Annotated in this window: 47 protein-coding genes and 10 pseudogenes (1 of these 57 cut by a window edge); 25 read left to right on the top strand and 32 right to left on the bottom strand. The window is 69.7% G+C overall.

Features of this window, described 5'->3' with window-relative positions; genetic code table 11:
• Window positions 1-21: 21 nt before the first annotated feature.
• From vph to ACQUSR_RS32890, 3 genes and pseudogenes are all read right to left on the bottom strand, one after another.
• A complete protein-coding gene (vph, locus tag ACQUSR_RS32900; protein WP_431046928.1) occupies window positions 22-885 on the bottom strand; it encodes a viomycin phosphotransferase in 864 nt (287 codons plus the stop codon).
• A gap of 78 nt (window positions 886-963) precedes the next feature.
• Window positions 964-1,104, bottom strand: a pseudogene (locus ACQUSR_RS32895) (IS630 family transposase); the annotation flags it as partial.
• Window positions 1,105-1,250: 146 nt separating this feature from the next.
• Window positions 1,251-1,658, bottom strand: a complete 408-nt coding sequence (locus ACQUSR_RS32890) for a MerR family transcriptional regulator (RefSeq protein WP_431046926.1) — start codon at window positions 1,656-1,658, stop codon at window positions 1,251-1,253.
• A 49-nt stretch (window positions 1,659-1,707) separates the two neighbouring features.
• Between ACQUSR_RS32890 and ACQUSR_RS32885 the strand changes: the two genes are divergently transcribed.
• The 4 genes and pseudogenes from ACQUSR_RS32885 to ACQUSR_RS32870 form a co-directional block, all read left to right on the top strand.
• Window positions 1,708-2,592, top strand: coding sequence for an NAD(P)-dependent oxidoreductase (locus ACQUSR_RS32885; protein WP_431046924.1), 885 nt, complete (start codon window positions 1,708-1,710; stop codon window positions 2,590-2,592).
• 153 nt (window positions 2,593-2,745) lie between these two features.
• Window positions 2,746-3,816, top strand: a pseudogene (locus tag ACQUSR_RS32880) (transposase); the annotation flags it as partial.
• Window positions 3,817-4,109: 293 nt separating this feature from the next.
• The gene (locus tag ACQUSR_RS32875) at window positions 4,110-4,853 is read left to right on the top strand and encodes a class I SAM-dependent methyltransferase (protein ID WP_431046922.1); all 744 of its coding nucleotides are present in this window, start codon (window positions 4,110-4,112) and stop codon (window positions 4,851-4,853) included.
• 794 nt (window positions 4,854-5,647) lie between these two features.
• A pseudogene (locus ACQUSR_RS32870) lies at window positions 5,648-6,368 on the top strand (IS5 family transposase); the annotation flags it as partial.
• A gap of 62 nt (window positions 6,369-6,430) precedes the next feature.
• On the opposite strand, the gene ACQUSR_RS32865 reads toward ACQUSR_RS32870, so the two are convergent.
• The 5 genes and pseudogenes from ACQUSR_RS32865 to ACQUSR_RS32845 form a co-directional block, all read right to left on the bottom strand.
• A complete protein-coding gene (locus tag ACQUSR_RS32865; RefSeq protein WP_431046920.1) occupies window positions 6,431-6,886 on the bottom strand; it encodes a VOC family protein in 456 nt (151 codons plus the stop codon).
• Window positions 6,887-7,196: 310 nt separating this feature from the next.
• Window positions 7,197-7,541, bottom strand: a pseudogene (locus tag ACQUSR_RS32860) (transposase); the annotation flags it as partial.
• Between the two features lie 267 nt (window positions 7,542-7,808).
• Window positions 7,809-7,973, bottom strand: a complete 165-nt coding sequence (locus tag ACQUSR_RS32855) for a hypothetical protein (protein ID WP_431046918.1) — start codon at window positions 7,971-7,973, stop codon at window positions 7,809-7,811.
• Window positions 7,974-7,982: 9 nt separating this feature from the next.
• Entirely contained in the window at window positions 7,983-8,477 is a 495-nt protein-coding gene (locus ACQUSR_RS32850; protein ID WP_431046916.1) for a GNAT family N-acetyltransferase, read from the bottom strand.
• A 181-nt stretch (window positions 8,478-8,658) separates the two neighbouring features.
• Window positions 8,659-9,113, bottom strand: a pseudogene (locus tag ACQUSR_RS32845) (MerR family transcriptional regulator); the annotation flags it as partial.
• A gap of 383 nt (window positions 9,114-9,496) precedes the next feature.
• On the opposite strand from ACQUSR_RS32845, the gene ACQUSR_RS32840 reads away from it, so the two are divergent.
• On the top strand, window positions 9,497-10,156 hold the full coding sequence (locus tag ACQUSR_RS32840) for a PhzF family phenazine biosynthesis protein (RefSeq protein WP_431046914.1): 660 nt from the start codon (window positions 9,497-9,499) through the stop codon (window positions 10,154-10,156).
• Between the two features lie 424 nt (window positions 10,157-10,580).
• On the top strand, window positions 10,581-10,910 hold the full coding sequence (locus ACQUSR_RS32835; protein ID WP_431046912.1) for a hypothetical protein: 330 nt from the start codon (window positions 10,581-10,583) through the stop codon (window positions 10,908-10,910).
• A gap of 73 nt (window positions 10,911-10,983) precedes the next feature.
• Here ACQUSR_RS32835 and ACQUSR_RS32830 read toward each other — a convergent pair.
• A pseudogene (locus tag ACQUSR_RS32830) lies at window positions 10,984-11,070 on the bottom strand (IclR family transcriptional regulator); the annotation flags it as partial.
• A 129-nt stretch (window positions 11,071-11,199) separates the two neighbouring features.
• Window positions 11,200-11,990: pseudogene (locus tag ACQUSR_RS32825) on the bottom strand (transposase); the annotation flags it as partial.
• Between the two features lie 203 nt (window positions 11,991-12,193).
• Here ACQUSR_RS32825 and ACQUSR_RS32820 point away from each other — a divergent pair.
• Window positions 12,194-12,313 (top strand): annotated as a pseudogene (locus ACQUSR_RS32820) (DUF6207 family protein); the annotation flags it as partial.
• Window positions 12,314-12,416: 103 nt separating this feature from the next.
• Here ACQUSR_RS32820 and ACQUSR_RS32815 read toward each other — a convergent pair.
• From ACQUSR_RS32815 to ACQUSR_RS32790, 6 genes are all read right to left on the bottom strand, one after another.
• Entirely contained in the window at window positions 12,417-12,923 is a 507-nt protein-coding gene (locus ACQUSR_RS32815) for a hypothetical protein (protein ID WP_431046910.1), read from the bottom strand.
• 188 nt (window positions 12,924-13,111) lie between these two features.
• Window positions 13,112-14,293 carry a serine hydrolase domain-containing protein gene (locus ACQUSR_RS32810; RefSeq protein ID WP_431046908.1) on the bottom strand — a complete coding sequence of 394 codons (1,182 nt, stop codon included), beginning with the start codon at window positions 14,291-14,293 and terminating at the stop codon, window positions 13,112-13,114.
• Window positions 14,294-14,647: 354 nt separating this feature from the next.
• Entirely contained in the window at window positions 14,648-15,091 is a 444-nt protein-coding gene (locus ACQUSR_RS32805; RefSeq protein WP_431046906.1) for a cupin domain-containing protein, read from the bottom strand.
• Between the two features lie 190 nt (window positions 15,092-15,281).
• Entirely contained in the window at window positions 15,282-15,860 is a 579-nt protein-coding gene (locus tag ACQUSR_RS32800) for an HAD family acid phosphatase (RefSeq protein WP_431046904.1), read from the bottom strand.
• A 70-nt stretch (window positions 15,861-15,930) separates the two neighbouring features.
• On the bottom strand, window positions 15,931-16,512 hold the full coding sequence (locus ACQUSR_RS32795; RefSeq protein ID WP_431046902.1) for a hypothetical protein: 582 nt from the start codon (window positions 16,510-16,512) through the stop codon (window positions 15,931-15,933).
• 79 nt (window positions 16,513-16,591) lie between these two features.
• Window positions 16,592-17,395: an NAD(P)-dependent oxidoreductase gene (locus tag ACQUSR_RS32790; RefSeq protein WP_431046901.1), complete on the bottom strand. Its 804-nt coding sequence runs from the start codon at window positions 17,393-17,395 to the stop codon at window positions 16,592-16,594.
• A gap of 58 nt (window positions 17,396-17,453) precedes the next feature.
• Between ACQUSR_RS32790 and ACQUSR_RS32785 the strand changes: the two genes are divergently transcribed.
• Window positions 17,454-18,374, top strand: a complete 921-nt coding sequence (locus tag ACQUSR_RS32785; protein ID WP_431046899.1) for a LysR family transcriptional regulator — start codon at window positions 17,454-17,456, stop codon at window positions 18,372-18,374.
• A gap of 35 nt (window positions 18,375-18,409) precedes the next feature.
• Entirely contained in the window at window positions 18,410-19,441 is a 1,032-nt protein-coding gene (locus ACQUSR_RS32780) for an esterase-like activity of phytase family protein (protein WP_431046897.1), read from the top strand.
• A 34-nt stretch (window positions 19,442-19,475) separates the two neighbouring features.
• Here ACQUSR_RS32780 and ACQUSR_RS32775 read toward each other — a convergent pair whose 3' ends face one another.
• A complete protein-coding gene (locus ACQUSR_RS32775) occupies window positions 19,476-20,891 on the bottom strand; it encodes a lipase/acyltransferase domain-containing protein (RefSeq protein WP_431046896.1) in 1,416 nt (471 codons plus the stop codon).
• Window positions 20,892-20,952: 61 nt separating this feature from the next.
• The gene (locus ACQUSR_RS32770) at window positions 20,953-25,446 is read right to left on the bottom strand and encodes a peptidase C14 caspase catalytic subunit p20 (protein ID WP_431046894.1); all 4,494 of its coding nucleotides are present in this window, start codon (window positions 25,444-25,446) and stop codon (window positions 20,953-20,955) included.
• 97 nt (window positions 25,447-25,543) lie between these two features.
• On the opposite strand from ACQUSR_RS32770, the gene ACQUSR_RS32765 reads away from it, so the two are divergent.
• Entirely contained in the window at window positions 25,544-26,539 is a 996-nt protein-coding gene (locus ACQUSR_RS32765) for a translation initiation factor 2 (protein WP_431046892.1), read from the top strand.
• A gap of 254 nt (window positions 26,540-26,793) precedes the next feature.
• Entirely contained in the window at window positions 26,794-28,590 is a 1,797-nt protein-coding gene (locus ACQUSR_RS32760) for an NAD(P)/FAD-dependent oxidoreductase (RefSeq protein WP_431046890.1), read from the top strand.
• A gap of 186 nt (window positions 28,591-28,776) precedes the next feature.
• Here the strand turns inward: ACQUSR_RS32760 and ACQUSR_RS32755 are convergent, their stop codons facing one another.
• Together ACQUSR_RS32755 and ACQUSR_RS32750 are read right to left on the bottom strand one after the other, a co-directional pair.
• Complete coding sequence (locus tag ACQUSR_RS32755; protein ID WP_431046888.1) at window positions 28,777-29,769, bottom strand: DMT family transporter; 993 nt, start codon at window positions 29,767-29,769, stop codon at window positions 28,777-28,779.
• Window positions 29,770-29,929: 160 nt separating this feature from the next.
• Window positions 29,930-30,601: pseudogene (locus ACQUSR_RS32750) on the bottom strand (aminotransferase class I/II-fold pyridoxal phosphate-dependent enzyme).
• 107 nt (window positions 30,602-30,708) lie between these two features.
• Between ACQUSR_RS32750 and ACQUSR_RS32745 the strand changes: the two are divergent.
• Window positions 30,709-31,029 (top strand): winged helix-turn-helix transcriptional regulator, encoded by a 321-nt coding sequence (locus ACQUSR_RS32745; RefSeq protein ID WP_431046887.1) that lies wholly within the window; start codon window positions 30,709-30,711, stop codon window positions 31,027-31,029.
• Between the two features lie 182 nt (window positions 31,030-31,211).
• On the opposite strand, the gene ACQUSR_RS32740 is transcribed toward ACQUSR_RS32745, so the two are convergent.
• Both ACQUSR_RS32740 and ACQUSR_RS32735 read right to left on the bottom strand, forming a co-directional pair.
• Window positions 31,212-31,952: a VOC family protein gene (locus ACQUSR_RS32740; protein WP_431046885.1), complete on the bottom strand. Its 741-nt coding sequence runs from the start codon at window positions 31,950-31,952 to the stop codon at window positions 31,212-31,214.
• 425 nt (window positions 31,953-32,377) lie between these two features.
• The gene (locus tag ACQUSR_RS32735) at window positions 32,378-33,109 is read right to left on the bottom strand and encodes an SDR family oxidoreductase (RefSeq protein WP_431046883.1); all 732 of its coding nucleotides are present in this window, start codon (window positions 33,107-33,109) and stop codon (window positions 32,378-32,380) included.
• Window positions 33,110-33,204: 95 nt separating this feature from the next.
• On the opposite strand from ACQUSR_RS32735, the gene ACQUSR_RS32730 reads away from it, so the two are divergent.
• Complete coding sequence (locus ACQUSR_RS32730; protein WP_431046881.1) at window positions 33,205-34,056, top strand: LysR family transcriptional regulator; 852 nt, start codon at window positions 33,205-33,207, stop codon at window positions 34,054-34,056.
• A 152-nt stretch (window positions 34,057-34,208) separates the two neighbouring features.
• Here ACQUSR_RS32730 and tpg read toward each other — a convergent pair whose 3' ends face one another.
• From tpg to ACQUSR_RS32710, 4 genes and pseudogenes are all read right to left on the bottom strand, one after another.
• Window positions 34,209-34,766, bottom strand: coding sequence for a telomere-protecting terminal protein Tpg (gene tpg / locus ACQUSR_RS32725; protein ID WP_431046879.1), 558 nt, complete (start codon window positions 34,764-34,766; stop codon window positions 34,209-34,211).
• A gap of 10 nt (window positions 34,767-34,776) precedes the next feature.
• Window positions 34,777-37,095: a telomere-associated protein Tap gene (gene tap / locus ACQUSR_RS32720; protein ID WP_431046877.1), complete on the bottom strand. Its 2,319-nt coding sequence runs from the start codon at window positions 37,093-37,095 to the stop codon at window positions 34,777-34,779.
• A 111-nt stretch (window positions 37,096-37,206) separates the two neighbouring features.
• Window positions 37,207-37,543, bottom strand: a pseudogene (locus ACQUSR_RS32715) (phosphotransferase family protein); the annotation flags it as partial.
• A 54-nt stretch (window positions 37,544-37,597) separates the two neighbouring features.
• Window positions 37,598-38,074: a hypothetical protein gene (locus ACQUSR_RS32710; protein WP_431046875.1), complete on the bottom strand. Its 477-nt coding sequence runs from the start codon at window positions 38,072-38,074 to the stop codon at window positions 37,598-37,600.
• Between the two features lie 103 nt (window positions 38,075-38,177).
• On the opposite strand from ACQUSR_RS32710, the gene ACQUSR_RS32705 reads away from it, so the two are divergent.
• The 6 genes from ACQUSR_RS32705 (at window position 38,178) to ACQUSR_RS32680 (ending at window position 44,473) form a co-directional block, all read left to right on the top strand.
• Window positions 38,178-38,768, top strand: coding sequence for a MepB family protein (locus ACQUSR_RS32705; RefSeq protein WP_431047988.1), 591 nt, complete (start codon window positions 38,178-38,180; stop codon window positions 38,766-38,768).
• Window positions 38,769-38,930: 162 nt separating this feature from the next.
• Window positions 38,931-40,142 (top strand): cytochrome P450 family protein, encoded by a 1,212-nt coding sequence (locus tag ACQUSR_RS32700; RefSeq protein ID WP_431046873.1) that lies wholly within the window; start codon window positions 38,931-38,933, stop codon window positions 40,140-40,142.
• A gap of 53 nt (window positions 40,143-40,195) precedes the next feature.
• The gene (locus tag ACQUSR_RS32695; RefSeq protein ID WP_431046871.1) at window positions 40,196-41,344 is read left to right on the top strand and encodes an NAD(P)-binding domain-containing protein; all 1,149 of its coding nucleotides are present in this window, start codon (window positions 40,196-40,198) and stop codon (window positions 41,342-41,344) included.
• Between the two features lie 176 nt (window positions 41,345-41,520).
• Window positions 41,521-42,273, top strand: a complete 753-nt coding sequence (locus tag ACQUSR_RS32690) for a (Fe-S)-binding protein (RefSeq protein WP_431046870.1) — start codon at window positions 41,521-41,523, stop codon at window positions 42,271-42,273.
• Window positions 42,270-43,817, top strand: a complete 1,548-nt coding sequence (locus ACQUSR_RS32685; protein ID WP_431046868.1) for a lactate utilization protein B — start codon at window positions 42,270-42,272, stop codon at window positions 43,815-43,817. The genes ACQUSR_RS32690 and ACQUSR_RS32685 overlap by 4 nt, the downstream gene beginning before the upstream one ends.
• The gene (locus tag ACQUSR_RS32680) at window positions 43,814-44,473 is read left to right on the top strand and encodes a LutC/YkgG family protein (RefSeq protein ID WP_431046866.1); all 660 of its coding nucleotides are present in this window, start codon (window positions 43,814-43,816) and stop codon (window positions 44,471-44,473) included. The genes ACQUSR_RS32685 and ACQUSR_RS32680 overlap by 4 nt, the downstream gene beginning before the upstream one ends.
• Window positions 44,474-44,563: 90 nt before the next feature.
• Here the strand turns inward: ACQUSR_RS32680 and ACQUSR_RS32675 are convergent, their stop codons facing one another.
• The 6 genes from ACQUSR_RS32675 to ACQUSR_RS32650 all read right to left on the bottom strand — a co-directional run bounded on the left by ACQUSR_RS32675 (window position 44,564) and on the right by ACQUSR_RS32650 (window position 50,185).
• A complete protein-coding gene (locus ACQUSR_RS32675; protein ID WP_431046864.1) occupies window positions 44,564-44,977 on the bottom strand; it encodes a PaaI family thioesterase in 414 nt (137 codons plus the stop codon).
• Between the two features lie 100 nt (window positions 44,978-45,077).
• Complete coding sequence (locus ACQUSR_RS32670; RefSeq protein WP_431046862.1) at window positions 45,078-45,626, bottom strand: hypothetical protein; 549 nt, start codon at window positions 45,624-45,626, stop codon at window positions 45,078-45,080.
• Window positions 45,627-45,795: 169 nt separating this feature from the next.
• Window positions 45,796-47,442 carry a PLP-dependent aminotransferase family protein gene (locus ACQUSR_RS32665; protein ID WP_431047986.1) on the bottom strand — a complete coding sequence of 549 codons (1,647 nt, stop codon included), beginning with the start codon at window positions 47,440-47,442 and terminating at the stop codon, window positions 45,796-45,798.
• Window positions 47,430-48,185 (bottom strand): B3/B4 domain-containing protein, encoded by a 756-nt coding sequence (locus ACQUSR_RS32660; protein ID WP_431047984.1) that lies wholly within the window; start codon window positions 48,183-48,185, stop codon window positions 47,430-47,432. Before ACQUSR_RS32660 ends, ACQUSR_RS32665 begins: the two co-directional genes overlap by 13 nt.
• Window positions 48,186-48,187: 2 nt before the next feature.
• Window positions 48,188-48,793, bottom strand: a complete 606-nt coding sequence (locus ACQUSR_RS32655; RefSeq protein WP_431046860.1) for a LysE family translocator — start codon at window positions 48,791-48,793, stop codon at window positions 48,188-48,190.
• Between the two features lie 105 nt (window positions 48,794-48,898).
• On the bottom strand, window positions 48,899-50,185 hold the full coding sequence (locus ACQUSR_RS32650) for a DUF418 domain-containing protein (protein ID WP_431046858.1): 1,287 nt from the start codon (window positions 50,183-50,185) through the stop codon (window positions 48,899-48,901).
• Window positions 50,186-50,528: 343 nt separating this feature from the next.
• Here ACQUSR_RS32650 and ACQUSR_RS32645 point away from each other — a divergent pair, with 343 nt between their 5' ends.
• The 6 genes from ACQUSR_RS32645 to ACQUSR_RS32620 all read left to right on the top strand — a co-directional run.
• Window positions 50,529-51,878 carry an ROK family transcriptional regulator gene (locus tag ACQUSR_RS32645; protein ID WP_431046856.1) on the top strand — a complete coding sequence of 450 codons (1,350 nt, stop codon included), beginning with the start codon at window positions 50,529-50,531 and terminating at the stop codon, window positions 51,876-51,878.
• Window positions 51,879-51,895: 17 nt separating this feature from the next.
• Window positions 51,896-53,419 (top strand): glycoside hydrolase, encoded by a 1,524-nt coding sequence (locus ACQUSR_RS32640; protein ID WP_431046854.1) that lies wholly within the window; start codon window positions 51,896-51,898, stop codon window positions 53,417-53,419.
• Window positions 53,420-53,672: 253 nt separating this feature from the next.
• On the top strand, window positions 53,673-54,929 hold the full coding sequence (locus tag ACQUSR_RS32635) for an ABC transporter substrate-binding protein (RefSeq protein ID WP_431046852.1): 1,257 nt from the start codon (window positions 53,673-53,675) through the stop codon (window positions 54,927-54,929).
• Between the two features lie 17 nt (window positions 54,930-54,946).
• Window positions 54,947-55,927: a carbohydrate ABC transporter permease gene (locus tag ACQUSR_RS32630; RefSeq protein ID WP_431046850.1), complete on the top strand. Its 981-nt coding sequence runs from the start codon at window positions 54,947-54,949 to the stop codon at window positions 55,925-55,927.
• A 50-nt stretch (window positions 55,928-55,977) separates the two neighbouring features.
• On the top strand, window positions 55,978-56,793 hold the full coding sequence (locus ACQUSR_RS32625) for a carbohydrate ABC transporter permease (RefSeq protein ID WP_431047982.1): 816 nt from the start codon (window positions 55,978-55,980) through the stop codon (window positions 56,791-56,793).
• A 13-nt stretch (window positions 56,794-56,806) separates the two neighbouring features.
• Window positions 56,807-57,068, top strand: the start of a protein-coding gene (locus ACQUSR_RS32620; protein WP_431046848.1) for a glycoside hydrolase family 2 TIM barrel-domain containing protein. 2,699 nt of this gene lie beyond the right edge of the window; 262 of the gene's 2,961 nt are visible here — the first part of the coding sequence; it begins with the start codon at window positions 56,807-56,809; the stop codon falls past the right edge of the window.

Below are 57,068 nucleotides of genomic sequence, written 5' to 3'. Positions count from 1 at the left end.
CCGCTGCCACACCCGCTGCCATCACCGGTAGTCGGCCAGGCCCTCCGCCAGTTCTTCGTCGTCACCATCGTGGTACGCGGAGAGGGCCTGCTGCAGGGCAAAAGTGCCGCGGATCGCGGCAATGCGGGTGGCGAGTCCTTTCTTCGACCAGCCACCCAGGGCGAGAACCCGCCCCAAGAGGTCCTGGCCGTAGCCGGCGCCGACCGCCGCGAGGTCCTCGGCCGGATCGCCGAGCGTGACCTCGTCCCAGTCGACGACGCCACTGAGCCGCGGCAGTCCGTCGGTTTGCTCCCACAGGACGTTCTCGGCACCAAGGTCACCGTGGACCACCGCTTCGGTGAGACAAGGAAGGCCGTCGACCGCCGCGAGTTGCCGCTCGGCCCGCCTGCGCCCGCTGTCGGACATGAGCACGAACAGCTCTGCGCGCACGTCTGCCGCGAACTGCCACCACCGGCCTTCCGGTGCCGGCGGCAGAACCGCTCGCACCTTCTGGTCAGCGCCGGCCCGGGCCAGTCCGGCCAGCAGCGTGGCGTACTGCGCCGCCACGGCGTCGGCCACGCGGGGATCGTCGAGTACGTCGGCCTCCAATGGTGCCCCGGGAATGCGGCTGAGCACGAGGAACGGCACCTCGTCTCTCCCGTGGGCTCCGGCCTCGGACAACGGCTCAGGTGTGCGGACGCCGAGGTCGACCCCGGCAAGTGCACGCAGCGCGGCTGCCCGCTCGGACAGCCGGGCGGCCGCCGCTTCGGTGCGCGGCAGGCACACGACACGCTCGGAGCCGATGACCACGTTCTGGAACTGCCCTTGGCGGACGGCCAGAGCGTCCGGATGGTCGTCAGGCAGCAGCCGGGTCAGCAGAGCTCGATGCGTTTCAAGGATTCTCACGGGATGGCCTCTTTCACCTTTCGCCGGCGTGGGTTGCGATGCGCCTGAGGATGCTGTCGGGCCGCGTGGCTGACCAGGACGCACGCCCCAGCGCAGACCTTTCTCGCCGCGGATGCGGGCGCGTTCACGGCGTTGCGCGGCCAGGGCATCGGGATGACGGGCGCTGGCGTTGCGCCAGCGCAGGTAGGCGTGCGGGGACCGGGGCTGGACTGGGTGGCAGGAATGGCTCGGGTGGGCGGATCCGCCCGTTCAAGTGGGCGGAGAGGTCCACGTGTTCGTATCCAGGCCGAGGCGTCGGCGGTGGTCTCGCAGGTCGGCGTTGCTGCTGGTCGAGACGGTTCCGCAAGACGGGGCACACCGGCTGCTCAGGCGGGGACGGGCTCCAGGTCGGCATCGTCAAAGGGCGGATAGCTCTCGTTGCCCATTCGCTCGGCCGCATCGATGTAGTCGGCAAGAGCGTCGCGGGATTGAGCGATCCTGACCATCTGTTCGTCCAGTCGCCGCAGCCGCGACCGCATCGCGGCCAGCAACTCGGGACACCCGGGCAGCTCCGGGGCCTCTCCAGCCGCGCAGGGCAGCAGGTACGCGATGTCCTCGGAGGACAAACCGGCGCCCAGCAGGTGCCGGATCTGCTTCACCCGCAGCACGGCGTTCTCGTCGTACTCGCGGTAGCCGTTCGCGCCGCGGTCTGCCTCCAGCAGGCCCTGGGCCTCGTAGTAGCGCAACTGATGGGCTTTGATGCCCGTCCGACGACTCAGTTCCCCGATCCGCATCGAAACCTCGCTTGACCTTCACACCGGTATCAACGTTGACGATGCTGCCATGAACAACGAAACCGATACACCCGTGACAGTCATCGGACTCGGACTGATGGGCCAGGCACTCGCCGGCGCGTTCCTCAAAGCCGGACATCCCACAACCGTGTGGAACCGTACGGCCTCCAAGGCCGACCAGTTGGTGGCCGAGGGCGCACGGCTGGCGCCAACGGTTGGCGACGCGCTCAAGGCAGGTTCTCTGACAATCATCTGCGTCACCGACTACCAGGCCATGCACGAGCTGCTCGGCGCGAGCGATGTCGAGCTGGGCGGCACGATGTTGATCAATCTGACCTCGGGCGACTCGGCTCAGGCCCGGGAAGCCGCCCAATGGGCCGAACAGCGCGGCGCGCGATACTTGGACGGCGCCATTATGGCCATACCGTCGGGGATCGGGACCGCCGAGGCGGTGATCCTGCACAGCGGGCCGCAGTCGGACTTCGAGGCACACAAGTCAACGCTCGACGCGCTCGGTACCGTCACCTACCTCGGCGCGGACCATGGGCTGGCGTCCCTGTACGACGTGGCCGGCCTGGCCATGATGTGGAGCATCCTGAACGCCTGGCTCCAGGGCACTGCCCTGCTCAGGACGGCCGGTGTTGACGCCGCAACGTATGCGCCATTTGCGCAGCAGATCGCTGCCGGTGTGGCCGCATGGCTGCCGGGGTATGCCGAGCAGATCGACAGCGGCTCCTTCCCGGCCGAGGTGTCGGCCCTGGAGACCGACGCGCGGGCAATGGCGCACTTGATCGAGGAGAGCGAGGCGTTGGGTGTCAACGCCGAACTGCCGAAGCTGATCAAGGCGATGGCCGACCGCTCGATCGCCGCCGGACACGGTGGAGAGCAGTATCCGGTGCTGATCGAAGAGTTCAGCAAACCCCGCAACGACTGACCGACCTCGACACCGGGCTCCAGTCTCGGGCTTTCGCGCGGCGGGCTGCCCGGATCGTGACCACGAACACGGAAAGTGCCTCTGACCAGCAAGAATGAGGATTGTCGAGGTCCTTGTTCCTGCCACCGCCGGAGGCACTTCCCACCTTCCCACGTGAAGAGGCGTATCGGTTCTTACCCGCGTGTCCGCGTCGAGGGCAGTGCGGGGGGGACGGTGGTCTGGCAGGCGGTGTCCTGCTGGTGGAGACGGTCCGCAAGGCCGCGCTGGATCAGGCGATATCGGCGACCCTGGCGCCGTGGCGCAGGCCACGGGCGGTGCACGATCCGGGCAAGATCCTGCTGGATGCTGCCGCTGACGGCCTTCGTCGACCACGGCCGAGTCGGCAGTGGGGAGCCGGTCGCCGCTGTGCTGTGGCCCGGCAACGCGGACAGCAACACCACCGCCGACCACATCACCACGGCCCAACTGGCCCTGGCCCAAGGGCCAAAGCGGTACCGGCGCGGTCGCCAGGTGCTGATCCGGACCGACCCCGGCGGCGGCACTCACGAGTTCGTGACCTGGCTCGCGAAGCACGGAAGATGGCTGTCCCACTCGGTCGGAATGACCATCACCAAGGTCATTCATCAAACCGTCCTGAACGTCCCCGCCTCTGCCTGGACAGCGGCCGTCGAGCCCGGCGGGGAGATCCGTGACGGTGCCTGGGGGACCGATCTCGACGGCGACGCCCTCAAGGGCTGGCCGAAGGGAATACGACTGACAGTCGGCAAGGAACGTCCGCACCCCGGCGCCCGGTTACGCTTCACCGACACCGACACCGACACCGACACCGACGGAGTACGGCTGACCTGCTTCGCCACCAACACCACCGTGACGGCGGTCACCGCCCTCGAACTACGCCACCGTCAGCGGGTACGAGCCGGGGACGGTATCCGAAACGCGCGCGCCACCGGCCTGCGCGACCTGCTCCTCCACGACACCGCGCAGAACCGGATCTGGCCGGAGATCGTCCAGCTCGCCCTGGACCTGCTCGCCTGGATGCCGATACTCGCCCTCACCGGCCAAGTCCGACTCCGGGAGCCTCGCCGCCTGCGGCTCCGTCTGTTCTCCGCCGCTGCCCAGCTCGTCACCACCGCCCGCTGACGGCACCTCAGATCCACCCGGCACTGGCCCTGGACCTACGCAATCACCGCAGCGATCCAGCGACGGCGACGCCCTCCCGAACCCCGGCTGACCAGCCGCCTCACCTGCCCCGACGAACCTCACCCGCCCACCGGAGCCGTGGAACCCGGCCCCCACCCGACGCGACAGCCGGGCCGCTCGGCCTGCCCGCACTCCGCCAACAAGCCGAACACCCTCGCCAGCAGACCTGGCGAGCCGTCACGAAGGATCGAGGTTAGTACCGCATCAGCCCCGTGGTGACGATGCTGATTGCTCAGGTCGGATGTTGATGCGTCCCGTGAGCGTCTCCTCGTCCGGTGCCGCGCCCTTGCGGGCACAGCTATGCCAGGATGCGCCGTATGCCCCCCAATCTCGAGAATTCCGCCGAGCCCGTAAACCAGGCTGTGACCAACGACTACGACAGCTTCGCCGAGGCGTACGCGGCCGAGACCGAGTCCAACCTCATCAACGGTTACTACACGCGGCCCGCGATCCTGGACCTGGCCGGCGACGTGGCCGGGCGGCGGATCCTCGACGTCGGCTGCGGCGCCGGCCCCCTGCTCGCCGCGCTGCGCGAGCGCGGCGCGATCGTAACCGGCGTCGACTCCAGCACGAAAATGCTGGAGCTGGCCCGGCGGCGGCTCGGCGACAGCACGGCCCTGCACCCGGCCGATCTGAGCAGCTCGCTGCCATTCCCCGACGGCGCGTTCGACGACGTCATCGTCTGCCTGGTACTGCACTACCTGGAGGACTGGAAGGCACCTCTCGCCGAACTGCGGCGCGTGCTGGCACCCGGCGGCCGACTCATCGTGGCCGTCAACCATCCCTTCACCAGGAGGCTGGCCAGCCCCGATGCCGACTATTTCGCGCCCCACATGTGGTCCGAGGAATACACCTTCAGTGGCCAGAACGCCGTACTGACTTATTGGCACCGGCCGCTGCACTCGATGACCGGCGCCTTCACTGCGGCTGGCTTCCGGATAGCTGTCATTAGCGAACCGCCCCCAGCACCAGGCGCCCGGGAGCTGTTCCCCGACGTCCTTGCGAACTATCCCTCGGGCGCCTTCCTGTGCTTCCTGTTCTTCGTCCTGGAGGCTGCCTAGTGATTGCGACGAACCGGTCGTCCGGCAGCTACAGCCGGGCGCCGAGGGCACCAACACCGGCGGCCCCAGCCTGGACACCGGCCGCCGAACCGGACGGTGAGATCTTGCGGAGGGCCGGCCCGGACGCACGGGAGTGCCGTGCGCGCTCCGCCCTCCTGTGTGCCCGATGCCGACCCGCAGGGCCACGGTTCTTCGTGCTCGACATCACCACGATACCACTGCGATCGGCCTGCGTCCCATGAATCAGTTGTCGGCCAGATCGCAAGCATTCTTGGCGTGACTCTCCCTGATGCCGATTTCCGTAAGGAAAGCCTCACACAAGATGCGCGCGTTCCAGGCGCCGCTAGCGCCCCAAGAGCACCCCTTCTGCGCATTCTCTCCGACAACGTAACCGCGGTCCTTCAGGTACCGCGCGCAGTCGAAGCTCGAGGCGTGAGCCGGAGCAGCCGCAGCAATTGATCCCGCAATCAGTGCGGTAGCGGCAAGACATGAAGCCGAAGCTCCAGCAAGTGCATTCTTCAACTTAATCACATCAATAACCTTTCGTGTCACACAATCTTGCGGGGCAAGCCGCCGGGCTTGGCGTGCACGAGAAGGACTCGATGCCCGCAGCTGCCGTGTTCAATCCTGGTCGAGAAAATGTCGATTCGGAAGGGTGTATTGATGCAGATGAAGTACACGATTGATACCCTTTCCTGTGTTGCTGTGGCCAGCTGGCCATTCCAGCGAGCGGACATCACGACATCTACGGCGTGTATCGAAAGTGGATCTTGAGTGCTGAATGATCGTGGTTCATGGCGCGGGGAGATCTCACGGATGCACAGTGGGCGGTGTTGGAGCCGTTGTTGCCCAAGGAGCGAAGGTGGGACGGCCGCCCATCTGGCCCCGGCGGCAGCTGATCGACGGCATACGGTTCCGGGTTCGGACAGGAGTTCCTTGGCGGGATGTGCCCGTCGAGTACGGTCCGTGGGGCCGGATCTACGATCTGTTCCGCCGATGGCAACGAGGCGGCACCTGGCACTGGGTCCCCACCCGACTTCAGTCCCAGGCTGACGCGAAGGGCGGGATCACGTGGGACCTGAGCGTCCATTCCACAGCGCGTCGCGCCCATCAGCATGCGGCAGGGGCCAGGAAGCAGGGGGACCTACAGAAGGAACCACCTGGCGGAGTGCTGGCCGAGCCCTGTGATCACGGGCTGGGACGCTCACGTGGCGGGTTCACCACCAAGCTGCACGTGGCTGTCGAGCAGGGCCCATGTCGATCGTGGTGACGGCCGGGCAGCGCGGCGACTCGCCGCAATTCGAGCCCGTGCTGGAGAATGGCCGCGTACCTGGCATCGGATCGGGCCGGCCACGCGTCCACCCCGATCGAGTACGCGCCGATCGGGCGTACTCCTCGCGCAAGAACCGCGCCTACCTGCGCCTCCGTGGAATCCGCTGCACCATCCCATACAAGGCTGACCAGGCCCGCAACCGCAGGAGACTCGGCTCCCGTGGCGGCCGACCGCCGCGTTTCAGGCGACTGTGCTGGTCGCAGCCGTGAACGAGTGGCTGTGACCAGAACCGTCGCAACGGCCCTCAGATGACGTCGAATTCGTTGCCCTCGGGGTCCTGCATGGCGGCGGCGTAGAGCCCCACGTCCGGCTCATCCTTGATTCGCAGCACGGTGGCACCAGCTTTGACCAGCCGTTCCACCATAGCCTTGACCCGCTGTGTGCGGACATCCAGTGGGACGTCACGGCCCCCACCGACCTTCAGGTCGAAGTGCCACCGGTTCTTGGCGACCTTCGGCTCCGGAACCTGCTGGAACCACACCCTCGGTCCACGTCCCGCGGGATCGATGATCGACTCCGGAATATCCCCGGCACCGGCCGGCAACTCTGCCTCGGGCACCCCCACCGCCGCCCAGTAAGCACGCCATGTGGCGTGCCCGCCCGGCGGAGGCTCAGGCACGTAGCCCAGGGCCTCGGCCCAGAAAGTCACCATTCTCTGCGGATCGGAGCAGTCGATCGTCAGCTGCACTGTCATCTCCATGCTCGGAGCATCCCAGGCAGGTCTGACAGACGATCCACGTTCGCAACAGGCCTAGTGCCGCATCAGGCCACGTTCGCCCTCTTCACGACCTCGCGGCTGGCGTGGTCGGTGCCGTCAAGGGTGAAGTAGCGCAGGGCGGTGAACTGGGCCTCGATGCGGTTGAGTCAGGAGGAGTTGGTCGGGGTGTAGGCGATCTCGACGTTGTTGGCCTCGGCCCAGTCCGCTACCCGGCGACACCGCTTGGTGGTCAGGTGGGGGGAATGGAAGCCCCTATGTTTCGTCAAGCCACAGAAGGAAGTTGCCTGGTGGCTCAGGGCTGGATGTGCCGGTAGGACTCGCGGGCGATGTACCGCTTCAGGCACCGGATGATCTCGCGCTTGGACATGCCCTCGGCGGTGCGTCGCTGCAGGTACTTCTGGGTGCGTTCGTCCCAGCGTATGCGGGTCATCACGATGCGGTAGAGGGCGGCATTGACTTGGCGGTTGCCTCCGCTGTTCAGGCGCCGACGTTGGGTCTTGCCGGAGGACTGCTCGACCGGACTGACGTCGCACAGAGCGGCGAAAGACGCCTCGTCAGTGATCCGATCCGGGTTCTCACCTGCGGTGATGAGGAAGACCGCGGCGCTGTCGGGCCCGACGCCGACCAGGTCCAGCATCGACGCCGGCGTGACGTCGGCCGGCGCGATGCCCTGATGGGTCAGCAGGGTGCACATGTCGAGCACCGCCTCCCAGTGGTGCTTGAGCCGCAACTCCTGTGCGGCGATGTGCTCCTCGAAGCTGATCAGCAGCGGGTCGTTCTGCGCGGAGATGAACAGGGACGTGAGGTTGTTCAGCTGGTTCTGCCGGGAGAGGCGAGCATCTCCGCTGTCGCTGCGGATTCGAGGCCGTCCGCAGCCCCCCCTGCCAGCACCGCGACTTCAGCCTCAGTCGCCTTCTCCCACGCCACCCGCAGCAGCCACAGCGTCCGGAACCACCGCAGCAGGCCGTACCTGTAGCTGCGTACGTACGGGCAGCGGACTGCAGTCGTTCAGCGCCAGGTTCCGCAGGTAGGCGGTAGCCGCCTCGATCTCGTCGTCGTACGCGTTCACGACGACGGATCAGATCGCCGCGCACCGTATGTGAAGATGACCATCGAGAGGGTAGGAGGGCGGCGCCGACGGCAGGACCCTGTCGAACGCGTAGCCGCTCTTCTGCGCGACACGGCAGGATGCCAGGTTGCCCACCTGATGGAGCAGTTCGAGGCGTTCCAGGCCATTGGCCCGGAAGGTATCGAACGACCAGGCACTGAGAATCTCCAGGGCGCGAGGAGCCACGCCCCGCCCACGAGCTCGGGCTGCCGTCCAGTAGCCGACCTCTGCAGAGGGCTTGCCGGATGCGACTTCCTTGAGCACGACGTTGCCGACCAACTGCGGTGGTGCCCCGTCAGTTGCCCTTTCAAGGACGGCGAAGCCGAACCGGTCGCCCGCTGCCCAGCCCCGCCCCTGTGCGCGCACCCATCGCAGTCCGTCAGCCTCACTCTCCACCGGAGAGTTCGTCCAACGACGCAGATCGTGATCCTGGTACACCTCGACCAGCGAGGCGGCGTCTTCCACGCATCAGGGGCGAAGGACGAGAGCGGGAGCGGTCGGCGTCGCGGGGGCCGTGAAGGTGACTGGGGCGTTCATTGGCCGATCGTATGCGGCAGAGCTTGCACTTGAGGTCGATGGTGGCTGGTCCACGCTGCTTGGCGGCTGCCCCCTCATCGCTGGATCCGGGCACGCAGAGCGCGGACGTGGGGTTGTCGGGCAGCTCCGGAGCCATCGAGCGCATGATCCCCGCGAAGTCCGCATCGACTCCTGTGCCGCCGAAGGTGGCATCGAGGAAGTCGTCGACCAGCCGCCTCTTTCAGGGGTGGCACCGCGTTTCGCCACGGCGGTCAGAACCGCACGCTGAAGTCGCAGGATCCGGATCTGTACGTCCAGAGCCTCGGCACGTGCCGCGTCAACCTCAGGTAGTGCCATCTCCCGGTCCATGACCTTCCGGATTGCTGTGAGAGCCAGTCCCAGGTCATGCAGGGTCCGCACGAGGTCCAGGCGGGCGACGGCGTCGTCGCCGTAGAGGCGGTGGCCGACCGGGCTGCGGTCAGCAGGCGAGACGATCCCGCAATCGGAACAGAACCGAATGGTCTTGACCGTGGCACCGGTCCGCCGGGCCAGCTCACCGATCGGGTACAGCGTGTCGCCGTTCATGCGCCTACCTTCGAGTCTCCCCCTACTGGAGATGCAAGCTCACGTCAGCAGCAGCCGGAGCTACTCACAAACTTCCTCGGCTGCTACCAGTTCAACATCGCCGCCAGCGGGCCCGGCCCCGCGGACTGCGCCCGCTGCGTAACCCGGACCCACCTGAAGATTCCGACGATGAGGGATGGGAGGCGGTATGCGTCGCCCTCCATGACTACGGACGCCACATGAGTGCCGACTTTGGCGTCTTCAGCCAGGACGCTGTGGTCTGACCGCGGTGAGTGCTGGTACCGCCGTCGGCTCGGGCGATTCGGCTATGCCAGAGCGGCCTTGCGAACTCAGCGAGGCCAAAAGGCGAGGGCCAGTGACTGGTGACCTGTTTGAATGCCCGCGTGACCCCTGACATCCTTTTTCTTCGCGTCTTCTGCGACCCGAACGGCGACCACGGCAATGTCCTGGGCGTGGTGCGCGATGGCCGCGCCTTCCCCGACGAGAAGTCCAGACAGGCTCTTGCCCGGCAACTGGGGCTCAGCGAGACCGTGTTCATCGACGATGTACATCGCGGCGTCGTGGACATCTATACGCCAGGGGTGCGGCTCCCGTTCGCCGGATACCCCCTCGTCGGCGTGGCCTGGCTCCTCGGCCTGGAGAGGCTGGAACTCCCGGTGGGGAGCATCCCTGTCCGCCAGGCCGAGGGCTTCACGTGGATCAGAGCACGAGCGGAATGGGTTCCGCCGCGCACACTGCGGCAATACGGCAGCACACAGGAGGTCGACGCGCTGGCGGTGCCGGAACCGGGCGAGTGGGTGTACGCCTGGGCCTGGCACGACGAGGCCGCCGGCCGAGTCCGGGCCCGGGGATTCCCGGGCCGTGACGATGGCATCGACGAGGATGAAGCCACCGGCGCGGCAGCTCTTCTGCTCGCTGACCGGTTGGGGCGGGCTGTCGCGGTCACCCAGGGCAGCGGGTCGGAGATCATGGCAGCCCCCGGCCCTGACGGGACGACTGATATCGGCGGACGGGTCTGCGCCATGGAGAATCCCGCGTGCTGAGCCGCAGCGCCATGGCCGCGGCGCTTGGCCGCGCCCGGTTATCAACGTCACCGACGTGAATCAAAACCGTCTGCTCGAAGCGTTGCGACGGGAATCCGAGGACCTCACTGATGCCGTGTCAGGGCTGTCTGAGACCGGTCGACCTGGCTGATGCACTCGGACGCGAGCCCTGGCTGACCTCGTCGGCTGGTGACGCCGTGTTGGAGTTGCTTCTGGGTGCAGAGCAGACTGCGGCTGCCGGCCGTCGAGGCGGCCCGTTTTCCCGCAGGCGCGTCGTCGGGCGGATCGCACGTCGCTGCTGGAACAGGACGGACTGCCGCAGGAGGGCAGTGACTGCCGGACCGGGGTAGCCGGGCAGGGGTAGCGTTCCAGTATGACGTCAGGACCGCCCCGCTTTCCGCCGTATCCGATCCGTGGTGTGCGTGTGCTGCATCAAAGGCACAACTGCGCGCCGCACTTCGCGGAGATCACCGTGGATTTCGAGCCCGCGGCCGAGGGCTTCGCCTTCGAGGTGGTCGAGGGGCTGACGGTGGAGTACGAACCCGCTGAGGATCTGCCGCGCTTCTTCGCGGCGGCCGCCGCAGGGATCGAGGAGCAATTGGGCCTGCCCGAGCACGGCGTCGTGGCCGCCACCCGGGTGGTACTGCGGCAGGCCCGGGCCGACACGTTCGGCTCCCACGAACGGGCGTTCAAAGTCGCAGGCTATCTCGCCGCCCGCGAGGCTTTGGAGATTTCGGGAGTACCGCGCCTCTGATCGGGGTTCCCAACCGCGCGTCTCCCACAACGGCTTTTCCCCATGCGTCAGCTCTCAACCGCCGCCACACTGCCTGTGTATCGTCGTCCCACTCGCGCTGCACGCACTTGCCCAGAGCCGACGCGTGCCCGGCGTCCTCGAACCCCACCCAGAGGCCTACGCCGGTGCCGCGGAGTCAGGTCCGAGGATGCTGGGGGTGCGCGGTGCCGCCGTCGGCCACCATCGCCAGGGCAATCCGGCGGCCGGTCTCCCGCCACACATCGTCGGGGAGCTTCGGCAGCACGTCGTCCCAGAGGGGAAGGCAGGTGCCGCGCATCTGCATCAGCTTCTCCACGGTCAGACGGATCACGGTGCCCTCGATGATGGGCAACGGCCCGTCGTGGTCCATCCACGCGGCCCGGCGGGTCAGCCGCGGATACAGCCGGTCCCACGCTTGCGCGATTGCCTTGCCGTAGAGGCGGGTGTCCGTCCTCGTCGCGGCCTGCTCGGGGCCCCAGGTGGCGGGGTCGCCGATGATGAACTCGCCGCCGTGCTTGGGCGGTCGGCCACCCTTTTGGACCTGGGCGGTGGTGACGGCGGCGACATCGGCGCCGGGCTCCAGGCGAACCGCATCCAGCACCGCGGTCCAGGAGGTCCGGCCAGTCTCCAACACGGCCACGATCGAGTATGGCCAGCCGGGCATCATCTAGTGCTTGGCGTCGCCGGGCCGTAGGTACGGCAGAAGGAGCGGTCCGGGCAGGCCGCGGCGTCCGGACGCAGCCACGGCGAGACGTCCACAGCCAGGACCAGGCGGCCGTCCGCCGCCCGGGGCAGCGGCAACCCCGCCAGGGCCCGGCGGAGCCGACCGACATCGATCCGCCCCTGATTGAACCCACCGCAGAGAGCTCCGTGACCGCGGCGGTGTTCCGGATCGAGCGCGAGGTCGGCCAGCGACCAGACCGGCCCGTCCGTGCACAGCATCGCGTCCGTCAACTCGAACAGCGCATCGCCCCGCGCAGTCAGGCACGCGTACAACTCCGTCCGGAAGCGTGGCCCTTCCGCGAACGCATCCCGCAGGACACGCTGATCCCCCACACTCATGGCTACGGCCTTCGCGCTGATCCCATGCCTTGCGACGAAGCACAGGATCAGCCGAAGACCGCCTACACGTCTGCTGAACTGCGGAAACTTGATCAAGTTCGAGATTTGTTCAAGACTGGACTTTAAGAAACAAGCTTAAAGGAAAACTCGGCAAGCAAGATCAATCTCGGGATGCTCCCGTAGCTCCGGGCCCCTAGCCGGAGCTGGGAGCCGGTGAGGACACCGTCATCGCGGTGAGGACCGCGCTGCACAGACTGTGGGCGACTTCCGAGGTCGCCCGCGTCCGGCGCTGCCTCGGTCAGCCGGGCGTGCGGGCACGGGTGCACGCCGACAGCCTCCGCCCCAGACCAGCCAGCCGTGGCGGAGGCTGGGCAAGCCTGCCCGCAAGGGAGGCTTGCCCAGGGGTCGGGAGGCTTGCTCGTCGGCTCATCCCATCCAGAGCATGCTGTGGTTGCTGGTCGACTTGTGCAGAGCTGGCTCGGTGGGCTGTGCCGGCCATACCTGAATCAGGTACTCCTCTACCGGATCGCCGTCGTCGCGAGGGTCGCCGTCGTCGCGGTGCCTACCGTGAACGCGGATGCGGTAGTCGCCGGGGCTGGGCAGTGTCAGGGCGGTGTCCTCGCTCTCGCCGGCTGTCGTGGTGCCGAAGTCCATTAGGGTCGACGGCCAGTGCACGGACAGTTCCGCGGCATCCTGCCAGTCGTCGGCTTCCAGAGGGGGTGGGCAGTCCCACAGTTCGGCGGTCACGTCCACCTGGCCGATCTCCTGGCCGCACAAGATTCTGGCGGCGCCGCCTGCGGAAGCAGCGTCCAGGAGGCCGTTGGCCGTCCAGTCCGGCTCGAACTCCGCGACCAGGCTTTCGTCGACCAGGTCGATCGTGGACGCGTCGATGCTGACCTGCGGGTTGCTGGAGCGCTGTATCAGTTGGGCCATGGAGTTCGGGAGTCCTTCCTCACCGTGAGCAGAAGGGACGGGGCAAGCCCATGATGCGGCTCACACCGCCTGGGTGCAGCCTGCCCTTAACACCGTCCAGCACAAGGGGATGTCATTGGCGATCTCCGGAGGTCGTGGGCCGGCCCCTCGGGGAGTGCCCCGTCCGGCCACCCGTGCTGACGGCATCGTCATCGTCGTGTGTCGTCGCACAGGGCGTGGTCGACGAGCGTGCGGGTGGCGGCGTTGAGGGAGACCGGGTCGGGGCGGCTTCCGGTACTGGTGATCGACACGGCGACGGAGCGACTGCCGTCCGGGGTGACACCGGTGCGGGTGTAGGAGCCGAACCCGTCGCCTTCGTGGTGCCAGTAGCCGCCGCCGCAGGACAGGGAGACCCACCGCAGCCCGAGTCCGTATCCGCCCTGCGGCCACTCGGCCAGGTCCTCGGCGTCGCCGGTCCGGGCCACGGTGCGCTGCATCTGGGCCAGTTGGGCGGGCGGCAGCAGCCGACCGGTGACCAGGGCGCGGAAGAAGGCGTTCAGGTCCGCGGTGGTACTCACGACGGCCGAGTCGGCGGTGTGCTGGAGGCTCTGCTCGGTCACGTCTACCCGCGCTCCCTGGGGGGTGCGCAGGTGAACGCGCGCGTGGGGGCCGGGCAGGTACGGGTTCGTGCCCGCGACGTAGGTGTGCCGAAGCCCGAGCGGGGCGATGATGCGGTGCTCGACCTGCTCCCGCCAGCCGAGCCCGCCTGCCTTCTCAATGACCATCGCGGCAAGGAGGTAGTTGGTGTTGGAGTACGCCCAGCGGGGGCGCTTGGGGTCGGGCGTGAACAGCGGCCGGTGCCGCATCGCGACCGCCACCCACTGCTGGGGCGGGGTCGCGTCGTAGCGGTGCTTGTCGAAGTCCTCGGTGAGGGCACGGGCCAGCTCCGGATCGTCCACGTAGTCGAACACGCCGCTGGTCTGCTGCAGCAGATCCCGAACCGTGATCTTCGACCCGTCGTTGCCGTTGCCCGACACGACCCCAGGCAGCCACTTCTCGACCGTGTCCTCCAGCGACAGCCTGCCATCTGCGACCAGTTGCAGCGCGACGACGGCAGTGAACGCCTTGGTCGTACTCGCCACACGGAACTGGGCGTCCCACGGCACCTGCCTACCGCTGCCGGACCGGGCGTGCAGGGCACCGTGGCCGGTGTCCACCTCGGCCAGGACACTCACGTCCCCACCCGCCGCCCGCACCGCACGTACGTCCGCCTCGAGCGCGCTGCGGCTGTAGCGGCCGCGCTCGCTCACGCCCGAACCGGCGGCGCTCACGTGAGGCACTGCCGCGACCGCCGCCGCGACCGCGGCGGCGGCCAGGGCCACAGCACCCACCCGGCCCGCCCTCGCCCACCGGCCCGCTCGCCCGTACGCGCGCATCGTCCACCCTCCTGCTCCCCAGGCCCCCTGTATGGGTCGGCCACCTCTGTCAGGGAGGTCTGTCCCCCTGTCCCCTGTCGCCTCCAATCCAATCGGTGTACGGCGTGGTGGACCATGGGCTCAACCCCCCAGTGCCTGGTGGGGATATCCCCCCAGCCGCTCCCAACGGCTGTCACGTAAATGATCTCCAGGCTGGGTGAGGCACGGCAGCCCGCCCGGGCTGTACGGTCTCCGGCGGGAGTTGGCGCCGCCCGGGTTTCTGGATCGGGCGCCGGTCCTTCACCCGATCCATCGGTCCGCGTCTCCTGCCTACCGCGAGCCTGTCTCCTTGACTTGGTACAGCTCGGGCACGGAGACCTTGATCGGCTCTTGCGTTGTCCGTGCGATCACGACGACCACGGGTTCGTTCGGGTCGGGATTCTCCTCGCGATGCGGAACGAACGGAGGGACAAGCAGGAAGTCGCCAGGACCGGCGGATATCCGTACCTCCTGTGTCCCGTCGTGGAAGACGAACACGGGGTGACCGCTGACCACGTAGATCCCCGCCTCCGACTCGCCGTGATGGTGGTTGTCCGTCGCGCTCAACGGCGGATTCTCCACCAGGCCCATCCAGAGCTTCTTCGAGCCGACGGTGCCGCCGCTGATGGCGGCATGGCCATCCAACTCGCCGGCTCGAACGAGGTGGACACGGTTGCCCAGTGGCCCGTTGCCGTCGGCGCCCAGTGTGGATCCAACGCCTTCGTGGGTGGTCATCGTGTGGCCTCCTGATTGTTGTCGACGACCTTTGGTCGAGCATCAGGCTGCGACCACCGCGCCGGGACTACAACCTTTGTTGCTGTAACGGCAACGCGTGGCGCCGGGGCAGGGCTGCCGGCCGAGTACGAGTCGGCCGACGCGGGGTGACCTTGGCTGGAGGCCCCGGCCGAGGTCACCCCGGTGGCGGTTACTGCAGCTCGCCGTCGTAGTCCGGCAGCTTGAACGTCCGCTCCGAGTGTCCGCCCATCAGGTCGGTGGACCGGTTGCCGACGTTCGCGACGATCGTGTAGCCCTCGTCCTCGATCGAGATCCGGCAGTTGGTCTTCATCTCCTCCTTGGAGGAGTCGTCGCCCGGCTGACGCATACACAGCCCGTCAACCGGGAACCCGGCGTGGTCCAGCTGCCCCAGCGTCGCCTCCCGTCCGGACTCGCGGCGATTGGTCACGAACCAGACGTCGGCCCCGTTGTCCCGCGCGAAACGTGCCAGGTCGAGCGTGGCCTCGATGGGCTCGCCCTCGTCGTAATCGGTCGCGAGCGAGGTGTTGTCGATGTCCAGCACGATCGCCGTCTTCTCACCCTCGGCGGGCAGCCGCTGGTCGAGGTAGTCGCGCGCGGGCGCCACAGCCGCCTGCACATCCGCCAGCCACTGCGCCTTACTGGGCAGCGCGGTGGCAGAACCGGCGGCGAGGAGAAGGGCGGTGACGGTCACGGAGACGGTGGTGATGCCGCGCCGTGCGGTACGCGAAGTGCGCAGATTCGTCCTCATGCTGCGATCCGTTTCTGTGTGGGGGATGGCCAGTTCGCCAATAGCCCACCGAAGGTTGCTGTCCTCCGCGTTACCGAATTGCGTACATCAAGTGAGATGTCGACCCGTGGTGAGCGACTGGGTGAGCAGACCTGAACGGGCCATGGGGTGTACGCGGTTCGGCATGGGTGCGAGGCAGCAGCGGTGTTCTGTCGGGCTTGGGCGCCGGGCCGGGTCCGGTGTCCGGGGTGGCGGGGATGGTGAGTTCAGGACTCGTCTGCAAACGGTGCCGTGGCTCACATGCTGAGGTCTGCCTGGCGCAGGAGGCGCGGTGTACGACGCGCTTGGCCGGGTTGAGAGGGTTCGGCGCTCTGACGACGTAGCCGTAGTCGCGTACGACTTCGCCGTCCGTGACGTCGCCCGTGTAGGCGGTGTCCTCCCAGGTGATCGCTCGCCCGTGCAGGCGGAAGGGCAGCGCCTCCGTCATGGCCTCCAGGATGCGGTGAGCGGCCTCGTTGTTCTTCGGTCCGCCCAAGATGAGCAGGTCGTGCTCCATTTCGTGCCCCGGAAGGTGTGCCGACAGGCGGACCTTTTCCAGGTCGAGGTCCCGGTAGGCGTGGGTGAGGGAAGGGATGAGCACGGACAGCGCGCGGACCTGTCCCAGGCCGGCCACGGGCCGCTGGTAGCGGCCCGTGTCGATGTGGGAGGTGCCCAGGACGAGGTGGAGCCTGACCTCCGCTGTACGGCCGGGGTTAGAACGTCGGCATCCGGGGCCGGATCCGGGACAGGTCCTGGCCCGCCAGGTCCGGGCGGGCGGTGAGTTCGGCGTGGACCGCTTGCAGCAGCGGAAGCGGGGCGTGGGCGGTGGCCAGGGCCACGTCCTTGGCGGCCAGGGCCACCGGGAAGTAGGAGCCGTCGGCGAAAGTACGGGCAACCGCTCCCGATAGCGGGCCCTTGGCCAGTTCACCGCGGATCAGGTCCGCGGGCAGTCCGAGAGCCTGTCCCAGCCTGAGGGTCTCGGCCACCAGGGCCACTCCGCCGATCACCGCGTTGATCAGGACGAGTTTCAGGGCGGCGCCGGAGCCGGGCTCGCCGCACTCGGTGACGTCCCCGAGCCGGCCGAGGATCGTGCGCACCGGCCCCGGCAACGGCCCGCCGGCCAGCACCCACAGTTCCCCCGCGGCGGCCCGGTCCACGCTGCCCATCACCGGCGCATCGGTCAACGTCACCCCGTCCGGGAGGCGGGCGGCGAGCTCCCGCACGGTGTCCGGGCCCACCGTCGAGGTGTCGATCCAGTGGGTTCCCGGCCGCAGGGCCGGGAACACGGCCTCGGCCACGGCGTTCGCGGCGGCGGGGTCGGCGAGCATCGTGACGACGACGTCGGCATCGCCGACGGCCTCGGCGGGGCTGGCGGCGAGCCGGGCACCCGCCGAGACGAGCGGGGCGGCCTTGTGAGCCGTGCGGTTCCAGACGGTCAGCGGGTGTCCGGCGGCGTGCAGGCGACGGGCCATCGGCGCGCCCATGCTGCCGAGGCCGAGGAATGCGATCTTCTCCATGCCCTCGACGTTAGGCAGACCCAGCCCATGCGACAAGCGAATGTCTAGCATGGCTCACATGCCTGCTTCGCATAGCTTGTACGAGGTCTTCCTGCGCGTCGCCCGCGACGGCTCCTTCACCGCCGCCGCGCACACCCTCGGCTACACCCAATCCGCCGTCTCCCGGCAGATCCACACCCTGGAGGAGGAGTGGGGCACCGCCTTGTTCGACCGGCTGCCGCGCGGGGTACGGCTGACCGAGGCCGGGCGGGCACTGCTCCCGCACGCCGAGGGCATGCGGGACCGGCTGCGCGCGGCCCGTGCCGAACTGGACGCGCTGCGCTCGCTCGACGACGGCATGCTGCGGATCGGGGCCTTCGCCGCCGCCGACGCGTCGCTGGTTCCGCGCACCATGTCCGCGTTCCGGGGCCGGCATCCGGGCGTCACCGTCGTCCACACCGAAGGCCCGACGGCCAAGCACGTGGGCCTGCTCGCGGAGGGCAGCCTCGACCTGGCCCTGTTGAGCACCCCCGCCGGAGTGCCGCTGTCCGGCCCGGAACTGCACCACCTACTGGACGAGCCCATGTACGTGGCCCTCCCCCGGGCCCACCGTTTCGCGGGCCGTCCGGCCCTGCGGCTTTCCGAACTCGCGGACGAGGACTGGATCGAGGGCGACGTGCGCCCGGAACAGACCCTGCTGGCGCCCGCTCTGGCCTCCGGGTTCCGGCCGCGCGTGGCCTTCCGGGTCAACGATTGGACGGCGAAGCAGGGGTTCGTCGCCGCGGGCCTGGGCATCACCGTGCTGCCGGCGCTGGCAGCGTGGGCGGTCCGGCCCGACATCGCCCTGGTGCCCGTGGACCGGGCGGACCTGCCCTGCCGGAAGGTGTTCGCGGGCACGCCCCGCGGGCTCGGCCACTCGCCCGCGGTCGCCGCCTTCCTCGCCCTGCTCCGTACCACCGTCGAGCAACTGGCGCCCGGGGCCCGGTGCGGAACGCCCTAGACTGTGCTTCGCCTCGGCCTCCAGGGGGAGCAACTATGCGCATGCGCAACGGTGTTGTCGCTATGGCCGTCGGCCTGGTGATGGCGGCAACGCTCACGGGGGCGACCACCGCCCCGCGCGGCACGGCCACCCGCGCCACGGCCTGGGGCGGCGCGCGGCCTTGTTCGCCGTACGTGTCCATCCAGCGTTTCTCCGACGCGCTGGACAAGACCGAGTTCCACGGCTCCTACGTCGGCAATCTCTCCGCGCTCGTCGCCGAGGACGGCGGCCGCGTCGCCGCGCTCTCCGACCGGTCCGAGCTGTTCACCCTGGGCCGTGGGCACCGCCCCGAGAGTGTGGTGCCGCTCGCCGACGAGAAGGGGGGCCGGCTCGACTCCGAGGGGCTGGTCGCCTTCCGCGGCGGAACCTATCTGGTCAGCTCCGAGACCGAGCCGTCCGTACGCCGCTACGACCGCGACGGCACGCTCATGGAGCGCCTGCCCGTGCCGGACGAGTTGCTCCTGGCCCCCGACGGCAGGGGCCGGGTGAACGAGACGTTCGAAGGGCTGACCCTGAGCGCCGACGGCCGCACGCTGATCGCCGCCATGGAGGGCCCCCTGATCGACGAGCCCACCGACGAGCAGGGGCGCGAGGTCGTCCGCTTCCAGACCTGGCGGCAAGACAGCGGCGGGAGCTTCGCGCTGGGGCGGCAGTACCGCTACCCGGTCGACAAGGGCCTGAAGGTCCCCGAGCTCTCCTCTCTCAAGGACGGGCGGCTGCTGGTGCTGGAGCGCGGCTACACGGCGGGCGAGGGCAACACCATCCGCCTCTACCTCGCTGACCCCGGGCACGCGTCCGCCACCCGCCCCATGCCCAAGGCGCTCCTCGCCGACCTCGGCTCGTGCCCGTCGCTCGGCGCGACGCATCCCCAGCCCGGCGCCAACCCTCTGCTCGACAACGTCGAGGGAATCGCCGTCGTGGGCCGCGCGCCGGGCGGCCGTCTGCGGCTGCTGCTCGTCAGTGACGACAACCACAGCCCCAAGCAGGTCACCCGGCTGTACGAACTCTCCGCCCGACTCCCCCGGTGACACCGTTCTCACCGGCACCTCACTCGCGCCGTCGCTACGGTTCGACGACCATCACCACGTCACGCTGAACGACGCGCGGACGGTCCGCCCACACAGACAGCACCCATGTGCCGGGGCCGGCTGTGAGGCTGCCGCGGCGCTCGTCCCGGCCGACGCCGGAGAGCAAGGTCGAGCTCTCCGGTGCGGTCGTGCCGTCCGGGTGGAGCGATGCCCGCACGGTCCGGCCTCGCTCCACCCCGGTCGCCACGACCTCGAACGGCTCACCGGCCACCGCGAACTCCGGTGCCACAAGGCCGAATTCGTCGTCGGCCGCGAGCGTGTCGCGGGACGTCTTGCTGTTGTAGGCGGAGTCGAGCTGATGCCCGAACGCCTCGCGGCTGATGAGGGAACCGTGCCGGTGGCCGTTCCAGACCGCTTCGTCCGTGCTGCGCAGCGCCCAGGCCGCGTACGCCGACTCCGCGGGAACCGTGCCGTCCCCCGTCCACGGTTCCACGTCGTCCAGGGCGTACAGGAAGTCCAGTCTCTGTCCCGGGGAGACGACCACGCCGTGCACGGTGGGGTGGGCGCGGCCGCCGAGGCACCGCACCTGGTAGGGAAGGCCGCGATCGGGGCTCTCGCGCAGGTTCTTCAAAGCGGCGGCCTCGAATGTGTCGTGGAAGTCGAACACGTCCTCCAGCGTCGCGGTGGGAATGCCCACGTCGATGTCGGTCAGCTGCTCGTAGTAGCCCTCGGGGTACTCGGGCCGGCGGACCGCCTCGTACACCGGGAGGAGCTGGCCCATCGACGGAAAGGTGCGGCACAGGTCCGCGAGCCGTTCGTTGACGCCTCCGGCCATGGCCGCCGCGGTACGTCCCAGCAGGCCCTTCCCCACGCCGTGTCCGGTCAGGAACCGGATGGCCTTGGCCGCCCCCCGGTGCGGCGTTCCGACCGTCACCAACGTACGGGCCGTGTCACGACCGCCGAGGCATTCCAGGTAGTACCGGGCGACCAGGCCGCCCATGGAGTGGCAGATGAGGACGACCTCGGGATCGTCCTCGGCCTTCGGGTAGTGGCTTCTGAACTCTTCCCTCCATCGCCCGAGTTCGCGCTCGACGCGGACCTTGAGGTCTTTCGCGGTGATCCGGTTGGACAACCTCCAGTCGTACGGGAACACGACGAACTGCTCCGGGCGCACTCCGGTGAGCAGGTCTGTGACGTCCGGGTATCCGTGGTGCATCAGGAGTCCGGGCACGCCGGTCGGACGCGTGACCAGTTCCCGGGCCTCGACCGCGAAGGGTTCCTCGGGGCGTTCGTCACCGATGCCGTCGGGCAGACGCAGCCGCGTGAACAGCCTCTGCGGCGGCACCGCTCCCAGGAGTGCCCGCAGCGACGGGTTCCACAGGTCCTTGCCGTCCCGGCTCAGGCGGGTTCCCGTGATCCCCGGCACGAAGACCACCAGGTCATGCTTCAAAAGATTCCTCCTTGATTCCTCTCGTTGCCCCGTCCCGGCGGCCGGCCCGGCATACGGGCGGTCACCATCCCGCCCGGGGGCGCCCGGTGCGGCCGGGGGTGCGACTGGGACTGAGAACATCCGCGCTGATCAGGATCTGGTCGCAGCGCCGACGGCCCTGGAGCGTCAGCGTGACGCCACGGCCCTCCTGGTACAGGGCTCCGGCCGCCTCGACGTCCAGGCCTCGCCACGGCACCGCGGCGCCTCTCAGCGCGCGCCGTGTGGTCGCGTCGAACACCGACAGCGTCCTTTCCCCTCCGCACACGACCAGGAGGGGCCGCTGAGGGCTCCCTGTGAAGACGAGTGCCGAGGGAGCCCCTGCGTCGTACGGCACCCGGTGTGTGGCCCAGCGTCCGCCCTTGTAGCGGGCCAGGTGGATCAGGTCCTCCTCTCCCCAGGCCAGCAACGGAATCGACGCGCGCATCACATGGTGTTCTCCCAGCGTCATCATCGCGGTGCGCCGTCCCGCGTCCTCGAGGACGGGGAGCAGGTCCCACTCCCCTTTTGCGGTGTCCCACAACCGGAACCCGCGGCCGGTGTCGATGACGGCCAGGGTTCTCCCGTCCGCCATGACCCGCACGCTCAGCGTGTGGGCCAGCGCGTCGACCTCGTCCTGTACCCGCCATCGGCCGTGGTGGAGGCGCCAGCGCCGCACATGACGGCTGTCCGGGACGAAGAGGCTCGGCACACCGTCGTGCTCCACGACCAGGCCGAGCCCGCGGGCGATCTCGCCGGTGTCTCCCTGGAGGCGGATGTCCTGTGGCGGCGCGGCGTCCCTCAGGTCGGGCGGCAGCGACCAGACGCGCACGGTCCGGTCGAAGGCGGACGCGATGAGCCAGCGGCCCTCGTGCCACACCGCTCGCACCGCGGTGACCGGGGAGTCGTGGTGCAGCGGGGCCGGCTCGGTACTCATCGGCCCTGGGGACCCGGCACCCGCCGTGCCTGGATATCCGGCCACGACTACGTCACCCGTGACCCGGCACAGCAACGCGGGGCCGCCCTCGGGGGCGGCCGCCGGCTCCACCATGAGCCGGTCCGTGTAGCTGCGGTCCAGGCCGTGGGGGCGGGCCGCGGCAGTCGCCGCGGCCACGTCCAGGATCCGTACCTGGGGGCCGTCCGAGACCGCGATCCGTCCGGTGCCGCGCGGGTCGCAGGCCAGCGCCTCCGGGTCGCGGTGCCCATGGACCGGGAAGGCACACAGACGCCGCTCTCCCCGGATGTCGTGCACGGATACCACGCTCCCCTGGTGCAGTACGAGCAGTGGCCGGGCGCCCCAGTACCCCAGCGCCACTCCGCGCGCATCGCGCGAGTCCACGGACAGCACCCGGTCCACGGTCCAGTCGCGCCCCTGCCCGATCCCGTCCGGTCCGAGGCCGGACCCCGGAGTGAGCCGCCAGACGTCGGCGGTGTGTCCGTCGGCTCGGGCCAGCCACGCGCATCGGGCACGCGGGCCGTCCTCCGGTCGTGCCGGCTCCGCGAGGGCGGCGATGGCCCGTACGGGCCGCTGTCCGGCATGGGCCAGCAGCTGGTGGGGGCCGAGCATCCGTTCGCCGCGGGCCGCCGGATACACCTCGTGCACATGGGTCTCGGCGCCCGCGGACACCAGGAAGTACCGCGCGCCCAGTGAGAGCAGGGCCAGCCGGTCGGCGGGAATCCCGAGGATGCCCGCCAGGCCGGCTTCCGACGCGCTCTTGTCCGTGGACCAACGCCAGGCCCACACGCGCTGCCCGTCGGCGGCCATCGCGAGGAAGCGGCTCCCGCACTCCGCGGCAGTGAGCGCCTTGGGGGCACCTCCCCAGTCGAAGACCTTCGCGGGCAACGTCGACGCGTCGTCCCACAGGAGCACGCGCTGGCCGTTGCCGGCGACGGTGACCCGCCGGGCGCCCGCCGCCGCGCTCGTGACCTGTCTGAGAGACCTGCGGCGGTCCGGTGCACGACGTGTCAGCCGCTGCTTGCCGGTCTCCGGGTCGTGCACGGCGACCGCGCCGAGGACCCCGACCGACAGTGCCGTGTCGGCGGATGTACCGGACCAGTGCAGCGCCCGAGCGCCGCCGCGGGCTGCCGGCCACCGCAGATCGAGCGGTGCCGGGCCGGCGTCCGTCCACAGCTCCGTCCACGGGAGCGCCGCGAAGCCCGGAGTGGTCAGTTTCCGGTACGCGCCGTCACGGTGGCTGACGAAGGCCGCACTGCGCAGCAGCGCACGGCGCGTTACCGGGTCGGGCCGGGAGCGGAAGCCGTCGGCGACCCGGACGTAGAGTGCCGCCCCCTCGCATTCCCTGACCTGTGTGACGGCGAGGGGCAGCATGACGTCGGGGTCGGTATGGGCCAGGTACTCGGGGTCGTCGAGCAGTTCTCGCAGTTGCTCGGTGCCTGCCTGGGCGGCATGGACGGCGAGGTACGAGCGTGTGTAGTCGTCGGCCCGTGCCCAGTCGCCGCCGCAGTGTGCGCGCAGCGCGTCGTGGACTTCGCGATGTCCTTCCTGCGGTGTCATCCCGAGCCGTTGGAGGATGTGGGCTCCGTATCCGGCGTGCGCGAGCCGGTACGTTCCGCAGTCGACGGTGACCAGGCTGCCCTCGGCCAGGGCCAGGAGGTCGCCTGCGTGGTCTCGGGTGAGTTGCCCGTGCTGCTTGAGCAGGGCGTTGGCCATGGCCGCCACAAGGGTGAGATCGCGGAGCCCGCCGCCGTGCGCCAGGGCGAGCGGGGCGAGGATGCCGGCGGCGGGCCTGGCGCCGTCCCCTTCCAGGTGAGTGATCTCCCTGCGCACCCACGTCTCAAGTCCGGCGCCGGCCTGCCGGAGTTCGGCCTCCAGATCGCTCGGCGTCAGCAGCCGTCGCCCGCGGACCAGTTGTCCGGTGATCAGGCGGGCGACGAGGAAGAGCCCGTCGCTGGCTTCCGCGGTGATCTCGGCGGCCTCGCGGCGCAGGAGCGCCTGCCGCTCGCCCGCGTACCGTGATCCGCGGGAGCCGAGAACGGCTTCCGCCATCGATGCGATGTCCCGCTCGGTGTCGTCGTCCTCGTCGAGGGCCAGCGGAGTCGTTGTCCGGTCGAGGACGTCGAGCAGGCTCTCGGCGGGCGCTGGCTCGGCCAGCTGACGCCTGGGGCGCGGGCGCGTCCCCACGACCACCTTGACTCCGGGGGTGTCGGCGAGCCGGTTGAGCAGCTGCCGGGCGATCTCGTGGGCCTGTCCGGGCATTGCTTCGTCAAGCCCGTCGAAGACCAGGTTGAGCGCTCCCACCTTCTGCGCCAGGTCGCCCACGGCCGCGGCGCAGCTGTCGGCGTCGCACGTCGTGGGGGGCTTGCGCGGCATCGCCTCGAAGGCGCCCAACGCGTCCCACACGGCGTCGATCACCGCGCTGAGGGACCGGTCGCGGCAGGTGACGAGGGCATGGATCGTGCCGGGTCGCGGACAGATCTGCGGCGGTGGCTGCGGGTCGAGGCGCTGTCTGCGGCGTGCCACGGACAGCAGGCCGAGCATGCCGAGCAGCGCGGTCTTGCCCGACCCGCCGGGCCCCGTGACCACCTGCATGCCGTGAGCCACCGTGTCCAGCCAGCGCACCAGTCGGCTCAGCGCCGCATGACGCCCCGTGAACTCCCTTTCGAGAACGCCCCCTTCCTGGAGCAGGAAGGGCGACTCCTCGGCCCAGGGCAGCGGCGCGTCGTCGGCCAGCACCGCGGGACGCGCCCACCGCCTGCGGCTCCCCCCGTCCTCCTCATCGTCGAAGTACGGGTTGTGCAGGAAGTTGTTGGGCAGCGGCCGGACCGTCTCGAAGCCCGGCCGTTCGTCCTTCGTCTCCAGCCCTTCCGCGGCGGCCTCCCGGTCGATGGCCTCGACGAGGTAGGGGACGGAGATGTAGAGGGCCGACCTGTGCATCGGCAGGGAGTGATCGGCGACCTCGATGTCCGGTTTGCTCAGCACGTTCGACAGCCATGTCATCCACAGCCCTTCCCGGATGGTCTCTCCCACCCCGGAGGTGCCGATCACGGCGAAGCCGCTCGTGGCCCTCTCGGTGGCCTCGGCCACCGAGGCGCGGTCTTTGCTCACCGCGCGACTCAGGGCCTGCCGCAGATGTCCGTGCGATGAGCAGGCGTCGACGACGAGCAGCGTGTGCGCCTGGTTCCGGGCCTCGAGAATGCGGTCGACGAGCTCGGTCAGTGCGAAGGAACAGGACGGGTCGAAGTCTCCGCGTGCCCAGCTGTCACGGCATGCGAGGTGGAAGCCGCCCCCGGCGTCGACTCCGTGGCCGGTCCAGTAGAGGATCTTCCGCTCCGCCGCACGATCGAGGAAGTCGTCGAGCCACGCCGAGACCTGTGCGCGTGTCAGTTCCGCGGGCCCGTCCAGCACCTCGCCGAACCCCAGCTGGTTCCTGGCCATGCGTACGAAGCGGGCGCTCTCCGCGCCGATGTGCCGCAGGACCTCGCGGCCATGCAGCTCGGCAGGGTTGTCGTAGGTGTCGACGGCGAGCGCGCCGACAAGACCTGCCGCCCGGAAGGCGTCTCTCCCCCGCTCCCTGGACACTCGCCATCCCCCCCGGATCCGTCTGTTCCCGTCCCCGTCCCCGTTCACTCGATTGTCCCGCTATTGTGGTCAACTTGTCTGCGACCAAGGAGAGTTGATGTCCTATCGGGACAGGTTTTCGATCGTCGGACAGCTGACCGACTGTCACCTCTACGAAGGTGACGGAACACGCCCGATCAAGGAGGAGAACGTCCGCGTCCTCTACACCAACAGGCGGGTGCAGTTCCCGGATGAGCTGGGGCTGTGGCGGCGTGAGATCGAGGACGAGGAGGCCCGCAAGCAGGCGGCGGGAGAGCCGTACCGGTGGAACAACCCGCGTTTCGCCGTGGAGAGCCTGGTGGTCTCCCGCACCCACACCCGCGAGGAACCCCAGGTCACCCTCTCCCTCATCGACGCCGACTACTACGACTTCCTCACCACCTCGCTCAATCTCGGACGCACGCTGAAGAACGGCTCGACGCTGCGCAAGCAGTACCTGGAGGACGCCGACCCTTTGGACGCGCCGCCGTGGATGTTCTGCAGCCTTGGCGTGAACGTGGAGGTGGAGACGGGCAAGGACTCCAGGATGCTGTTCTCCCACCGCAGCGCCAAGGTGGCCGGGCCGAACGCGTCCCGATGGAACTCATCCGCCAACGAAGGACTGGCGGCCAACCACGACCTGCCCGCCTCCGGTGAGATCAGCCTGCACCAGGTCGCCCACCGGGCACTGCGCGAGGAACTGGCGGTACAAACGTCCGACAACGTCGATCTGGAACTGCTCGGCTTCGGCCTCGACCTGCTCAACAACCAGTGGTCGGTGTTCTTCCGCGCCGTCCTGGGCGACCTGGGCGAGGAGGATCTGCGCGCCCGGTGGAGCCACGGCATCGAGGACAAGTGGGAGCACGACAGGTACGCCTTCACCCCGTCCGACCCGGAGTCCGTGCTTTCCTTCATCCACGAGACGCCCATGTGGGCTCCGTGCGCCCCGGCGCTGTTCTATCTGGCACTCGTGCGGGGCGCGGTGCGGGCTCGGAACGACGACCCGGCCGCGCGACTGGTGGTGGAGGAGGCCGAGCGCCGCGTGCTCGACCGTCACCGCCACGGTGACGCCTGACGTCAGAGCGTGGGACGCCTGGTCGTCGCGGAGCGCGGGCAGGGCGGTGGTGAGGGCGCCGAGGCAGTAGGGGCGGCAATCGGACGGATGTTGGCTGTGTCCTGCCACGTATCGCAGTCCGAGGGGCGCGGGGGCGCGATGGGCCGAATGAACCGTGGCGGATCCCCCGAAATAGCGAACTGTCGCATGAGCCGTCCTGCAATAACGCCGGAGCGATGTGCCTGGCCTTCGTATTGCCACATAGGCAGACGACGTTGGAGAACCGCATGCCGAGCTCGCCGCAACCCGCCATTGTGCTGATGGATCACGAACCCTCCCGCAGGAGTGAGCTCGCGGACGCCATCGGAAGGTGGTACGACCAGGACTTCCAGATTCTGCAGATGAGTTCGAAGGCTCCGGCCGGCTCACTGGAGCGTCTGGCCGGTGACGGGGCTCCGATCGCGCTGGTGGCCGGGGTGGGGAAGGGCGACGAGATCGCCCGGGCTCTGGGAGAGGCCGATCTACCGGACGAAACCAGTCGCGTGTCGCTCGTTCCCGGAGCGAAGAAGGCGACCGTGGCCGACGACGGTTCGACCGCGAGCTTCACCGAAGACGGCCTGGAACACCTCCACATCCGCGTCATCGACGGACACATCTATAATTTCTGGAAGCAGTCCTCAAGCGAGGTGAAGAAGAAGTTCAAGGTCGTCGAGATCTCGGGGGCCATTACCTCCAAAGGGGCATTCCGGATCCGGGAGTTCCTGACCGGATCCGGCGTGATCTTCAAATGGCCGGAGAAGTCGACGGGCTCGAAGATCATCGTCAAGATCACGGAGGAGGGTTCCCACCAGCCCGTGACGCTCGAGAATCCGACGCTGGCGAAACTGGCGGGCGAGCTCCAACTGCTGAACTCACCGCCGAAGAAGAGCTGGTACGACGTGGTGATCGTGGGCGGCGGGCCAGCGGGACTTGCAGCAGCCGTGTACGCGGGCGCCGAAGGACTCTCGGTCCTCGTCGTCGAGGACGACGTCCCCGGCGGCCAGGCAGGTACGTCGTCGAAGATCTGGAACTACTTGGGCTTCCCGGAAGGAATCCCCGGCCATCAGCTTGCCCAGACCGCTTTGAAACAGGCCAAGGCGTTCAAGGTGGAATGGCAGCCGCTGTATGTCACGAAGGAGCTGATTCTCGGGACCGGAGGTACTCTCCCTGAGAGCCGGCCGCACGAGGTCGTCCTCGATGACGAGAAGAAAACACATATCAAGGCCGGCGCCGTCATCGTTGCCACCGGCATGGCCTGGCGGCGGCTGAACAAGAAGACCAAGGCCGACGAGCTGCTTGGGTCCGGGGTGTACTACCACGCCCTGATGACCGACGCCGAATACACCAAGGGCAAGCACGTCGCCGTCGTCGGCGGAGGAAACTCCGCAGGACAGGCAGTGGTTCACCTCGCCAATTTCGCCGACAAGATCACCATGATCGTCCGGTCCGACCTCAAGAGCATGTCCAAGTACCTCGTCGACCAGATCAAGGAGCTGAAGAAGGCCGGAAAGGTCGACGAACATCTGAACAGTGAGGTCAAGGAGTGCGAAGCGCAGGACAACAAGCTCAAGACCGTGCACTTCGGCCCGAAGGGGGAAAGCAACCCCGCGGACAAACACGTCGACACCGAATGGCTCTATGTGCTGATTGGCGGGGATCCCAACACGTCATGGCTTGGCAAGAAGCTCCAGCTCGCCTACAACGGCACGATTCTGACGGGACGCCATATCCCTGGCCAGGAGGGGAAAGTCAAGCAGGCGGAACAGGAGGCCCGTAAGCGCGCGCAGAAAGAGAAATGGTCCCCCAAGAAGACCGAGGAGGAGGTGGCCAAGGCCATCGAGGCGGCCAGGGTGCCGTCCACCGGGACCAGCGTCCCCGGAATCTTCGCCGTCGGTGACGTCCAGTACATGGCGCCTCCCCGCGTCGGCGGAGCCCTGGGCCGGGGCGCCGCCTCCATCACGGACCTGTTCGACTACATCAAGCGGGCACCACACCTTTTCCCGACGTACGCCAAGCATGGCCAGCAGAGCTGAGCGGGTGCGAAAGACTGGACGGCCGCCCGGCCGACCGGGCGCCCCGTCTGCCGCACACTGCGCCTGCGCCCGCCACCCACCAGGCCCGGATTCGCGCATGCTCTGCCAGCGCTGCAGCCGGTCCGGACCGCCCTCGACGATCAACGCGCCCGGGAGGTGCCCTACATGGAACCGGCCAGATTCCACTTATGAAGTCATCTCAGCTTTGTCGGTGAGTTGGGCTTCAGGGGCCGGCGGAGTTTTGCGGGTACGTTGGATGGCCAACAGCACGCCGCCGATGAGCAGTGCGATTCCGGCCAGCTCCAACAGCGGCGGCATGCGGCCATCCCACGTGAAGACATAGATCAGTCCGGCAATCACCTGGACAACGGCGAGCTGCCCCGCGATGGAGATCGGCACCAACCCCGAGGACCGGTTCCAGAGTACCGTTCCGACCCATGAGACGAGCACCCCGAGAACCAGACTTCCGATAAGCATAGGGAGCAGCGAGTCCGCTCGGCCGGTGTGTACTTCGCCGGACACGGCGGCGATCGGCAAGGCGACCAATGAAAGTGCCAGCGTGCACACGCCCATGAGCGTGGACCAGGCGGACGACGAGATCTCCGGGTGCTCTCTGAGGAAGTTGGCATTGGCCACCGCGTACCACGTCCACAGGCCGAGCGCCGTCAGCGCCGACGCGATGCCGATCACCCAAGTCGTTCCGTCGTGACCGCTGAGGGCCGTTCCCCAGTCGACCTCCATGAGGTTGACCAGGACCAAACCGACCGTGATGAACCCGAGAGGAACCAGCAGGCGCGAGAACGGAAACTCCTTGCGGACCCAGTTGCCCGTCAGCGCAACGGTCACAGGGAGCGTTCCGATGATCACTGTTGTGATGGGCGCCCCTGCGTGGGTAATCCCTTGCACCAGAAAGAAGTAGTAGCCCAGGTGCCCGGCGAACGCGAACGCCATAGCCGTGAACCATACTCGCCGCCCCAAGCCGCGCATCCCAGTGCCGCGCGTGAAGATCATGATGCCGACCGATACCACTCCGAAGAAGAGGTACCGGCCCAGCGCGAGTGCGACTGCGTCCGAGGCGGGGAACAGCACCGGGATCAGAAATGCCAGACCCCAGATCAGGTTGGCGCTGATGCCGCACAGCACCCCGATAAGAAGTGGCGGAGTTTGAATTATGCGCATATCGCAGCTTCTCGTTTCTACCCGCTAAATGGGTCGGGCTGGCGTTTGGGATCAGCGGCACCCCGGGTCATCAGTGCACGCATGAGGACTCGTTGAAATTTGCCTGGCAGCAGCAAGCGGCCGGTGAGGGCCAGCGGGGGCGGCGGCGCGCGCCGCGCCGCTACTGGCGGTAGGTGGTGAGGAAGCGGCCGATGCGGTTGATCACGGCCTCCAGGTCACCGGCGCGTGGGAGGGTGACAAGCCGGAAGTGGTCCGGGCGGGGCCAGTTGAAGCCTGTGCCCTGGACGACGTGGATCTTCTCGCGCAGCAGCAGGTCCAGCACGAACCGCTCGTCGTCGACGATCTTGTGTACGGCCGGGTCGAGCTTGGCGAAGGCGTACAGGGCGCCCTTGGGCTTGACGCAGCTCACGCCCGGGATGTCGTTCAGCGCCCGCCACGCGACGTCGCGCTGCTCGGTGAGCCGGCCTGTTCGGCAGGGTGAGGTCGTAGATCGACTGGTGGCCGCCGAGCGCGGCCTGGACGGCGTACTGCGCCCGGCCGCCGGCCAAGCGGACCCCGGCCGTCCACAGCGGGAAGTCGGGGGCGGGCACCAGCACTTCGTCGCCGTCGTCACCAGCGCCTGCACCGTCATCTGGATCAGCTCGGAGACGCCGTTGCCAAGGTAGACGTCTTCGACGGCAACGCCCTTCTCGAAGCCGAACGGCGCGGGGTTGCCCGTGTTCGGCCGCAGCCCGCTGTGACCGGCCTCCTCCAGGGCGTTGACCTGGTCGACCACCGGGCCACGGATCTCGTAGCACACGTCCTTCAGCTTGCTGGACTGCCGAAACTCCATCCGCGGCCTCCCGACCGTCACTGTCACCGTCACCCACTCCGTCGCGCTTACTTGGTTCTACCAAGTGACAGCTTGGAAAGTCCAACCTTTTGGCTATGCTGGCCGCCATGCCACACCGAAGCTACGACCAGTACTGCGCTGTCGCCGGCGCCCTGGACGCGGTGGGAGAACGCTGGAGCCTTCTGATCGTCCGCAAGGGCCTGGTCGAGCGCCGCCGACTGGAGCGGCTTGGCAACGCGATGGTGTACGAGCTCACCTCGCGCGGACTGGCGCTGTGCCAGGTCGTCGACGCCCTGGCCGACTGGGGCCTCGACGCACTCGGCGCACCACGTCCGACGGACGCGGTGCGCCGGCACTGGTTCACCGAGCGGGTCCCCAGCGGGCAGGCCGTGGCCGAGCGGCCCCCGGGCCTAGGCACTGTCCGGTGAGAGTCCGCCGGGATGGGAGTCCACCGTGCAACTTCTTACTGATCACCTGCGCCCGCGCCCGCTAACCGTCGACGTCACGGACTGGTGGGTGCAACTGCACACTGACGACCAGGTCAATCGTTTCGTCGGTGCCTACACACGCCAGGCTGCCGCCGACCGGCTGTGACCGAGCAGGCTCCGCGTCAGGACGGGGCGAGGACACAGAACTCGTGGCCCTCCGGGTCGGCCAGGCACGTCCACGGGACGTCGCCCTGGCCGAGGTCGAGGCCGGTGGCGCCGAGGGCCCGCAGTCGGGCCACCTCCGCTGCTTTGTCGTCACCGGGGTACGGCAGCAGGTCAATATGAACGCGGTCTGGCACGGTCTTCACACCAGGCGTGCGGCGGAACTCGAGATACGGGCCGACCCCCTTGGCGGAGCGCAACACCGCATGATCGTCAGTCACCTCGTGCAGGGTCCAGTCCATCGCCTCGCCCCAGAACCGCGCCATGGCCCGTGGATCCGCGCAGTCGACCACCACCCGGGCGATCGGCCCGGTGTCCCGGTAGATCTCCCGAGGCTCCAGCACGCAGAACTCGTTGCCCTCCGGGTCGGCGAGGACCGTCCACGGCACCTCGCCCTGGCCCACGTAGGCGGGCGTCGCACCGAGAGCCTGGAGGCGCGCGACCAACTCCGTCTGATGGGCCGCAGAGGTGGTGGCGAGATCGAGGTGCACACGGTTCTTTGTCGTTGTCTTGGGTTCCGGGACGGGAACGACGTCGACGCAGACGGCGACCGGGTCCGGCCAAACGGGGCCGCCGACGGGTCCAACGTAGGTGGTCACGCCGGGGCTGTAAGCACTCCAGCCGAGCGCCTCTGCCCAGAACCGGCCGACCGCCGATGCATCAAGAGCCTTTATGTTCACCTGAACAGGTCGCAGTGCCATGCCGGCGATCCTATGCACCCGCTCTGCAACGACATCCGCACCGTCGCCGAACAGAGGTCAACTCGCTCACCAGCCGCAATGCTCAGCTCGCCAACTAGAGCGCGCTACCCGACTCCCGCTAGGTGAACTTGAGCCGAAGCACGATAGTTGTCACCAGCGGCGCCCGCTGACCTGCGGCTCCGGTGGAGCAATGCACGGTGGTTGTCACCAGGTCGGCGCGCTACTTGTCACCAATGTCGCGCGAAGCACCTTGGGTGTCACCGGCGCCCTCGCTCCACCGGTCGTCTGATCTGCGCGGCGGGTCCGAGGGTCCCCGGGTCACGATTATTGGCACCAAATGGTCATGCTGCTTGCAACCTGCGGTGAATTGCCATTCACGCGCGGGCGAAGCCGCCTCACCTGGCGGGTGATGACCCCCGTGCACATCACCAGGGCACTTCGCCGGTGTCTGCGAAGAACTGGCCGGTCGGGCCGTCGTCGGGCAGGGTCGCGAGTTTGATGGCGATCGCCGCGCCCTGTTCGGGGGTGCGCACGCCGCGGAAGCCGTTGAGGTCGGTCGCGACGTAGCCGGGGCAGCCGGCGTTGATCAGGATGTTCGTGCCGGCCAACTCCCGGGCGTACTGGAGGGTGACGGCGTTCAGGAACGTCTTCGACGGCGCGTACGCCACGGCGATCGGACCCGTCGTCTGCTCAGCGGCGGTTCCTGACTGCCGGGTGAGGGAGCCGACGCTGCTGGACATGTTCACGATCCGCGGTGAGGCAGAGCGGCGTAGCAGCGGCATCATCGCGTTGGTGACGCGGATGACGCCGATCACGTTGGTCTCCACGACCGTCCGGATGGTGGCGGGATCGACCCGGGTGGGCTCCTGCGGCGCGCCGCCGGCGATGCCGGCGTTGTTGACGAGCACATCGAGGCGCCCGGCCTGTTCCTCGATCAGCCGTGCGGCGGCGGTCGCGCTCGCGTCGTCGGTCACGTCCAGAGGTACGCCGAACGCGTCGACGCCGGCCGCGCGCAGTCTCTCCACCGCGGCCTTACGGCGCTGCTCGTCGCGGGCGCCGACGCCGACGCTCCAGCCGAGGGCGCCCAGGCCCGCGGCGATCTCGTAGCCGATTCCCTTGTTCGCGCCGGTGACCAGCGCAATCGTTCGTTCACTCATAGGGACCATGCTGCCCTCGGACCCAGGCGGGGGTCCAAGACCGATAGGGTGGGCAACGATACCGTCAGGGTATGGATCCGGAGTAGCGTGGCCGGATGGAGACCCGGGAACTGCGCTACTTCGTCGCTGTCGCTGAAGAGCTGCACTTCGGGCGCGCCGCGCAGCGGCTCGGGATCGCACAACCGCCTCTGTCACGGGCGATCCAGCAGCTCGAACGCCGGCTCGGGGCAGTACTGCTGGATCGGACCAGCCGCACCGTCACCCTGACCGAGGCCGGCTCGGTGCTGCTGGCCGAGGGCCGGGCCGCCCTCGACGCGGTCGACGCCGCCGAGCGCCGGACCCGCCGCGCCGCACTTTCCGCGACCGGCCGACCCGGCCTGGTCCTGGTGACGAAAGCCAGCGCGTCCAGAGAACTGCTGGCGAAACTGCTCGACGCGTACGCCGCCGAACCCGGCGCGGTCCTCATCGACGTCATCCTGTGCGGCCCGGCCGAGCAGGAACGACTCCTGCGCGAGGGCCGGGCCGACGTGGCGCTGCTGCACCGTCCGTTCGACTCGACGGCCGGGTTCCACACCGAAGAACTCAGCACGGAGGGCCAGGTTGTGGTCCTGCCGGCCGGGCATCCGCTCACTGTCCGGGCCCATGTGCACATGGCCGACATCACCGGGCTGCCGGGCCTGCCCCTGCCACGCTGGCCCGACCCCAACGGCACCTACCCGCCCGGCCCCGGCCCGCAGGTCCGCGACCACGCGCAGTTGTTGCAGCTCGTCGCGCTCGGCCGGGCCTGCGCGGTCTCACCGGAGTCGTGCCGAGCCCAACTGCCCGGTGACCTCTCCGCCGTGCCCGTGCTGGACGCGCCGAAAGTCACCACCGTGATCGCCTGGCCACCGCACAGCCGGTCCAGAGCCGTCGCCGACCTAGTCCGGACTGCGACACGTCTCCAGTAGTTCCACCATGCCTGGCCAGGTTCCACCTTTCGTGGCCCGGCTCAGTTCTGCGCGCCCGTCCGGCGTCCCTGGTGACAACACGTCTGCCTCGGTGACAACTATCGTGCTTCGGCTCAGAACTGCTCACTCGCCACAGGAGTCATGGGCATGGGTCAGAGCTCGAAGTCGATGTAGTCCACGTCGGTGAACTCCACCAGCAGGCCCGCCGCCCGGCGCCCGCGGTCCTTGAAGTAGATCTCCTGGAGGCCCTCGGCGGCGATGTCGCGCAGCTGCCGCTCGGTGGCGCCTTGCTCCTGGGCCTCGAAGAGGCGTGCCGCGTACACGGGCGGCAGCGCCTGGGTGAGGTGGCGCAGTCGTGCGTCGTCGGTGCTGCCTGGTGCGGCGGTGTATCCGAATCGGGCTCGGGTGTCGATGACGATCCCGCCGGTGGTGGCCGCGGCTTTCCTGGCCTTCGCACGGATCTGCGGCTGCCACCTCTTCTTCACCTCGCGCTCCATGCGCGCGGCGAGGTCCTTGCGGGGCCTTTTGATCTGGTCCTTCACGTACCGCTCGACGGTGCGCTGGGTGATGCCGAGCAGTTCGGCGACCTGCTTGGTGCTGCCCTTGTACTGCTTGACCAGGTAGCGCATCTGCGCGCCCGCGCTCTTGGGGACGGGGCGGGTGAACGCCGCCTGCACCGCCTTGTCGAGGCCTTCCCCGACCGTGACCATCGGCTGGCTCCTACTCTCCGTCGTCCTTGGCGGTGACCTGGCCGTCCTTGATGTAGCGAGCAAGGTTGAGGTCCTGGCCGTGTTCGTCGCGGACGCCCTCGGCCCACAGGGGGGTCTGGGTGCCCTCGTGCTTGACCATCCCCGGCGAGACGCCGAGCCGGAACGAGCCGGGCACCGTCTTACCGTCCTCGGTGTAGGGCAGGACGTCCAGCGGGCTCGGCCCGTCGGCGGCGTACACGGCGCAGTCCGACAGGATCGCCACCGGATACCGGCCCGTCGCCGCCGCGAGGGCAACCATCTTGCGGTGCATGTTGATCCGAGCCCGGGAGATCACGGTCGCGCGGATGTCCGGTCGCCACGTCGGCCGGGCGAGGGCCGGCCACGGCCGGCCGGGACGCCACCCACCGCCGCGTGGACGCTCCCTCAGTTTGCCGATGCCGCCCTTCGCGGTCGCCTTGATCGCCGCCAGCACCGTCGCCAGCTGCGGATCGCGCCGCTTGTAGCCGTCCATCGCCGCCAGGAACTCCTGCGGCTCCAGCCCCTCCGGCACGCCCAGGTCGGCCATCGTGCCGACGTACGCGTCACGGAGCCGCTTGTACCAACCGTCCAGGTAGCGGCCGTTCTCCGGCCGCACCCACGCCTCGATCGGGGCGACCTCGTAGCCGAGCTCCACCGCGTACGCGACGGTCGGTGTCGTGTACCAGGCCGGGCCGGTCGGCCGGTCGCCCTTCGGCGTGAACGGGCTGGGCAGCAGCTCTCCTTCGAGCCGCTTCCACTCCTTGCCGACCAGCACGCGGGACAGGTCCACATGGGAGAGGTCGACCAGCCAGCTGCCGGGCAGCTTCGGGTCGAAGACGGGGTTCTTGGAGTGGACCGGGGCGCCGAGGCCGAGTACGGCGCCGTTGGCGGCCGCGCCGAAGGCGAGGTTCACGTCGATCCCGACCAGGCAGTGCTGAAGGCACTCGGCATCGGTGAGCGGCCGCGCCCAGTCGTACGCCTCCTCGAACAGCATCTCGGCCGGGCCCCGCTGGTGGAAACGCGGAAGGTCGGCGAGCAGCGGATGCCCGTCGGGGGCCTCGCACGGCGCGCAGTCCACGGGCTGGGTGCCGAGGGAGCCGGGGTTGTGCTCGCTGTGCCGCTTGCCGCTCGCGTCCGGCTCGCCGGCCCGCGTCGGCGGGTGCAGGGCGGTCATCAGCTCCAGGCCGGTCACCGCGGTGGAGCCGCGCGGGGTCATCACCCGCTGCGCGTAGATGCCCAGGAGCCTGGCGAGTTCCGCCGGCGGCAGCTGCGCGGCGCCGTCCCAGTGCCGGGCATCGAGGGCGTCCCAGGAGGGGACGCACAGTTGGACGCAATTGCGCTTGCCACCCTCGGCCGGGCGGTAGATCCGCGCCCACGGCCCGAACCCGCGCTTCGTGAGCCGCCAGTCCGCCCGCTCCAGCTGCTTGATGGCCTTGTGGCCCTCCGGTAGCCGGCCGGCCAGGCGCTCCTCGGGGGAGAGTCGGATCGGCAGCCCGTAGCGTTCACATGCGGCCTCGGTGAGCACGATCAGCGGGTCGGCGTCCTTCCCCGAGCCGTTCAGCCGTGGCGCGCCGAGCTTCGCCTCGGACAGTGTCCAGTCGACCAGGGCCGGGATGGACTTGGCGGGCACGTCCAGGACCAAGCCGCCGACGCAGTACGCCGACACCTGTCGGTCTTCGACGTCGACGACGGCGAGCGGCCCGTTCTCGAACCGCGGGTCGACGACGGCCGGTGCGGTGGCTTTCTTCGGGGCGACCTTCTCGGGGGCGGCCTTCTCCGGGGCTGCCTTCTTCGCGTCCGGACGCCGCGACGACGACGGCCCGGTCGTGTACGCCGGACGAGTCGTGTACGCCGGACGAGACGCAGTGGAGGCGGGGCCTCGCGGGGCGCTGCGATCACCGCTCATGGCCGTGGCCTGCGGGTCCGGACCCGTGGATGTCGACGTGGACGTCGATACTGCCCGCGCTTGTGACGGCTCGGCAGCTCGCGGGGGTGTGGGCGCGGCCGGCCGGACGAGGGCCTCCGGCGCGGAGACCGGGGGTGCCGTGACCTTCGCGGCCTCGGCCGGGTCGGCCGGGTAGAGCTTGGCCAGCTCGCTCAGGAGGTGGGCGTAGTCGTTGCGCTGCGGCGGACGCGGTTCCGTCTTCCCCTTCTCCCAGCTCACCAGTGTCGCCTTGCGCACGCCGAGAGCCTCGGCGACCTGCTCCTGAGTCAGGCCGTGCGCCTTGCGCAACCGCTCCCGCTCAGCGGGGACCGGCAGGAACGGCTGGCTCGCAATCAGGGCGTTGATCGCGGCGATGCGATCGGACATGAAGCACCTCCGGGTGCCACACTATCACCCGAGACGCAACTCTCGCGTACTTCTCGCGTACCCCTTGCGTACCTTCCATGCTGACGCCGTCCAGTACGGCGCTGAGTGCCCGGCGACCTTCTCCGCGTCTGGCGCGAAGGCCAACGCATCCAGTACACGCCAGTACAGGTGGGCCGTCGGGTCGTCGCCGAGCGTCCCTCCGGCCACGACCGTAGTGGTCCGCCAGCCGCATGCCGGCGTGCACTCCGTGCAGCAGAGCAAGCGCGGTTGAGCAGTGGGCCACGTCCAGGTCGGCCGGCCCCCAGGACGTCTCCACCCAGTCCACGACACCTGTGACCGCCAGATCTGCTCCGTGCCCCGTGAAGAGCACATTGCCGGGGTGGAAGTCGCTGTGCAGGGAACAAGGCCGGTAGGCGGGGGGTGGGCGACGGATCACGTCCACGGCGCGTCACCCCGAGAGGACGCAGCGATCTCGCGCCTGCGCCGGGACACCGGCAGCGGGCTATCCCATGACCGCTCGGGCCGCGTCGAGAAACGCCAGCCGGTGGTCCTCCAGGTAGTCCCGCACACTCTCACCGTCGGGCAAGCCGTGCCACACCGTCCGGTTGAGATCGAGGAAGTGCGCGTGTGCCGCGTCATGCACGGGCTCGGGAAACTGGATGCGGATGAGCCGATCCGCGACCCATAGCCGGTACATGACGTCCCGGCTCGTGAGGTACCAGGCATCGGTGTCCTCCCACTCGGAAGGCCGTGTGTACGCGCAGCGTTCCACCTCTGCCGATACCTCGATGAACCGCTCCAGCAGCGCCAGCCGTTCCGTGCGCCGGGTCTCTGACAGGGCGATCTGCTGCCGTTGCTGCTCAGCACGTTCGGCTGACCGTTGAGTCCTGTGCTGGACGAGGTAGGACAGCATGCCGCCGAGGACAACGCCGCCCAGCGATATGAGTGACACCCAGAGCTGACCTGCCATGGCGATCATCGTCCCGTGCTCTCGATCTGTGGAGACTCGCAGATGCGGTGGGCTGGTCCAGCGAGCTGGATTCGTTCACGCGTTCGATATCTGGCAGGATGCGGGAATGGCGATGGAACGTGAAGTCCCTTCGGAATTCGGCTCCCGTGATCCTGGCGCCCGCGATCCTGGGCCTTGGCCACGCGAGCCGGGGATCCCCGGTGACCTGCTGAGGGCGAAGGCGCTGGCGTATGACCCGGGTGGGTTCACGTGCTCACAGCCGGTACCCGAAGCGGAGAGTGCCGAGTACGGGGCATGCGAGTTCACGCTGGACGGCCTCTCGGTCAGGTTCCGCGTGGCCAAGACGACCCCGACGAAGGTCGGCCAGTTCGTCACGGTGTGGAAGAGGTCCGCGAGCGGGCCGATCCGGCCCTTCGACGCTGAAGATCCCGTTGATCTCTTCGTCATCAGTACCCGCGAGGGCGAACGGTTCGGGCAGTTCGTGTTCCCGCGAGACGTGCTCCGTGAACGCGACATCGTGTCAACGAACGGTTCCGGCGGGAAACGGGCGTTCCGCGTCTATCCGCCGTGGGTGACAACCACCAACCGCCAAGCCCGCAGCACACAGGCCTGGCAGGTGAAACACTTCCTCCATCTGCCCGAAGACGAGCCCATCGACATTCCCCGCGCCCACGCGCTCTATCACCCCCACGGGCACCGATGACGTTGCTCGACCGCAGGCAGATGCCTCGCGCGGGCGATCGCGCGAGCTGAGGCCGTCGGTGGGAACAGCGGGCAACGCCGGGCGATCGGGCTCCGAACGCGCCGAGAAGGCCGTGCAGTGGGGGCACGAAGCGAGCCTCCGTTCCCCGACCGAGGAGACGAGATGAGCCAACCGAGCCCCGCCGGCACGCTGCCCGCGCCCTTCGATGACGCGTTCTTCACCGACCCGTACCCGGTGTACGCCCAGTTGCGGCAGGCGGGCCCCGTTCACCATGCCGCGACCCCGGACGGCTCACCCGTATGGCTGGTGACCCGGGAGGAGGATGTCCGCACGTGGCTGACCGACCCCCGCCTGTCGGTCAACAAGGCCCATGCCCGCCGCGGGTACCAGGGCTTCTCCCTGCCACCGGCGCTGGACGCCAACCTGCTCAACATCGACCCGGCCGACCACCTGCGCCTGCGCCGCCTGGTGTCCCAGGCCTTCACCCCACGCCGTGTGGAAGACCTGCGAGAGCGCGTGCAGGCGGCAGCCGACCGCCTCGCCGACGGTCTCGCCGCCCAGCGCACGGCCGACCTCGTCGAGCACTACGCAAACCCCTTGCCGTTGATCGTCATCGGTGAGCTGATCGGCGTGCCCGAACACAGCCGACGCGCGTTCTCCGCCTGGGTGGGTTCGATGTTCGATCCCGAGTGCCCGGGACAGGTCGCGGAGTCCGTCGACCGGATCCACCGGTTCCTCCTGGAACTCATCGCCACTCGGCGGGGCGCCCCGTGCGATGACCTCCTCTCGGCGATGATCGCGGCCCGCGACGAGGGTGACCGGCTGAGCGAGGACGAACTCGTCTCCCTCGCCTTCCTCATCCTGCTCGCCGGCACCGAGAACACCCAGCACGTCATCAGCAACGGCCTCCTCACCCTCCTCCGCCACCCCCGCCAGCTCGCCGCGCTCCGCGGCGACCCCGGCCTCCTCGCCACCGCGGTCGAGGAGATGCTGCGCTGCACCCATCCCAACCAGTGGGCCATACGCCGCTTCCCCACGGAGGACATCGCCATCGGCGGTGTACGGATACCGGCCGGCGACACCGTCATGCTGGGCATCGCCTCGGCCAACCGCGACCCGGACCGCTACCCCGACCCGGACTCGTTCGACATCCACCGCGAGGACAAGCAGCACCTCACGCTCGGCCACGGCCTGCACTACTGCCTCGGGGCGCCGCTCGCGCGCCTGGAGATCCAGATCGCGCTCGGCACCCTGCTGCGGCGCTTCCCCCGGATCGACCTCGCGCTCCCGGCCGGGAGCCTCCGGTGGCGGGCCTCCTTCAGGTCCCACGCCCTCAAAGAACTCCCGATCACCGTCGGGCCCCCTACGGCATGAGCCGATGACACGCCTTCGGGAAGATCTGCCCCACCCCCACAGTTAGTAGAAGCGTGAACGAAATGGTCGCGGTGCGCGAGGTGGACGTCGTGGTCGTGGGGGCCGGGCAGGCGGGGCTGTCCAGTGGCTACCACCTGCGGCGGGCGGGGTACGAGCCGGGGACGGGCTTCGTGGTGCTCGACCACTCGCCCGCGCCGGGCGGGGCCTGGCAGTTCCGGTGGCCGTCGCTGACGTACGGCAAGGTGCACGGCATGTACGACCTCCCGGGGATGCCGCTGGCCGGTGCCGATGAGGCCCGCCCCTCGTCGGAGGTGATCGGCGCCTACTTCGAACGCTACGAGCGCGCCTTCGGTCTTCGCGTGCGGCGCCCGGTCGACGTCACCGCCGTACGCCCCGTCGACGACGGAGCCAACGGCGGCGGGCGGCTGCTCGTCGAGACCTCCGGCGCCGGAGCATGGGCGGCGCGCGCGCTGATCAACGCCACCGGGACGTGGGACCGGCCTTTTTGGCCCCGCTACCCCGGGCAGCGGAGCTTCCGCGGGCGGCAGGTGCACACCGCGCGATACCCGGGACCTGAGGAGTTCGCCGGTCAGCGGGTGATCGTCGTCGGGGGCGGGACCTCCGGGGTGCAGCACCTGCTGGAGGTCGCCGAGGTCGCGGCGGAGACGACCTGGGTGACACGCCGGCCGCCGGTCTTCCGCGCGGGGCCGTTCGGCCAGGAGCAGGGGCGGGCCGCCGTGGCACTGGTCGAGGAGCGGGTACGGCGCGGGCTGCCGCCGCAGAGCGTCGTCTCCGTGACCGGGCTGCCGATGACGGAGGCGATGGAACGCGCCCGCGCGGCCGGGGTCCTCGACCGGTGGCCGATGTTCGAGCGGATCACCCCGACCGGGGTCACGTGGGCCGATGGGCTTGCCCTCGACGCCGACGTGATCCTCTGGGCCACCGGATTCCGCCCCGCCATCGACCACCTCGCGCCGCTGCGGCTGCGCGAACCGGGCGGCGGCATCGCCGTCGAGGGCACCAGAGCGGTCCGGGACCCCCGCGTCCACCTGGTCGGATACGGGCCGTCGGCCAGCACGGTCGGAGCCAACCGCGCCGGGCGCGCGGCCGTACGCGACATCAACGCACTCCTCGGCACCGGCCCCGGCTCGGGCCGCGGCCCCGTCACCCACCCGGCACCCGCGCTCTCACACCGGCGTTGACCCGCGCACCACAAGGTCCGGCCGCGGCACGATCCGCCGGTGCCCGTGCTCCTCCACCGCCTCGGCGAAGATCCGGACTCCGCTGACCGGCACTCAGCCTCTGCGGCAGTATGAGCCCTCGGGTGATCGTGAACCGTGATCGCGGACCGTGATCGTGAACCGTGGGAGGAGGCCGTATGCGCGTCGCGCTCTTCGTGACGTGTGTGAACGACACGCTGTACCCCGACACGGGGCGGGCGGTCGTCACCCTGCTGGAGCGCCTGGGGGTCGAGGTGGACTTCCCCGCCGCTCAGACCTGCTGCGGCCAGCCGCAGTTCAACACCGGCTACCGCCACCTGACCGAACCCCTGGTGCGCCGCTACGCCGCCGCGTTCCGCGGCTACGACCACATCGTCACGCCGTCCGGTTCCTGCGCCGCCATGGTGCGCGACCACTACCCGCGCATCGGCGCGAAGGCCGCCGCCGAGGGGCGCGGCACCGAGCTCGCCGAGATCGCGGCGAGCGTCGTCCCCCGGACGTACGAGCTCACGGAGTTCCTGGTCGACGTGCTGGGGACCACCGATGTCGGCGCGTACTACCCGCACACCGTCACGTACCACCCCACCTGCCACGGCCTGCGGGCGCTGGGCCTCGGGGACCGGCCGCGCAGGCTCCTCGAAGCGGTCGGCGGGCTGACGCTGCGGGAGCTCCCGGGCGCCGAGGAGTGCTGCGGCTTCGGGGGCACGTTCGCCGTCAAGAACCCCGCCGTGTCGGCCGCCATGGGCGCGGACAAGGCACGCGCCATCACCACCACGGGAGCCGAGGCCGTGTGCACCGTCGACAACTCCTGCCAGACGCACATCGGCGGCACGCTCGCCCGCCAGGGCTCGGCGGTCCGCCCCGTCCACATCGCGCAGATCCTGGCCAGCACGGAAGGGGACGTCTGGTGAGCGGCACCTATCTGGGCATGCCGGCCTTTCCGGCGGCCGCCGCCTCCGCCACCCGTGACGCCCGGCTCCGCGCCAATCTGCGCCACGCCACGCACACCATCCGCGCCAAGCGCGCGTCGGCAGTCGCCGAGCTCGCCGACTGGGCGGAGCTGCGCGCCGCCGGAGCCGCGATCAAGGACCGCACCCTGCGCCACCTCGACCACTACCTCGAACAACTGGAGGCGGCGGTCACGGCGGCGGGCGGCCAGGTCCACTGGGCGGCGGACGCGGCCGAGGCGAACCGGATCGTCACCGCTCTCGTACGGGCCACCGGCGAGCGCGACGTCGTCAAGGTCAAGTCGATGGCGACGCAGGAGATCGGTCTGAACGACGCCCTCGCGGAGGCGGGCATCACCGCGTACGAGACGGATCTGGCCGAGCTCATCGTGCAGCTCGGCGAGGACCTCCCGTCGCACATCCTGGTTCCGGCGATCCACCGCAACCGCGCCGAGATCCGCGACATCTTCGCCGCGAGGATGGCGCGCTGGGGCCGCCCCGCGCCGGACGGGCTCACCGACGTCCCCGCCGACCTGGCCGAGGCCGCGCGCCTCCACCTCCGCGAGAAGTTCCTCCGCGCGAAGGTCGCCGTCTCCGGCGCCAACTTCATGGTGGCCGAGACGGGCACGCTCGTCGTCGTCGAGTCGGAGGGCAACGGCCGCATGTGCCTGACGCTCCCCGACACCCTGATCTCGGTCGTGGGCATCGAGAAGGTGGTCCCCACCTGGCGGGACCTGGAGGTCTTCCTGCAGCTCCTGCCCCGCTCCTCCACGGCCGAGCGCATGAACCCGTACACCTCGATGTGGACGGGTACGACGGGCTCGAAGACGGCGGACGGGCCCCGGGCCTTCCACCTGGTCCTCCTCGACAACGGCCGCACCGACGCCCTCGCCGACACCGTCGGCCGCCAGGCTCTGCGCTGTATCCGCTGCTCGGCCTGTCTCAACGTCTGCCCGGTGTACGAGCGGGCGGGCGGGCACGCGTACGGCTCGGCCTACCCCGGGCCGATCGGCGCGATCCTCACCCCGCAGCTGCGCGGAACGCAGAGCGAGGTCGACGCGTCCTTGCCGTTCGCGTCCTCGCTGTGCGGCGCGTGCTACGAGGTGTGCCCGGTGGCCATCGACATCCCGGAGATCCTGGTCCATCTGCGTGAGCGCGTCGTCGAGGGCGGACCGGTGTCGGTCCGCGGTACCCGCGCCGTCGTCAAGCCCGCCAAGGGCCACGCCGCCGAGCGCGCCGCGATGCGCGCCGCGGGCTGGGCGCTGGACCACCCGGCCGTCCTGCGCGCCGGCCAGCGCCTCGCTGCCCGTACGCGCCGCCTCCACCCGCGGCGGCTGCCGGGGCCGGGGCGCGCCTGGTCCGACACCCGTGAACTCCCCGCCGTCCCGGCCGAGTCGTTCCGCGACTGGTGGCAGCGCACGCGCGGCGACTCGGCGGGCGGCGGAGAAGCGAGCGCGCCCCAGCGCCACTCGGGGGGAGAAGCCGACGCGGAGGAGAAGCCGAAGTGAGCAGCCGAGCCCTCGTCCTTGCCCGTGTGCGCCGGGCGCTGGCCGACGTCCCGCGCGCCGAGACCCCGTCGCAGACGCCGGTGGACCGCGCGTACCTGCGCGTCCACGGTGACCGCGCCACCTCCGAGACGGTCGACCTGCTCGCCGGGAATCTCGCCGACTACCGCGCGATCGTGCACCGTACGGACAGCGCGGGGCTGCCGGTCCTGATCGCCCGGCTGCTGGCCGAGCGGGGCGCGGTGTCGGTGCTCGTGCCGCCCGGCCTGCCCGGCGACTGGCTGTCCGCCGCGGAAGCCGAGCGGGTACCGGACTCCGCCGACCACACCGCACACGAGCTGGACGCGGTCTCCAGCGTTGTCACCGGCTGCGCCGTCGCCATCGCCGAGACCGGCACGGTCGTCCTCGACGCGGGCCCGGACCAGGGCCGCCGCCGCATCACGCTCGTCCCCGACCACCACATCTGCGTGGTCCGGGTGCCGGACCAGGTCGTGGACTCGGTGCCGCAGGCCCTCGAACGCCTGGATCCGTCCCGCCCGTTGACGTGGATCTCGGGTCCGTCCGCGACGAGCGACATCGAACTGGACCGGGTGGAGGGCGTGCACGGCCCGCGCACCCTGGAGGTCGTCCTCGTCCTCGTCGACGGCGCGTCGACGTGACGTCCCGACCGCACCGGGGGACGGCCGTACCGGGGGACGGCCGTCGCACACCGCGGCGGCTGTGCCGCACACGAGCGGCTGCGGGGGCGGTCAGCCGGGGAAGGCGTACACGGTGCCGGCATGCGCCACAGGTTCCGCCGCGCCCTCGACGGTCAGCGTGATGTCGGCGAACGCCAGCCGCCGCCCGAGTTTGGTCACCCGCGCCGTGATGAGGACGTCCGCGTCCGTGACCGGGCGCTGGAAGGTCGTGGACTGCTGGACGGTGGTCATCGGGCCGTAGCCGCCGCGCGCGGCCGAGACGGCGATGACGGTGGCGGTGTCGGCGGCGGCCATCAGGGCCTGGCCCGAGATCGCGCCGCCCTCCCGGGCCAGCCGGTCCGACCATGGCATCCGTAGGACGGCATGCCGGTCGCCGGTCTCCGTCACGGTCAGGCCCAGATCCCGCACCCAGGGGGCGAAGTTGTCGGCGAGGACCTTGTTCGCGTCTTCGGTGGTGAGCGTCACGGCGGCAATTGTTCACGCCGCCTGACGCGCGCACCAGACCTCCGCCGTACGGTCACGTGCGCGACCTCCGTGCCCCCGGTGTGGCCTCCAAGACCGCCGATCAGGAGGGGCGCTTTCGCGCGGTGACGTAGCTGAACGGCGCGCAGACTCCGGCGCTGTGGTGGCCGGCAGCCGCGAGAGCCAGAGCAAGACGCTGACGTGGCTTGAGGCCCAGGCCCGCGGTGGCGTGCAGCGCGCCGAGCGCGAGTTCGTCCCCGCACCCGACGGCGGCGTATCCGTCGGCGGGCTCGGCTATCTGGTAGTCGTCGTGGACGGCGAACAGGCGGCCGTATACGCCGACGAGGAACGTCCCGGCCTGCTCCTGCTCGGAGTCCTTGCGCGCCCAGCCACCGTCCTTGAGGCAGGTGCGCAGTGCGTCGACGAAGACGGTGGACATGAACCGGTCGACGTCGCCCTTGGGCTTGGGTGCCCTGAACGCGTGATGCAGCAACTGCCCCATACGGAAGCTGGTGGTGAAGCCCATGGCGTAAGGGCCGTTGCGGAAGATCTTCGGATCCCGTCGGACAGTGAGGCGGTAGCCGCAGACGCCGGCCGAGTCCCCACCCAGATGCACCCGCCCGTTGTGTACGAGCCCGACGATCACGGTCATGGCCTCCCCCTCTGCTGTACCGCCCTCTCGTTATTTCACCCGGGGAGAACGAAGATAAAAGCCGAACGGGGGACGATGAGGGGCCAATTGCCGCTGGCAGCCGCCGGGGGCCGCGGCCGGGCACCCGGCGTCGCACGCCATCGGCGCCGTCGCCCAGGGCCAGGGGGCGTCAGGCCAGCTCGCGCAGCGCCTCGCCAATCGCTGCCATGCCTTCGGCGATGACGCCGGGCGGGCTGGCCGCGTAGCCGAGGACGAGGCCGGGGCGGCCGGGCAGCTGCCGGTGCCACGACAGGGGCTGGCACTTCACGCCGCGGGCGAGCGCAGCAGCGGCGAGCTCGGTGTCGGGAACCTTCGCCGCATACGTGACAGTCAGATGCAGGCCGGCCGCCGCGCCGTGCACGACCGCGCCCGGTAGGTGTTCGGTGACGGCGTCGATCATCGCGTCGCGGCGCCGCGTGTGGCGGCCGCGCAGCAGCCGTAGATGTCGTTCCAGGTCGCCGGACTCCATCAGGTGGGCGAGCACCAGCTGCGGCAGCACGGCGTTGCCCAGGTCGGTGAAGCGTTTCGCGTCGGTCAGCGCCTGGCGGTAGCGGGGCGGCGGCACCACCCAGCCGATCCGCAGCGCGGGCGCCAGTAGCTTGGACACGCTGCCCATGTAGCACACCCGATCGGCGAGCAATGCACGCAGCGCCGGCACCGGCGGCCGGTCGTAGCGGTGTTCCGCGTCGTAGTCGTCCTCCACGATCAGCCCGCCGTCCTGTGCCCATCGCAGCAGCTCGCGGCGGCGCTCGCCGCTGGTCACCACGCCGGTGGGGAACTGGTGGGCGGGCGTGAGCAGAACCGCGCGGGCGCCGGTGGCGCGCAGCGCGTCGACGCGTACACCCGCGTCGTCGACCGGCACCGGTGGGGTGGCCAGGTCTCCGTTCCGCAGGTGCTGGCGGGTGCCGAGCGAGCCGGGGTCCTCCACCGCGACGCCGTCGATGCCGTCTCCCCGCAGCACCGGGTGCAGCAGGGTGAGAGCCTGCGCGGTGCCGGCGACGATCAGCACCTCGTCCGGCTCGGCCCGGATGCCGCGGCTGCGCGCCAGCCAGCCGGCGACGGCGCGGCGCAGCCGCGGGGCGCCGCGGGGGTCGCCGTAGCCCAGGTTCTCGGCGGACAGCTCGGCGAGCACGGCCCGTTCGGCGCGCAGCCAGGCCGCGCGGGGGAACGCCGCGAGGTCGGGCTGGCCGGGGGTGAAGTCGACGCGGGCGCGGGTGGCGCGCAGCGCGTCGAACACGTCGGCTCCGGGTTCGCCGGCGAACAGCGCACCCGGCATGGCCCGGTCGCCTGGCACGGCCCGGTCGGCCGTGTCGCCGGTGACCGCGACCGGGTCCCGGGACGGCCTGGTTCCGGTGGGAGCCGGCGGTGGCACCGGGGGTGCCGCGACCACCACCGTGCCGCCGCGTCGACGCCCCTCGACATGGCCGTCCTCGGTCAGCCGCCGGTACGCCTCGATGACCACCCCGCGGGAGACGCGCAGTTCGGCGGCGAGCACCCGGCTGGGCGGCAGCCTGTCGCCCACCGCCAGTCGGCCGTCAGCTATCGCCTGCCGCAGCCGCCGTGCCAGCCAGTCCGCCTTGCCACCGGCGGGCGCGTCACCGGCGTCAAGCTGCAGGAAGTCGGAGCCGCACGCCGGGGAGTCGCCGTCCGCCGGGGACCGGTCGCGCGCCGAAGAGTCGCCGTACGCCGCGGATCCACCGCGCGCCGGAGATCGGCCATCCCCCGGCGCGGTGGCCGTGCCGTCCGCCGTCCGCTCCCCCTCGTTCACCCGGCCCATGGTGTCACGCGCCGCTGCGGCGCCCACGCGCCGACCGCGGGCTGGGCGCCGAAGGCGAACTCCGGTGCGGAGGGGGTGAGGACGGCCGCCGCGAGATCGGCCGGCCAGTGTGCGGCCAGTTCCTCGGCGATCGTCTTCAGCAGCTCCGGCACGACCTCCGCGCCGCCGTCGTGCATGGCCTCCGCCACCACGAGTATCCGGCTGGTGTGCTCGCCGACCGCGGAGTGACCGCTCTGCCGGTTGGTCCAGCGGCGGGCGTGCGCCCGCCCGGCGGAGTCGGCGAAGGTCACCTCGCCGAGTGCGGGGTGCTCGGTGCCGCCGCCGAAGGTCGTGTAGTGCTCGTCACCGCGGGCGTGGCGCACCTCGAGCAGAGGGCCGGTGATGCGGTCGGCGTCGAGGACCGCGACCGGGACCGCGTACGCGACCGAGATCGCGTTGCACAGATCGACCACCGGGTGGATGCGCGGCAGCGCCCCCTCCTTCCGCAGCCGCCGCAGCAGCGACTCCGAGGCGCACCGGTACTGCGTCGGCCTGAGCCCCATCCGGGCGAAGGCCCGCCGCCACGCCAGCACTTCTGGGAACGCGCTCTCGGTGGCGCCGGCCAGCCGGGCCGCGGCACGGGCGGTGTACTCCGCGACGCGCGGGCCGACGTCGGCCGCGGGGTCGACGCCGGTGGCGTGGAGCGCGCCTGCGACGAGTTCGGGGTAGTCGGACCAGATGGCATCCGCGTGCCGGAAGCGCATGCTCACGCCACCGCCAGCCGCGCGCTCAGGCCCACGAAACAGGCGGCGAACACCCGGCGGATGCCGGTCAACACCCTCGGCCGGGCCAGCACGCGGTCGCGCATGGCGGCGGCACACATCCCGTACGCGGCGAAGACGACAAAGGTCAGCACCATGAAGACAGCGCTGAGCCGAAGCATCGCGCCAAGGGAGCCGGGCTCGCCGGCGGGGACGAACTGCGGGAGAAACGCGACGAAGAACATCGTGAGCTTCGGGTTGAGCACGTTGATCAACACCCCGGAGGCGATCACACGGGCCGCCGGCCGCGGCTCGGCCTCCCCCTCGACGGCCAGCGCCTCCTTGTCGCGCAGCGTCGCCCACGCCATGTACAGCAGGTAACCGACACCGAGGTACTTCACCACCTCGTAGGCGACGGCGCTGGTGTGCAGCAGCGCGGCGAGGCCGGTGATCGTCGCCACCAGATGCGGCACGACGCCGAGGGTGCAGCCGAGCGCGGCGACCACGCTCGCCCGTCGGCCATGGGACAGTCCGGCGGCGAGGGTGTACACCACGCCGGTGCCGGGGGTGACCACCACGACCAGGGTGGTCAGCAGGAACGCGATACTCAAAGGGGACCTCCGCAAGGTTCAAGACCTCCTCACCCTGCCCCGGACATGGTCCGGAGGACAGAGCCAAAGCGCGCCGGTCCGACTGGTCCATAAAGCTGAAGCCCGCTACCGGTACATCAGCCATCGCAGCACCACCTCCACCGGACCCCGCCGCCCCCGGCGCTCCAGCGCGTACGCCCCGGCCACGGTCGCCAGCCACACCCCGCCCGCGAACAGGGCCATCGTGGCGCTGGTCAGATGGGCGCCGATGCCCAGGCCCCAGGCCGCGAGCAGCGGGGCGAAGAGCAGCGAGTGGGCGAGATAGCCGGACAGTGACCGTTTGCCCAGGGCGGATATGGCAGTCACGGCCGACACGGCCACTGTGGCCTGCGCGTTCTTTCGCGCCGCCCGTCCGCCCCACCCATGCGCGAACAACGCCACCACCGCGACATAGCCGAGCCCGGCCCCGTACCCCGTGACCTCCCGGAGCACCGTCAGCGCCCCGGACTCGCTCTGTACGTCGTCCGGCACATCCAGCGCCCCGACATGGGCGAGCGCCGCGGGCAGCGCCCCGAGCCAGCCGACCGCGATGCCGATGACCGCCGTGCGGCGCAGCAGCGGCAGGTGGCGGCCCGGCTCCTCCAGGACGCGGCGGCGCGCGGCCCAGAAGCCGAGCAGGAAGATGACGTAGCCTCCGCCGATCAGGGAGAAGGGGGCCGCGGTGAAGGTGACGAAGAGGCCGGTCGCCAGCCGGGTCCCGGCCGCCGCGAACCAACTCCCCTCGCCCGCCCCGTACGCCTCGGCCCCCGGGTCCGCGCCCGCGTCCCCCAGCGACCCCAACTCCCCCTGGAGCAGCGCTGACACGACCGGCTGCGCGGACACGAGCACCACTTGCGCGGCGCCGATCGCGATCCACCACTTCAGGGCGCGCTCGCTCCGTCGCAGGAAGAGCCAGCCGAGGGCGAGGCTCAGCAGTCCGTAGTAGCCGACGATGTCGCCCGCCATGAGGAGAGTGGCGTGGGCGAGCCCGATGACGATCAGGAGGAGGCCGCGCCTGCGCAGGATCCTGACCGCACCGCGTTCGCTGGTCCCGGCGGCGGTCTGGCGCAGGAAGAGCTGCATCATCCCGTAGCCGAAGAGGAAGGCGAAGAGCGGGTAGACCCGCAGGTCCAGCACCGTGATCATCGTGAACTGGACCGTGTGGTCCAGCCATCCCCCGGTGACGGGCTGCCATCCCGAGGGCCCGTACTCGGACCTCCACAAGTGGAACGCGGTGTTGGACAGCACGATGAGCAGCAGCATGATCCCGCGTGCGAGGTCGGGCGCGAGGGCCCGCTCGGCAGGGCGTACGCCCGCACGGCGCGGCGCTGGGGCCGAGGCCCTGTGGGCCCCGTGTTCGGTGTCGACCGTCATGCTTCGACGCTACGGAGAAGGCCGGCGGTCAGGCGTCCGTCTTCCGGCTAGGAGCGCATGACTTTCGTCTGGGAATACGCAACCTTCGTCGAGGAGTGCGAGGGAGTTCCAGCTCCTCGAGGTACGGACGGTGACCCAAGGCCCCGCGGCAGCCCCACGGCGGCCCCGTCGCGGGCTCGCATGGCCTGGCCGCACCGGGCGCGGCTCTCCTCGTCGGCTTTCTCCAGAGGTTTTCCGAAGGGGTTGTCCAATGCCTGAGTGAAGCCATAGCCTCGGCGTCGCCAGCGAGGAAGGGCCCAGGCGAGGGCCGGAGGGGACTGCCGTGCACCGGAGGGGAACTGCCGTGAAGCGGACGTCCCGCGACATCCGCACCGCCAACCGCTACGGCGTGCTGCGCCACATCATCGCGGCGTCGCCCGTTTCCCGGCAGGAGTTGGCGGCGGCGACCAGCCTCAGCCTCGCGACCGTCGCCAACCTCGTCGGCGAGCTGATCGACCTCGGCATGCTCGTCGAGGTCGGCTACGAGGACTCCGACGGCGGCCGCCCGCGCGGGCTGGTGGCCGTCAACGCCGCGGGCGGCGCCCTGATCGGCGTGGACGTCGCGGAGACGTACATCCACGTCGAGCTGTTCGACCTCGCGCTGACCGTACTGGCCCGCGCGGACGAGGAGTTGCGCCCGGGCGAGAACGACCCGGTCCAGGTCGTGGGGCACATCGCCACCGCCGTGGCCTCCGTGGTCGAGCAGGCGGGCGAGGCGGCGGGCATCGCCGGCGACCGGGTGCTGGGCGTCGGCGTCAGCATGCCGGGGCAGGTGGACCGCGAGGGCGGGGTGTCGGTCTTCGCCCCGAACTGGGACTGGCACGACGTGCCGCTGCTGAGTCTCCTCGCCGAGCACATCCCCTACCCCCTCCACCTCGACAATCCGCTGCGCGCCTGCACGGTCGCCGAGCTGTGGTTCGGCGCGGCGCGCGGCCGCGGCGACGCGGTCGTGGTCAACCTCGGTACGGGCGTGGGGGCGGGTCTCGCGCTGGGCGGGGCGCTGCACCGCGGCGTGAGCAACTCCGCGGGCGAGTGGGGGCACACCACCCTTGTCCTGGACGGGCGGCCGTGCCACTGCGGCAACCACGGCTGCGTGGAGACGTATGTCGGCGCCCCCGGCATCATGCGGAACCTGGGCGAGCTGAGCCCGCACAGCCCGCTGCTGCACCCGGACGACCAGACGGCCACCATCGAGGCGCTGGCCCGGGGGCTGGCCGAGGGGGACCCGGTGGCGATGCGGGCGGTTCGCGAGACCGCGCGCTATCTCGGGGCGGCCCTCGCCGACCTGGTCAACCTGCTCAACCCGGAAGTGATCGTGCTGAGCAGCTGGGTCGCGGCGAAGCTCGGGGAGCCGCTGCTCGCCGAGGTGCGCGAGGCGGTGGCCCGGCACGCGCTGCGGCGCCCGCTGGAGAGCGCCGAGATCGTGCTCTGCCCGATTCCGTCCAACCCCGTGAGTCTCGGCGCGGCGACCTTCGCCCTGGAGGGCTCGCTCGCGTCCGTAGGAAGGTCCGTGGGGAAACCCGCAACGCAGTCCGCGGGGAAACCGGTAACGCAGTCCGCGGGAAGGCCCGTAGCACAGTCCGCAGGAAAGTCCGTGGCGAAGCCGCGCCGCAGCACCACTCCACCAAGGAACCGCACCAGCACACCCTCGTGACGACGGAAGGGTTGCACATGGCACGCGTACCAGGAGCAGCACGGACAAGACAGCGCACACGCATCCGCACGGTGCTCGTCAGCGGGGCGGCGGCCCTCGCCCTGGCGGGCTCCCTGACCCCGCCGGCGTCCTCGGCGGCGGACGGGACCACCACCGTGGCCACCGCCCGGGTCTCCCCCGAGGCCGCGCAGACGATCGACGACATCGGCGCGTCGGGGGCCTGGTGGCCCAACGACATCGGGAAGTTCGACCGCGCCGCGCAGGCGCGGGCCGCCCGCCTGCTCTTCGGCCCGGACGGCCTGGATCTGAGCGCGTACCGCTACAACATCGGTGGCGGGGGTACGGGGGTCACCACGCCCGAGCGCGCCCCGGACGACTTCCTCGAAGCCGACGGCTCGTACGACTGGTCCAAGGATCCGGGTGGCCGGACGTTCCTCCGGTACGCGGCCCGGTACGGCGTCGAGGATCTGATCGGGTTCGTCAACAGCGCCCCGGCCGAGTGGAAGACCAACGGAAAGAGCTGCGGCGGCCATCTCGACTCCGCCAAGGAGAAGGACTTCGCCCGCTATATCGCCGATGTCGTCGACCACTTCGCGGCGGAGGGCGCCGCGCTCGGCCACATCAGCCCCTTCAACGAGCCGACGAACAGTTTCGCGGACTGCGGCCAGGAGGGCATGCTGGTCGGCGTCGAGCAGCGCGACGACATCGTACGGGCGCTGGGCGGGGAACTGGACGCGCGCGGCGGCCGGACCGGCATCATCGCCGACGAGTCCAGCAGTACCGACGGGTTCAACAGCGAGGTTCCGCAGTGGCTGAGCCAGCCGGGCACCGCCGAATTCGTCGACAAGCTCGCCCACCACACGTACAACAATCCCGGCGACGCGTCGCGCGCGCAGGTCGCGGCGACCGCGAAGTCCTTCGGAAAGGAGTCCTGGTCCAGCGAGATCTGCTGCTTCGGGAAGGGCGGCACGGGCTGGAGCCAGGAGTACGACCCGACCATCGACAACGCCCTGCTGATGTCGCGCATCATGCACAAGGACTTCACCGTCGCGCACGACTCGGCGTTCCACTGGTGGACGGCGCTCTCCAACAAGATCGGCGTGGACGCCGAGAGCGGAGCGGGGTCCAAGAACGACCAGGGGTGGAATGATGGGCTGATCTACTACGACCCCGATTACGCCGCCAATGGAAACCAGAAGCTGTATATGACGAAGCGCTATTACGCGCTGGGGCAATACAGCAAGTTCGTCCGGCCGGGTGCGGTCCTGCACGATGTGACGGGTGCGCCGAGCGGTGTGGAGGTCACCGCTTTCCGTAAAGACGGCCGTTGGAGCATCGTGGTGAACAACCACAACTCCGGCGCCTCCGCGTTGGCGCTGGACCTCGGTGGCGCGCGCGGCCTGACGGCGGTCAGGGCGGTGCGGACCTCCGCTACCGAGAACTGGGCCGGGGCGGCGGCGCCCTCGGTATCCGGCGGGACCGTCTCGGCCTCGCTCCCGGCGCGCTCCATCACCACGTACGTCCTCGCCGAGCGCGGCTGACCGACCCTTCCGGCAGGGGTGCGGGAGCGTTCCCGTATCCCCTGCCGGCCCCTGCGCGTTCGGGTGCTCGAACGGCGCCGGGCCAGCCCTGCCGAAGCGTCAAAGTCCTTGGTACCAGGCTTCGTCCAACCCCTTGCCGAAGCCTTCGTCTATGGCTAGCGTCCCGCTGCACGCATCACTTGGGCCACTCAGGTCACTCAGATCACCAGGTCACTCAGGCGCGACGAGGACAAGGAAGTTCACCGTGTCGGCAATGAGCAGGAGAAGCAGCAGGGACTGGGACCGCCGCGGCGTGCTGCGGGCGGTCGGCGGGATGGCCGCCCTGGGCGGGCTCGCCGCCTGCGGCTCGAACACCGGCCGCTCGGGCGGCGGCGGGAACTCGATCAAGCAGATGTACCACGCCTACGGCGAGCCGGGCACGCAGCAGGCGGCCAGGAAATTCGCCGAGGCGTACCAGAAGGCCGAGGTCTCCATCGAGTGGGTGCCCGGCGAATACGAGTCGAAGCTGGCCACCACCCTGCTCGGGTCCGACGCGCCGGACGTCTTCGAGTACCACCCCGACATCCAGCTGGTGCGGTCGAAGCAGATCGTGCCGCTGGACGACATCATCGCGGACGTCAAGGACGACTTCCTCCCGGAGGACATCAAGGCGAATTCCGTGGACGGCAAGGTCTACGGAATCCGGATGATCGATGACCCGCAGTTCTTCTTCTATCGCAGGTCGCTGCTGGACAAGGCGGGCGTGAAGCCGCCGACCACCCTCGACGAACTCATCGACGCCGCGCACGCGCTCACCACCGACAAGGTGAAGGGCCTCAACATCGGCCAGAAGCTGAAGCAGGTCACCAAGCCCCTGGTGTGGTCCACCGGCGCCGAACTCGTCACCGCGGACAACAAGGTCGGCTTCCACACCGAGGCCGTGGTCGAAGCCCTCGCCAAAACACGAGAGTTGTACAAGGGCGACGCGCTGCTGCTGGGCGCCCCCACCGACTCCTGGGACCCCGCCTCCTTCGTCCAGGGGCTGTGCGCCATCCAGTGGTGCGGCATCTGGGCCATTCCCGCCGTCGAGAAGGCGTTCGGCGACGATTACGGCATCTTCCCCTTTCCCAGCTCCGGCGAACAGGGCCGTCCCGTGGTCTACAACGGCGGCTGGTCCGCGTATGTCTCCGCCAAGGCCAAGGACGTGGACAAGGCCAAGGAGTTCGTCAAGTGGCTGTGGCTGGACCAGAAGCAGTACCAGGAGGAGTGGGCGCTCGACTACGGATTCCACATACCGGCCCGTAAGAGCATCGCGGCGGGCGCGGACAAGCTGCGGTCAGGGCCGGCCGCCGAGGCCGTGAAGCTGTTCAACGAGAACGGCGTCTTCGACGACCCTCTCTTCACCGAGGGCATGTTCAACACCCTCCTGGACGCGGTCACCAATTCGGTACGCGACGACAAGAGCCCCGAGTCCGAACTCGACAAGGCCGAGACCAGGATCGGGCGCGACCTGAAGAAGCTCGTCGGATAGGCCGGCCCGGGACCGTCATGGCGACCACCACACACCACTCCCCCGGCCGCGCCCCCGCGAAGACCACCCCCGCCGCCCGCCGGCGACTGCTGCCGGGACTCGGCGGCGCGCGCGGACGCACCCTCAACTTCTGGCTGTTCGTCGGCCCGTTCCTGGCCGGGCTGATCGTCTTCGTCTACGTACCGATCGGCTGGAGCCTGTACCTGAGCCTGCACGAGGCGCGGGGCACCGTCACCCCGACCGAGTTCGTGGGCTTCGCCAACTACACCGACATGCTCGGCGACGGCGACTTCGTCGACAGCCTCGTCAACTTCACCGTCTTCGCCGCGATCATCGTCCCGCTCACCTACGCCCTGTCCCTCGCGCTGGCGCTGCTCGTCCACCGCATCCGCTTCATGCAGGCGTTCTTCCGCTCGGTCTTCTTCCTGCCCGTGGCGTGCAGTTACGTCGTCGCGTCCCTGGTGTGGAAGATCTCGATCTTCAGCGGGCTGCGCTACGGCGGGGCCAACACCGTGCTCGACCTGTTCGGCGTCGACTCCATCGCGTGGCTCGCCTCGCCCGACCCGCCCTGGTACTGGCTGGTGCTGTGCACCGCGCGGCTGTGGCTGCAGTGCGGCTTCTACATGATCCTCTTCCTTGCCGCGCTGCAGAACATCCCGCGCGAGCTGTACGAGGCGGCCGCCGTCGACGGCACCAAGCCGGGCTGGCAGACCTTCCGCCACATCACCCTGCCGCAGCTGCGGGCCACCTCGGTCGCCGTCGTACTGCTCCTGCTCATCAACGCCTACCAGGCCTTCGACGAGTTCTACAACATCCTCGACGAGGGCCGCGCGACCTGGGGCAGGCCGCCCCTGGTCGAGCTCTACAACACGGCGCTCGGCGCCAACCAGGACTACGGGCACGGCAGCGCGGGCGCGCTCATTCTCGCCCTGCTGATCGCCATGGTGACCCTGCTTCAGGGCAGGTGGCTCGGCTTCGGAAAGGGTGACGAGAAGTGACGGCGACCCTGCCCGGGCGCTCCCGGAAGCGGCGCACCGCGCGCGGCGTCATGAGCGGCACCGGGCTGTACGCGGCGCTGGGCGTCGCGACCGTGCTGTTCTTGATCCCCTTCTATCTGATCGTGCGCAACGCGCTGTCCACGGACGCGGACATCACCGGCGAGGAGTGGGCGTTCTTCCCGGGCGACATCCAGTGGGGCAATGTCAAGGAGCTGTTCGACGATCCGTCCGTGCCGTTCGCGCGGTCGCTGTGGAACTCGATGGTCGTGGCCGTGCTGCACACCCTGGGTACGCTGCTGGTGTGCTCGCTCGCCGGCTACGGGCTCGCCCGCATTCCGTACAAGCACGCCGACAAGGTCCTGTACGCGATCCTGTTCACCCTCATGGTCCCGGCCGCCGTGACCTTCGTGCCGAGCTATGTGCTCGTGTCGTCGCTCGGCTGGGTCTCGACCCTGCGCGGGCTGGTCATCCCCGGCCTGTTCAGCGGCTTCACGGCCTTCCTCTTCCGGCAGTACTTCCTCGGCTTCCCCAAGGAGCTGGAGGAGGCGGCCCGGGTGGACGGGCTCGGCTACTGGGGCGCGTACTGGCGGATCGTCGTCCCGAACTCGCTCAACTTCTTCGCCGCGATCTCCGTCATCACCTTCATCAGCGGCTGGAACGCCTTCCTGTGGCCCCTGGTCATCGGCCAGGACCAAGGCTCATGGACCGTTCAGGTCGCGCTGTCCTCCTACATGACGGCGCAGACGATCAACATCCACCTCATCTTCATGGCGACGGCCGTGTCGATCCTGCCGCTCGTGCTGGTCTTCCTGTTCCTCCAGCGGTGGCTCGTGCAAGGTGTCGCACAGACCGGTATCAAGGGCTGACCGAGGAGAGCCGATGAGCCCCACCTCCCATGACGCGCCACTCCCCTACTACGAGGACGTGTCGCCCGGCAGCGGCGAGCGGCTCCTGCCGCCCCGCGCCTGGTCGCCGGATTCCGACGCCGCGCGGCTGAGCCTGAACGGGCCCGACTGGGCCTTCCGGCTCTCCCCGACGGCCACCGCCGAGGACGAGTCCTTCGCCGACCCCGCGTACGACGCGTCCGGCTGGGACCGGCTCCCCGTGCCCGCGCACTGGGTGCTGCGCGGGCACGGCGCGC

It is taken from the genome of Streptomyces sp. P1-3 (assembly GCF_050613155.1).
Lineage (GTDB): Bacteria > Actinomycetota > Actinomycetes > Streptomycetales > Streptomycetaceae > Streptomyces.
The sequence above is the reverse complement of the archived record's forward strand: the minus strand, read 5'-3'. Positions and strand labels throughout refer to the sequence as shown.

Excerpts from the sequence above, each read along its gene's own strand:
- ACQUSR_RS32690 (WP_431046870.1), top strand. The coding sequence starts at position 41,521 with ATGCGCGTCGCGCTCTTCGTGACGTGTGTGAACGACACGCTGTACCCC.
- ACQUSR_RS32780 (WP_431046897.1), top strand. The coding sequence starts at position 18,410 with ATGCGCATGCGCAACGGTGTTGTCGCTATGGCCGTCGGCCTGGTGATG.
- ACQUSR_RS32745 (WP_431046887.1), top strand. The coding sequence starts at position 30,709 with ATGCCACACCGAAGCTACGACCAGTACTGCGCTGTCGCCGGCGCCCTG.
- ACQUSR_RS32650 (WP_431046858.1), bottom strand. The coding sequence starts at position 50,185 with ATGACGGTCGACACCGAACACGGGGCCCACAGGGCCTCGGCCCCAGCG.
- ACQUSR_RS32865 (WP_431046920.1), bottom strand. The coding sequence starts at position 6,886 with ATGGAGATGACAGTGCAGCTGACGATCGACTGCTCCGATCCGCAGAGA.
- ACQUSR_RS32740 (WP_431046885.1), bottom strand. The coding sequence starts at position 31,952 with ATGGCACTGCGACCTGTTCAGGTGAACATAAAGGCTCTTGATGCATCG.
- ACQUSR_RS32875 (WP_431046922.1), top strand. The coding sequence starts at position 4,110 with ATGCCCCCCAATCTCGAGAATTCCGCCGAGCCCGTAAACCAGGCTGTG.
- ACQUSR_RS32735 (WP_431046883.1), bottom strand. The coding sequence starts at position 33,109 with ATGAGTGAACGAACGATTGCGCTGGTCACCGGCGCGAACAAGGGAATC.
- tpg (WP_431046879.1), bottom strand. The coding sequence starts at position 34,766 with ATGGTCACGGTCGGGGAAGGCCTCGACAAGGCGGTGCAGGCGGCGTTC.
- ACQUSR_RS32635 (WP_431046852.1), top strand. The coding sequence starts at position 53,673 with ATGAGCAGGAGAAGCAGCAGGGACTGGGACCGCCGCGGCGTGCTGCGG.
- ACQUSR_RS32705 (WP_431047988.1), top strand. The coding sequence starts at position 38,178 with ATGGAACGTGAAGTCCCTTCGGAATTCGGCTCCCGTGATCCTGGCGCC.
- ACQUSR_RS32640 (WP_431046854.1), top strand. The coding sequence starts at position 51,896 with ATGGCACGCGTACCAGGAGCAGCACGGACAAGACAGCGCACACGCATC.
- ACQUSR_RS32765 (WP_431046892.1), top strand. The coding sequence starts at position 25,544 with ATGTCCTATCGGGACAGGTTTTCGATCGTCGGACAGCTGACCGACTGT.
- ACQUSR_RS32710 (WP_431046875.1), bottom strand. The coding sequence starts at position 38,074 with ATGATCGCCATGGCAGGTCAGCTCTGGGTGTCACTCATATCGCTGGGC.
- ACQUSR_RS32815 (WP_431046910.1), bottom strand. The coding sequence starts at position 12,923 with ATGGCCCAACTGATACAGCGCTCCAGCAACCCGCAGGTCAGCATCGAC.
- ACQUSR_RS32885 (WP_431046924.1), top strand. The coding sequence starts at position 1,708 with ATGAACAACGAAACCGATACACCCGTGACAGTCATCGGACTCGGACTG.
- ACQUSR_RS32630 (WP_431046850.1), top strand. The coding sequence starts at position 54,947 with ATGGCGACCACCACACACCACTCCCCCGGCCGCGCCCCCGCGAAGACC.
- ACQUSR_RS32785 (WP_431046899.1), top strand. The coding sequence starts at position 17,454 with ATGCCTGCTTCGCATAGCTTGTACGAGGTCTTCCTGCGCGTCGCCCGC.
- ACQUSR_RS32700 (WP_431046873.1), top strand. The coding sequence starts at position 38,931 with ATGAGCCAACCGAGCCCCGCCGGCACGCTGCCCGCGCCCTTCGATGAC.
- ACQUSR_RS32730 (WP_431046881.1), top strand. The coding sequence starts at position 33,205 with ATGGAGACCCGGGAACTGCGCTACTTCGTCGCTGTCGCTGAAGAGCTG.
- ACQUSR_RS32890 (WP_431046926.1), bottom strand. The coding sequence starts at position 1,658 with ATGCGGATCGGGGAACTGAGTCGTCGGACGGGCATCAAAGCCCATCAG.
- ACQUSR_RS32800 (WP_431046904.1), bottom strand. The coding sequence starts at position 15,860 with ATGAGGACGAATCTGCGCACTTCGCGTACCGCACGGCGCGGCATCACC.
- ACQUSR_RS32625 (WP_431047982.1), top strand. The coding sequence starts at position 55,978 with ATGAGCGGCACCGGGCTGTACGCGGCGCTGGGCGTCGCGACCGTGCTG.
- ACQUSR_RS32665 (WP_431047986.1), bottom strand. The coding sequence starts at position 47,442 with ATGGGCCGGGTGAACGAGGGGGAGCGGACGGCGGACGGCACGGCCACC.
- ACQUSR_RS32805 (WP_431046906.1), bottom strand. The coding sequence starts at position 15,091 with ATGACCACCCACGAAGGCGTTGGATCCACACTGGGCGCCGACGGCAAC.
- ACQUSR_RS32755 (WP_431046888.1), bottom strand. The coding sequence starts at position 29,769 with ATGCGCATAATTCAAACTCCGCCACTTCTTATCGGGGTGCTGTGCGGC.
- tap (WP_431046877.1), bottom strand. The coding sequence starts at position 37,095 with ATGTCCGATCGCATCGCCGCGATCAACGCCCTGATTGCGAGCCAGCCG.
- ACQUSR_RS32660 (WP_431047984.1), bottom strand. The coding sequence starts at position 48,185 with ATGCGCTTCCGGCACGCGGATGCCATCTGGTCCGACTACCCCGAACTC.
- ACQUSR_RS32670 (WP_431046862.1), bottom strand. The coding sequence starts at position 45,626 with ATGACCGTGATCGTCGGGCTCGTACACAACGGGCGGGTGCATCTGGGT.
- ACQUSR_RS32790 (WP_431046901.1), bottom strand. The coding sequence starts at position 17,395 with ATGGAGAAGATCGCATTCCTCGGCCTCGGCAGCATGGGCGCGCCGATG.